Annotated in this window: 41 protein-coding genes and 2 pseudogenes; 27 read left to right on the top strand and 16 right to left on the bottom strand. The window is 43.8% G+C overall.

Annotated elements, in window-relative coordinates:
* Positions 1-274 precede the first annotated feature (274 nt).
* A pseudogene (locus MHN32_RS17490) lies at positions 275-682 on the top strand (DDE-type integrase/transposase/recombinase); the annotation flags it as partial.
* Positions 683-802: 120 nt separating this feature from the next.
* Here the strand turns inward: MHN32_RS17490 and MHN32_RS17485 are convergent.
* The 4 genes from MHN32_RS17485 to MHN32_RS17470 all read right to left on the bottom strand — a co-directional run bounded on the left by MHN32_RS17485 (position 803) and on the right by MHN32_RS17470 (position 4,365).
* Positions 803-1,738: a fibrinogen-like YCDxxxxGGGW domain-containing protein gene (locus tag MHN32_RS17485; protein WP_211865033.1), complete on the bottom strand. Its 936-nt coding sequence runs from the start codon at positions 1,736-1,738 to the stop codon at positions 803-805.
* A gap of 303 nt (positions 1,739-2,041) precedes the next feature.
* Positions 2,042-2,506: a GNAT family N-acetyltransferase gene (locus tag MHN32_RS17480; protein ID WP_239422406.1), complete on the bottom strand. Its 465-nt coding sequence runs from the start codon at positions 2,504-2,506 to the stop codon at positions 2,042-2,044.
* Between the two features lie 74 nt (positions 2,507-2,580).
* Positions 2,581-3,117: a GNAT family protein gene (locus MHN32_RS17475; RefSeq protein WP_239422405.1), complete on the bottom strand. Its 537-nt coding sequence runs from the start codon at positions 3,115-3,117 to the stop codon at positions 2,581-2,583.
* An 81-nt stretch (positions 3,118-3,198) separates the two neighbouring features.
* A complete protein-coding gene (locus MHN32_RS17470) occupies positions 3,199-4,365 on the bottom strand; it encodes an MFS transporter (protein WP_029215701.1) in 1,167 nt (388 codons plus the stop codon).
* A 101-nt stretch (positions 4,366-4,466) separates the two neighbouring features.
* Between MHN32_RS17470 and MHN32_RS17465 the strand changes: the two genes are divergently transcribed.
* The 3 genes from MHN32_RS17465 (at position 4,467) to MHN32_RS17455 (ending at position 8,768) form a co-directional block, all read left to right on the top strand.
* Positions 4,467-5,354, top strand: coding sequence for a LysR family transcriptional regulator (locus tag MHN32_RS17465; RefSeq protein WP_010603632.1), 888 nt, complete (start codon positions 4,467-4,469; stop codon positions 5,352-5,354).
* A 168-nt stretch (positions 5,355-5,522) separates the two neighbouring features.
* A complete protein-coding gene (locus tag MHN32_RS17460) occupies positions 5,523-7,808 on the top strand; it encodes an InlB B-repeat-containing protein (protein WP_239422404.1) in 2,286 nt (761 codons plus the stop codon).
* A gap of 285 nt (positions 7,809-8,093) precedes the next feature.
* Positions 8,094-8,768 (top strand): DUF4386 family protein, encoded by a 675-nt coding sequence (locus MHN32_RS17455; protein WP_010603634.1) that lies wholly within the window; start codon positions 8,094-8,096, stop codon positions 8,766-8,768.
* Positions 8,769-8,834: 66 nt separating this feature from the next.
* Here the strand turns inward: MHN32_RS17455 and MHN32_RS17450 are convergent, their stop codons facing one another.
* From MHN32_RS17450 to MHN32_RS17440, 3 genes are read right to left on the bottom strand one after another with little or no spacing between them, the layout of a single operon-like run.
* The gene (locus MHN32_RS17450; protein ID WP_010603635.1) at positions 8,835-9,239 is read right to left on the bottom strand and encodes a lysozyme inhibitor LprI family protein; all 405 of its coding nucleotides are present in this window, start codon (positions 9,237-9,239) and stop codon (positions 8,835-8,837) included.
* Between the two features lie 17 nt (positions 9,240-9,256).
* Positions 9,257-9,574 carry a hypothetical protein gene (locus MHN32_RS17445; protein ID WP_010603636.1) on the bottom strand — a complete coding sequence of 106 codons (318 nt, stop codon included), beginning with the start codon at positions 9,572-9,574 and terminating at the stop codon, positions 9,257-9,259.
* Complete coding sequence (locus tag MHN32_RS17440; protein ID WP_239422403.1) at positions 9,567-11,024, bottom strand: PLP-dependent aminotransferase family protein; 1,458 nt, start codon at positions 11,022-11,024, stop codon at positions 9,567-9,569. The genes MHN32_RS17445 and MHN32_RS17440 overlap by 8 nt, the downstream gene beginning before the upstream one ends.
* Before the next feature lie 96 nt (positions 11,025-11,120).
* Here MHN32_RS17440 and MHN32_RS17435 point away from each other — a divergent pair, with 96 nt between their 5' ends.
* The 5 genes from MHN32_RS17435 to MHN32_RS17415 all read left to right on the top strand — a co-directional run bounded on the left by MHN32_RS17435 (position 11,121) and on the right by MHN32_RS17415 (position 14,513).
* Positions 11,121-11,696 (top strand): GNAT family protein, encoded by a 576-nt coding sequence (locus MHN32_RS17435; protein WP_010603638.1) that lies wholly within the window; start codon positions 11,121-11,123, stop codon positions 11,694-11,696.
* The gene (locus MHN32_RS17430) at positions 11,693-12,274 is read left to right on the top strand and encodes an FMN-binding negative transcriptional regulator (protein ID WP_235368182.1); all 582 of its coding nucleotides are present in this window, start codon (positions 11,693-11,695) and stop codon (positions 12,272-12,274) included. The genes MHN32_RS17435 and MHN32_RS17430 overlap by 4 nt, the downstream gene beginning before the upstream one ends.
* Positions 12,275-12,345: 71 nt before the next feature.
* Positions 12,346-13,359, top strand: a complete 1,014-nt coding sequence (locus tag MHN32_RS17425; RefSeq protein ID WP_010603640.1) for a DUF5924 family protein — start codon at positions 12,346-12,348, stop codon at positions 13,357-13,359.
* Positions 13,360-13,458: 99 nt separating this feature from the next.
* Positions 13,459-13,902, top strand: a complete 444-nt coding sequence (locus tag MHN32_RS17420) for a DUF2000 domain-containing protein (protein ID WP_237117355.1) — start codon at positions 13,459-13,461, stop codon at positions 13,900-13,902.
* A gap of 53 nt (positions 13,903-13,955) precedes the next feature.
* A complete protein-coding gene (locus tag MHN32_RS17415; RefSeq protein ID WP_010603642.1) occupies positions 13,956-14,513 on the top strand; it encodes a hypothetical protein in 558 nt (185 codons plus the stop codon).
* Between the two features lie 426 nt (positions 14,514-14,939).
* On the opposite strand, the gene MHN32_RS17410 is transcribed toward MHN32_RS17415, so the two are convergent.
* From MHN32_RS17410 to MHN32_RS17390, 5 genes are all read right to left on the bottom strand, one after another.
* A complete protein-coding gene (locus tag MHN32_RS17410) occupies positions 14,940-16,715 on the bottom strand; it encodes an FAD-dependent oxidoreductase (protein ID WP_239422402.1) in 1,776 nt (591 codons plus the stop codon).
* Positions 16,708-18,471: a thiamine pyrophosphate-binding protein gene (locus MHN32_RS17405; RefSeq protein WP_239422401.1), complete on the bottom strand. Its 1,764-nt coding sequence runs from the start codon at positions 18,469-18,471 to the stop codon at positions 16,708-16,710. The genes MHN32_RS17410 and MHN32_RS17405 overlap by 8 nt, the downstream gene beginning before the upstream one ends.
* Positions 18,458-20,332, bottom strand: a complete 1,875-nt coding sequence (locus MHN32_RS17400) for an FAD-dependent oxidoreductase (protein WP_239422400.1) — start codon at positions 20,330-20,332, stop codon at positions 18,458-18,460. Before MHN32_RS17400 ends, MHN32_RS17405 begins: the two co-directional genes overlap by 14 nt.
* A 168-nt stretch (positions 20,333-20,500) precedes the next feature.
* Positions 20,501-20,911: a Cu(I)-responsive transcriptional regulator gene (cueR, locus tag MHN32_RS17395; RefSeq protein ID WP_174169465.1), complete on the bottom strand. Its 411-nt coding sequence runs from the start codon at positions 20,909-20,911 to the stop codon at positions 20,501-20,503.
* A gap of 5 nt (positions 20,912-20,916) precedes the next feature.
* A complete protein-coding gene (locus MHN32_RS17390) occupies positions 20,917-23,295 on the bottom strand; it encodes a heavy metal translocating P-type ATPase (RefSeq protein ID WP_239422399.1) in 2,379 nt (792 codons plus the stop codon).
* A gap of 517 nt (positions 23,296-23,812) precedes the next feature.
* On the opposite strand from MHN32_RS17390, the gene MHN32_RS17385 reads away from it, so the two are divergent.
* Genes MHN32_RS17385 through MHN32_RS17370 form a run of 4 tightly spaced genes read left to right on the top strand, consistent with a single transcriptional unit; the run spans position 23,813 to position 30,334 of the window.
* On the top strand, positions 23,813-24,838 hold the full coding sequence (locus MHN32_RS17385; RefSeq protein ID WP_239422398.1) for a DUF4150 domain-containing protein: 1,026 nt from the start codon (positions 23,813-23,815) through the stop codon (positions 24,836-24,838).
* A complete protein-coding gene (locus tag MHN32_RS17380; protein ID WP_239422397.1) occupies positions 24,835-28,743 on the top strand; it encodes a hypothetical protein in 3,909 nt (1,302 codons plus the stop codon). The genes MHN32_RS17385 and MHN32_RS17380 overlap by 4 nt, the downstream gene beginning before the upstream one ends.
* 13 nt (positions 28,744-28,756) lie before the next feature.
* A complete protein-coding gene (locus tag MHN32_RS17375; protein WP_239422396.1) occupies positions 28,757-29,698 on the top strand; it encodes a hypothetical protein in 942 nt (313 codons plus the stop codon).
* Positions 29,699-29,731: 33 nt separating this feature from the next.
* Positions 29,732-30,334 (top strand): hypothetical protein, encoded by a 603-nt coding sequence (locus tag MHN32_RS17370; protein ID WP_239422395.1) that lies wholly within the window; start codon positions 29,732-29,734, stop codon positions 30,332-30,334.
* Between the two features lie 76 nt (positions 30,335-30,410).
* Here the strand turns inward: MHN32_RS17370 and MHN32_RS17365 are convergent, their stop codons facing one another.
* The 3 genes from MHN32_RS17365 to MHN32_RS17355 all read right to left on the bottom strand — a co-directional run bounded on the left by MHN32_RS17365 (position 30,411) and on the right by MHN32_RS17355 (position 36,185).
* The gene (locus MHN32_RS17365) at positions 30,411-31,823 is read right to left on the bottom strand and encodes a hypothetical protein (protein WP_174169472.1); all 1,413 of its coding nucleotides are present in this window, start codon (positions 31,821-31,823) and stop codon (positions 30,411-30,413) included.
* Positions 31,824-31,962: 139 nt separating this feature from the next.
* The gene (locus MHN32_RS17360) at positions 31,963-33,222 is read right to left on the bottom strand and encodes a metallophosphoesterase (RefSeq protein ID WP_174169473.1); all 1,260 of its coding nucleotides are present in this window, start codon (positions 33,220-33,222) and stop codon (positions 31,963-31,965) included.
* Positions 33,223-33,395: 173 nt separating this feature from the next.
* Positions 33,396-36,185, bottom strand: a complete 2,790-nt coding sequence (locus MHN32_RS17355; protein WP_239422394.1) for a TonB-dependent receptor — start codon at positions 36,183-36,185, stop codon at positions 33,396-33,398.
* A gap of 350 nt (positions 36,186-36,535) precedes the next feature.
* Here MHN32_RS17355 and MHN32_RS17350 point away from each other — a divergent pair, with 350 nt between their 5' ends.
* Positions 36,536-37,444 (top strand): diguanylate cyclase, encoded by a 909-nt coding sequence (locus MHN32_RS17350; protein WP_174169475.1) that lies wholly within the window; start codon positions 36,536-36,538, stop codon positions 37,442-37,444.
* The gene (locus MHN32_RS17345) at positions 37,444-38,436 is read left to right on the top strand and encodes a helix-turn-helix domain-containing protein (RefSeq protein ID WP_174169476.1); all 993 of its coding nucleotides are present in this window, start codon (positions 37,444-37,446) and stop codon (positions 38,434-38,436) included. Before MHN32_RS17350 ends, MHN32_RS17345 begins: the two co-directional genes overlap by 1 nt.
* Positions 38,437-38,457: 21 nt before the next feature.
* Here the strand turns inward: MHN32_RS17345 and MHN32_RS17340 are convergent.
* Positions 38,458-38,673, bottom strand: a pseudogene (locus tag MHN32_RS17340) (hypothetical protein).
* Between the two features lie 159 nt (positions 38,674-38,832).
* Between MHN32_RS17340 and MHN32_RS17335 the strand changes: the two are divergent.
* From MHN32_RS17335 to MHN32_RS17280, 12 genes are all read left to right on the top strand, one after another.
* Positions 38,833-39,282, top strand: coding sequence for a hypothetical protein (locus tag MHN32_RS17335; RefSeq protein WP_174169477.1), 450 nt, complete (start codon positions 38,833-38,835; stop codon positions 39,280-39,282).
* Positions 39,283-39,367: 85 nt separating this feature from the next.
* Positions 39,368-40,198: a DUF692 domain-containing protein gene (locus MHN32_RS17330; RefSeq protein ID WP_174169478.1), complete on the top strand. Its 831-nt coding sequence runs from the start codon at positions 39,368-39,370 to the stop codon at positions 40,196-40,198.
* On the top strand, positions 40,191-40,976 hold the full coding sequence (locus MHN32_RS17325) for a DNA-binding domain-containing protein (RefSeq protein ID WP_174169479.1): 786 nt from the start codon (positions 40,191-40,193) through the stop codon (positions 40,974-40,976). Before MHN32_RS17330 ends, MHN32_RS17325 begins: the two co-directional genes overlap by 8 nt.
* Before the next feature lie 569 nt (positions 40,977-41,545).
* Positions 41,546-43,411 (top strand): S8 family serine peptidase, encoded by a 1,866-nt coding sequence (locus tag MHN32_RS17320; protein ID WP_010603659.1) that lies wholly within the window; start codon positions 41,546-41,548, stop codon positions 43,409-43,411.
* Positions 43,412-43,504: 93 nt separating this feature from the next.
* Positions 43,505-44,347, top strand: coding sequence for a response regulator transcription factor (locus tag MHN32_RS17315; RefSeq protein ID WP_174169480.1), 843 nt, complete (start codon positions 43,505-43,507; stop codon positions 44,345-44,347).
* 64 nt (positions 44,348-44,411) lie between these two features.
* Positions 44,412-46,517: a TonB-dependent siderophore receptor gene (locus MHN32_RS17310; protein WP_174169481.1), complete on the top strand. Its 2,106-nt coding sequence runs from the start codon at positions 44,412-44,414 to the stop codon at positions 46,515-46,517.
* A gap of 161 nt (positions 46,518-46,678) precedes the next feature.
* Complete coding sequence (locus tag MHN32_RS17305; RefSeq protein WP_174169482.1) at positions 46,679-47,812, top strand: PepSY-associated TM helix domain-containing protein; 1,134 nt, start codon at positions 46,679-46,681, stop codon at positions 47,810-47,812.
* A 63-nt stretch (positions 47,813-47,875) separates the two neighbouring features.
* Positions 47,876-48,592, top strand: coding sequence for an aspartate/glutamate racemase family protein (locus MHN32_RS17300; protein ID WP_239422393.1), 717 nt, complete (start codon positions 47,876-47,878; stop codon positions 48,590-48,592).
* A gap of 109 nt (positions 48,593-48,701) precedes the next feature.
* On the top strand, positions 48,702-48,926 hold the full coding sequence (locus MHN32_RS17295) for a DUF4177 domain-containing protein (RefSeq protein ID WP_010603664.1): 225 nt from the start codon (positions 48,702-48,704) through the stop codon (positions 48,924-48,926).
* On the top strand, positions 48,919-49,143 hold the full coding sequence (gene yidD, locus MHN32_RS17290; RefSeq protein WP_095727766.1) for a membrane protein insertion efficiency factor YidD: 225 nt from the start codon (positions 48,919-48,921) through the stop codon (positions 49,141-49,143). The genes MHN32_RS17295 and yidD overlap by 8 nt, the downstream gene beginning before the upstream one ends.
* An 18-nt stretch (positions 49,144-49,161) precedes the next feature.
* Complete coding sequence (locus MHN32_RS17285; protein WP_010603666.1) at positions 49,162-49,548, top strand: membrane protein; 387 nt, start codon at positions 49,162-49,164, stop codon at positions 49,546-49,548.
* Positions 49,511-50,284, top strand: coding sequence for a M48 family metallopeptidase (locus tag MHN32_RS17280; RefSeq protein ID WP_010603667.1), 774 nt, complete (start codon positions 49,511-49,513; stop codon positions 50,282-50,284). Before MHN32_RS17285 ends, MHN32_RS17280 begins: the two co-directional genes overlap by 38 nt.
* Positions 50,285-50,475: the final 191 nt, after the last annotated feature.

The raw sequence follows: 50,475 nt of genomic DNA, 5'->3' as shown, positions 1-50,475 counted from the left end.
GAAAAAATCCGTTTGGTGCCAAATTCAATTGGGTGATCTGATCAGGTGAGATGCCGTGAGGGTAATTCTATCTTATTGTTAATACTATGATTTTAGGTTTTTTATACATTTAACATTCGGCTCTGGTCTAAGAACTGGGAATAAAGGCTGAAATTAGCTGGGCCAACAATCTTGACTGTTACTTCCATCAACTGCAAATCGCTGACACCCACCACTAATTTGCCTATTCCTCAGCTTTGACGTTAATAGTGATGGATGTCACTTATTTTTTATTTTAGTCGGTTGGGCGATGTCAGAAAAGCCAAATACTGCATTAACTATCAAAGCATTAGATAGAGCATATGAACAAAGAGGCAAGCCTAGGGGAGTTATGTTCCATTCAGACCAAGGCAGTCAGTACAGCTCAATCAAATTTAGGCAAAGACTATGGCGATATCAAATAACACAAAGTATGAGCCGCAGAGGAAATTGTTGGGACAATGCCCCGATGGAGCGTTTATTTAGAAGTCTCAAAACGGAATGGCTTCCAAGTACAGGCTACAGTTCATTTAAAGAAGCTGAACAAGACGTTAGCTTTTACTTGATGAACTATTACAACTGGAGAAGGCCTCATAGTCATAACGATATGCAAGCTCCAGCAGTAGCAGAAGAAAAACTTAATTCACTGTCCGGAACTAGTTGACCACTACACAGAGCGTCCATACATGTCACTTATTTTTTGGGAACGGCTTAAACATATGCTAATATCTGAAGGTGAAAGTGTGGGCAGTCTTCACTGCCCACACTTAAAACTGGGAATAGCTTATCTTACGTAAATTTGAATATTTTCCGGTGAATAGAACATGTTACCGCTCGTTGCCGTACCATATTTACCACTGCGTTCTGTAGGTTTAAAATCGAGATTGTAAATAGTAACGGTTGTGAAATAAGTTCCGTTATTTGGATTGCTTAGGTAGGTATAGTCAGAACCTGTATAAGTGCAACCTGGTTCCGAGTGAAAAACAGGCGTGTTTGCCAGATCGTCTACCAGCACCTGGCAATTTGCAGTATCCAACTGGGCAAAATCAAACATTACATAATTGTCGTTGTTTCCATCCGTAATCATGATCTGCGTGGCATTCGATTTTAGTGCTTGCCACACAGCCACATCAATATAGTGGTTTTTTTGAGTTATCGGATCTGTCAGTTCCTGGGTGCGAGTGTGTGATGCTCCACCATTCTTCTCACGGGTGTTAACCAGAGTCCATCCACCTTGAGCAACTTCCATATTGCAATAAACGGCTACAGAAGTTGGGATACCATTTTGAGTAAGCTCAACAGTGTAAATCCCTGATTGCGCCGCTGGATCTTTTATTTTTACTTCGTCACAAGACTGATCAGCAACGCCAGTTGTCGATTGCAACATTAGCTGGAAGTCGCCAGATTCAAGGTTATTGTTATACCAGGTCCCCTGATATAACCCATTAGACATGAACCTGCCAAGATAGTGCTTCTTGATATTACCGTCTGTTGTGGTGAACTCGATCATATTGTCATTGTGAAGATAATGACCCTTTGTCACACTGTTATCAGATTTGAGCACAAAGTCATCTTGTACTCTCAGTAGTTCAGAGCTAGACATTGTATATCCGGCGTCAAGCTGTCCATCGAGAAATGTATCTTCCTTTAGGTCGATATATTGAGGTGTGGCGTAGCTGTATGAGCTGATCAAGGAAAGAAGTAGCAGGTGTTTTTTCATAATAATTCCTTATTTTATTTCTGTTATGTCGCAAAAAGAACTGGCTAACACAGACACCCACCATAAATTTGCATCTATGTTCTGGTGGGTGTCTGCTATCTGTACACCATCTTTATCACTAAAACCAACGTTTAGTAAAAATGCTACGTATGCGAATCACTACTAAATTGAATCGCCCCGAGTTCATCGGAGACTAGTTTGTTTAAGTCAGGCTACTTTATCTGACTCTCTTAAATTATCATAGAAATCTGTACGGCTAACACCGACACCCACCATAATTTGCATCTATGCTACAGTATAAAGCTAAAGCAAAGCTTTGCTCATCACCACGACATCAACGCCTCGGTAATTGACGTTTTCGAGCGGTTGCCAGCCGAGTTTTCGATAGAGTCCACCTTCTGGATGCTCTGTTTGTAAATATAACGTGGTAACACCAAATATTGAGGCTAATCGCTCTGCTTCTTTGACTAAGCGTGACGCTAGTTTATTTCCACGATAGGGCTTATCCACATAAACGCCACCAATCCAGTGCTCTTTATCTGTGTAGATACTCATTTCATGAAATTTAAGCTGCACGACTCCTGCGATTGTGTCGCCATCCAACGCGACGATTACACAAGGAATACTAGAGTCGTTAAGGTAGTCTAAAAGCTTTTGCTCAAAACGCTCTACAGAGGCCTCCTCAACAATGCTTCCCCACTCATCAAAATACCACTTGGCAATGGTTGGGATGAATGCTTTGTGATGCGCTAAAAGTTTAAATTCCATCTTAATTCCTCAAATAAACATAATACGGACAAAGGATTATCAACCACTTTTACAGTAACTGTATTTTGTTCCCTTTACAATTCCAGATAACAGGCCTTAGTTAATTGATAAATATAGATATCGTGCTTTTCATCGCCTATATCCAAAAAGGCTTTTAAACGACATTTGCGTTTCATCCCTAACTTCAGCATCAACCGCTGCGACTGTTGATTGCCAACAGCGCACATTGCCTGAATGGTATCGACAGAACACTGTTGAAAAGCCGCCTTTATCAGCGCCGCAGCAGCCTCATAGCCGTAGCCACAACCAATTTCATCCTCCGCTAATCGAAATCCAATTTCACCAACCTTTTTCTCTTCGTCGACATATTTAAAAACTAGCTCGCCAATCAGTTTTCCTTTTTGTTTGCTCACTATAGCCAAGATCAAGCGCTCGTCTTGTTCTCCCTTCCAAGGCTGGCATGCTTGAACTAGCCGCTCTTTTGCCGACTCGAACGTGGCAGGCGCACCAATATATTTTGACGTATTTGGATTTTTCCGATGGCTATAAACTGCATCAAGGTCGTCCATTGTCATACGTCTCATGGACAAACGTTCGGTTTCAAACTGCATTGGTATTTTTCCTCACTCGCAGACCACACATAATCATCAGTCTCAAAAATAAACGCCCCCTAGTAGCAGCCCTGCATTTTATTACTCTTTACAAACCGGCATAAAAACAGTGCATAAATGCCGCCAGGTTAAAAACAGTAACAATGCACAGCCAAAAACGAGTACCGCAAGAGACTCTACACCACTCAGTAACCACTTATTGACTACCCATGCCACGCAAGAAAAAAATAGCAGCTCAACCGCCCCTACCAGCGCATTCGCTGTTCCTGCCTTTTCTGGATGTAAAACCCCAATGAGATGCATGTAACTTGGAAAATACGCGCCAAATACAAACATAATCGCAGCATAAGCGAGCAGAACAGCAAGCGCACTACCACTTGCAAATAGCAGCAATAACACGCTGACAACTAATGCAGGCCAAGTCCAAATTACAATATCTAAATAGGAGCGCTTACGTTGCAATACCTTAGTTAATATTGACCCTATGAGTAAGCCAAACATGGGGATCATCATCGCCTGACCTATTGCTTTGGATTCCAAGCCAAACTGCCTTGCCAGTAAAAACGGCAGATACAACTGAATGGTAAGATACAAAAAAGTAGGTAACCATTTGAGCGACGCGAGGGAAATAAATGATCGGTTTAGCAATAGACTTTGATATTCATAAAAGAGCGCGTTTGGCCGTAACGACAAAGTAGTTTTACTGCTCTGCTGCATAATTCTATAGCCATACACCAAAATCAAAACATAGTATGCGAATGCAAACCATGACATCCCCTGCCACCCTACCCAGCCAGATAACACCCCAGCCAAGAATGGACTACAAATAGCAGTCACACTCACCGACATTGCCAGTGTCGCCATCGCGCTTTTAAGTTCTGCACCTGATAATCTTGCAGCAAGAAGCGTTCTGCCAATTAACACCGGCGATGCAGCACCAATGCCTTGCAACACTCGACCGATAAAAAATACCTCGGCGCTAGATGCTATTGAGCAAAAAACCGTACCTAACAGTAAAATACCCAGCCCACTAAAAAATAAAGGCCTATCGCCAAACTTATCTCGTAGCGGCCCAACCAGCAGTTGCGCAGCTCCTAGTGTAGTGAAATAGCTAATTACTGCTGCTTGTCCTTGACTAGGCGTAAGCTGTAAGGAATCCGTGATAGTAGGTAAAACAGGGATGTAGATTTGGCTTGCGATCTGAGAGCAAGACATCAGCAAAACAGCTAAAAACACCACTTGAAACACGTCAGCTCCTCTTAACTTAATAGAGGGTAATTTTACCGAGCTTTTAATATCCAAAAAACAAGGTAATAATAAAAACACTTATTCCCATCAGGAAACAATTAATGGATTGGTTAACCGGAGTACGGAGCTTTAGCAAAGTTGTAGAGTTTGGCAGTTTTACCCGGGCCGCAGATGAAGAAGGTGTTTCAGCGTCTGCAGTGAGCAAACGAATTGACTGGCTAGAACAACAACTAGGCTTAACGCTATTTATTCGCACTACTCGCCAAGTTAATCTCACTGAGGCTGGGGAGCACTTTTTGCCGAAAGCTTCAATATGGCTTGCGCAGTTTGAATGTTTAACTGATCACGGACAAACGCTGAATCAAACGCCATCAGGTAGCTTGAAAATCGCATCAACTCTCGCGGTAGGCAGCACCATCTTGATGCCAAATATCGCCTCATTTTTAGCTAAATATCCCAAGCTAAAAATTCATCTTAATGTCATCGCCCCTGGCGCACACCCAGATCTTAATCACGATTTAGTGATCACACGCTACTATGAAGCGTTTGACTCAGCCTCTCACAAAGGCAGCCGGCTCATTGACTACCAAATGCAAATCTTTGGTGCTCCTCACTATCTCAAACAGCATAACCCTATCGAATCTCTGGATGATCTCCGCCAACATAAAATGTTGTTAAGCAGTTACTACCATAAGCTAGGTGGGATTATTCTTGAAAATGGAGACACCTTCCAATTTGACAATTACAACTTCGTCTCTGATCAGTTAGACGCAATGCTGACTGCGGCCGTGCAAGGTTTGGGGCTGGTGTTTATTTCTCCTAGCTATGTGAAAAGAGAGCTTGACCAAGGTTTGCTCACACCAGTTTTACCTGAAGTGAAATCAGAAACAAAACAATTGTGGGCGTATTATCCGAAGGCAAACTACACCCCCTATAAAACTCAACTTTTTATTGATCACCTTAAAAAGCACCTTAAAGCAACAGAGTAGAGAAGAATGACTTTCACATTTGTTCACAATTCAAGTACAAAAAATTCTCTAAAGATTTAGAGCCACATGCTAATTTAGGATATTTACTCAACTTTGTAGTACTAAACCGTGCTAACAGAGTATTTCGCTAAAAATAGAGCCACATACTATAACTTTAAAGGACTAACAATGAGTTTTAATCTCTTCACGAAAACCACACTGGCAACACTAATCTCTGGGCTAGCTGCAATGAATGCACAAGCAAGCCAACCGCTCAGTTTAGATACCATCACCGATCCACAAATAGGTTGTGATACAAAAATTGAATTACTGATGGCAAATGCTGCCAGTGGCGTAAGTGACAATTTATTGCCCGCTGAGACTATGTTAGAAGTGCTCAATACCCATTGCCAGCAACACCAACAAACTACAAATGAAACTGAACGAACCCCACCTGAGCTAAGAGCAATCCACTTGACCTCAAATTCAGTTAATGTCAACGACGGTGACAAAACCGTAGATATTACCTTGAGATTTTACGATGAAAGCGGTGTAAAATCCGCACGTGTTTATTTATCACCACCAACAGGCTTTAGTTGGGGTGGCAACAAATCAGCAGTAGCTTCTAATTGGCAGAAAACCGATGAGACTGGTGTGTATGAAAGTAAAGTCAGTTTTACTTTTACTGATGCCGACATCAATGGTAAATGGTTTTTAACCTTAGGCCACGTAACTGACGTAAATAACGCGGTTCGTTTTTGGCTTCGCGAGAGTGAAATTGAAGCCGCCGGCTTTAACCCATACATCGTCGTCTCAAATGATAAGGTCTCTGAAGGAGTTAATCCTGAGATCAAATCTATTGTGATTTCAGGCACTGAAGTTGATGTAAATACAGGTGATAAGACGGTTAACGTAACCGTAGAAGCTTACGACCAGTCGACTATGTCTAAAGGCGTAATTAGGGTTTCACCACCTAGCCAGTATAAATCACTTGCTATAAAACAGGCTGAGTCATCTGATTGGCAAGAAACAGATGTCGAAGGAATTTATCGTTCGAATTATTCTTTCACCTTTACTGATAAAGACCTACCTGGTGAGTGGTTTGTTGCCACAGCTATGCTCACTGACAGCAACGGAAATATGGGAGTTTACAACCGAGGACACTTTAATACACTAGGCTTACCTTCTGTCATCACTGTAAAAAATGAAACAGAACTAGATCTAGTACCACCCAGAATCGACCATATCGCTTTTTCATCTAATCAACTGGCATCAGCGAATGGTGAGCAAAACATAACGCTAACAGTCACAGCGTCAGATCTATCGGGGATGGCCAAAGGTTATTATGCTCTCAGAGCACCAGAAGGTTCTGACGCGGAAGATAAGCTTTTCACTATAGAGCAATGGCAACAAGGCAATAGTCAAAATGAGTTTGTTGGTACTAAAGGTTTGAGTTTCAGCAACGATGACTTGCAACAAGGTCAAGGTGTTTGGCAATTAGACGCTAGTACTCAAATAGACTCTGCGGGAATATATAGCCAAGGTGCTAAAGCGCGAGAGTTAACAACGTTAGGCGCTACGCCTTATATCTTTGTTGATGAAGAACAGATCAATAAAATTTCTGTTAGGGATATAACGGGAGCCAAGCAGGTAAAAATGGGGTCTAGCATCCCAGTTACGTTAGAAATAGCTGAAAACACACTACCCAGTTTACCTAGTCAATTTCATCTTTACCTAGATTCTGAAGCCGCATTAAAGCTTGATTTCGAGTCAGTAGATAACGAATATACTACTAGCTGTGAAGCGTTAAGTAACCGTCACATATGTAGTTTTAGCAATGGCGCTGACATTAAATCAGTTCAAGTCTCGTTTAATGTAACGCCCAGCGAAGTAGGCGTATTTACGCCAACCGTCCGCTTCTCGTCAGAATTCCCTGAATTAGACTACACAGACAACAAAACCGCGTTTCAAGTAACAAGCTACGAACCAAAACTGTTTAATGTCGTGTTTAAGAATTGGGACGGTGGCGTGCTTGCTACTCAAACTATTGAAGAAAGTACTTCCGCGAATGCTCCTCAAGTTCCGCCCAGAGAAGGTTTCACATTCTCTGGATGGAATGGAGATTTTAGCAAAGTGGAGCAAGACCTTATCATTACTGCACAATTTGAAATTAATATGTATCAAGTTAAGTTCGTAGATTGGAATGGTACAGTCATCAAGGCCGTGGAAATTTCTCATGGGCAAGCAGCAACACCGCCTCTAGAGCCAAAACGAAATGGCTACGCATTTACTGGGTGGGATACTACTTTTGACAACGTCACCAGTGAACTAGTTGTTAAAGCGCAGTATAAAGCGAGTTCTAATCCAACGACTACCGATAAGGAAGATAAAGGTAGTTCCGGTGGTGCGTTCGGCTTTTTACTAGCGATGCTAAGCACGCTGTTGGCTTTTGTTAGACGCAGAACACCTGCATAACCTGCAAACCTCATTTCAACAGCATAGCGACGCTTCGCTATGCTGTTTACCTTCACCAGATTGCATGAGAACCCATGTCTGGCATCTCAATGGCTCCACCTGCAGCCTGTGCTGTGATTATGATGCGAAATGGTAATGCGGATAGCATTGTTCATATTCAATATTGTTCCTAAAACACCCACATCGATAAACTATTGTTACAAATAATCCCCCCTGTTTTGGCGCTGACTCTCCATATGTTGCTAAACTGAGCACAACAATAATAATCAAGTTTTTGGAGTAGCCATGTCATTACAAAAATGGGGAGGAGTCGCTGCACTCACAGAAGCGGCAACTTATTTGTTTGGCTTTGTATTATTTTTTGGAGTATTGGACTCCAGTGGACATAATACCCCAGCGCTTTACCTAGATTTTTTCATCCAAAATCGCGACACCTTTTTCCTCGGCTATATTGTCATTGGGATTATTTTCAGCTTCACGCTTATCGTGTTGGTACAAGCCATGCAGCAGCGCTTGAGTAAAGCCTCTCCTGAGCTGATGAAATTTGCTAGCATAGTGGGTTATATATGGGCCGCAATTGTACTTGCAAGTACCATGGTTTTTTTAACCAGCATTGCAGCAATTGCAAAATTTTATGAGATCGATCCAGCGCTTGCCCTAACGGTTAATCGCACCATCTCGATAGTGGTAGATGCGCTTGGCGGTGGTATCGAGTTGGTCGGTGCAATATGGGTACTAGTGGTTAGCTATGTTGGCATTAAACATAACGTTTTTAGTCCACTGTTGCATTATTGGGGGTTGTTGGTCAGTATTGCAGGAATCCTTACATTGTTTTCTGGTCTTTCTTCTTTCTCAGCAAACCCATTTTTTGACGTGACCACTGCTATCTTCGGGTTGGGGCAAATCCTATGGTTTATCGTATTAGGTGTGATGTTATTGAGAGATGAAACACCAGCATAGGCGCATAACCACAGCTGGATAATATCTCCAAGGGGCAATTGCAAAATTATTGCCAGAATCACGCGTTTACTCTGGTTCTGGTAATACTGGTGGAGTGCTATCCATATAAGTTAAAAAGTTAGCCCAAAGTGTATGAGTTCTGGTTTTTACTAATTCCTTACGACATTCGAGTGCCATCACGCCACGAATAGTGCCTTCTCGCCATTGGGTATATACCGCGCCGCAGTGGGCATCGAGATAGCTTTGCCACGCCAACTGCGAGGCTTTAATCGCTTCTACCAGTTGCTCATCAAAGGCATTATGCTCAAGGCTTTTTTGGTAGTAACGTTCAAGTATTTCAGTTCTCGCGTTAAGCTCGCTCATTGCACACTCGTTGATGTCTAACGTTGAGATAGGATTTTCACACACATCTCCTCCCGCCAACGTGATTTGGCAATGTAATAAAAACAATGCAGCCGCTATCAATCTCATGATATTTCCTTTTGTATTTAACCTTTAATGAGTTTCAACATGTTACCGATGGAATCGAGGTTAATTCCACCCATCAGCTCTGGATTATTCAACGCATAGAGGTAATCTTCTATCAAGGTGCAATCAATCTCGTCACGCAGTTCAACAAACCCAGCCCAATTTTCGAGGTCATCTTCGTCAATTTCACCGCTGAGATATTTTGCTAATACCACGCTTAACATCGCCTTGCTGATAGCGAGCGATACTGCACTGTTATCGCTCAATAATATATTTAACGCCTGTTCTTTGTGTGGGCCGAATGTAACATACTCGGCCAGTGCTTGTTGCTTATTCATGATTTTTCTCCAGCTCTGCGACCAAAGCAAATAACTCACTCAGCCCAGCTTGCTGTTGCTCGACTTCTTGCGCCGCAAAGCCTAAGCGAATATGACTTAAACTACTAGCCTTATCGAGAGTAAATTCAGGCTCACATTGTACGTAAATCCCTTTTTCAAGTGCTTTTTCAGATAATCTCGAGACGTCGCGTTTGCTGTTTACCCAATACGCCATTCCGCCTTGTGGCACTTCAAAGTCAATATCTAACTTGGCTTTAAGCTCGCTTAGGTGCTGCCCCATCACGTGATGGCGTCCTTGATAGGCTTTGGTCATGCGGCGTAAATGGCGCTCAAACCCGCCCTCTTCCATCCAGTAAGCCACAGCCAACTGGGTAAGGGCATCATTTTTGTGATTAAGTAGCTGCTTACGTGCCACCAATTGCGCGAGCACATCGGCCCGCGCACTCATATAACCCACACGAGCACCGGCAAACATGATTTTTGAGAAGGTAGAAATATAAATCACAATACCACTTGGATCGCTTGCCGCCATTGGCTGTAACGGCGGGCAGAGATAATGAAACTCATGGTCGTAATCGTCTTCAATAATAAACACGCCATACTGCTGGCACAGCTGATAAATCGCCATGCGCCTCGGTACAGATAAAGTCACTGTCGTGGGGTATTGATGTAGAGGAGTTAAATACAACAGCTTCACCTTGTTTTGTTCAAGGCAGCGCGCCAAAGCCTCCACTTTAATGCCTTCTGCATCTTGTGCTAATGCAAAAACTTCAGCGCCTGCATTGGTAAAGGCGTGTCGCGCAGGTGGATAACCAAGCATTTCGATGGCAACACCATCACCTGGATTAATAAATGCATTTGCCACCAATGAGAGCGCTTCTTGGGAGCCATTACAAATCAGTAAATCATCACATACCAGTCCCCTCGCTCTGCGCAAATACCCCTGAATTTGGGATTTCAGTAACTCGCACCCCGCAATGTCTGAATAGTGAAAATGACTGACATTGGTTTTGCGGCACGCCTTTACCAAAAACCGCTTAAACTCATCATAGGGAAAAGCATGAAGATCCGGTAAGCCCCCTGCAAAACTATAGCGGTAGGCTGTACGCTTAGTGCTGCTTACTGGGGTCAGTATTTTAGCAAATTGCGGTACGATTTGTGGTGTAGCAGGCACTTTTGTGTCTATCTGTTGGCTACTGAAAATAGGTAGTTCAGTATTGACTCGATAGCCGCTGCGCTCTTTAACCACCAGCCAGCCTTCAGCTACCAAGTTTTGTAGCGCATTCATCACCGTGTGCCGATTCATACCATGTAACTCAGCCAGCTTTCGGGCAGAAGGAAGTTTGTCACCGGGTGTGAGCTTACCTTCAGTAATGGCACTGCGTAAAACATCTGCTAAGCGTTTATGTTTAGCATCTTGAGACTGTGTTTTTGGGCTAATAGAAATCAAGTCTGGTCTAATTAAATTATTAAATCTGGTTGTTTTATATCAACCAAAATCAGCGCAATATGCAAGCATTAAAAACACAGAATGAATGGAAAATTGATGCTTTCAAAACAAACGCTAGAATCCAATCGCGTTAAGCTCACTCCGCTTGAAGCCGCGCATTTACCTGAGTTATTGGCTCGAGGCAAAAAAACCGAGATCTGGAAATGGGTATTTAATAATTATTGTCGCGATCAAAAAACCATAGAGCAATGGTTTTACGGCTCTGCGCAGTTTGACGAAAGCGAACAACTTGTTGTTGCAATCATAGATAAAGACTCAGGTAAACTGGCTGGTAATAGCCGCTTGTTTAGACTTGATAAACTCAACCTAAGTGCCGAAATCGGCCATACTTTTATTGGTACTGAATTTCAACGCACGCATGTTAATACCCACGCCAAATACCTGTTGCTCAAATATGCCTTTGAAGCGATTGGACTGGTGCGTGTGCAATTTCAAACGCATGAATGTAATCATAAGTCTCGTAATGCCATCGCTCGACTCGGTGCCCATTTTGAAGGCTTGTCGTTAAAAGATAGACGCCTGCCCGACGGAAGTTACCGTAATACAGCACGATTTGCCATCACTGACGAGATGTGGCCTGAAGTGAAAGCGAGGTTGGAGGAAAAGTTATGAGCTACCCAAGAAACTACTACATTGAAAGCAACCCAAACATACTCAGCTCTGTGATCACAAAACACCCGCTGGCCACGCTGACGGTGATCCAGGAAGGCAAGATAAAGACGGTTTTTGTACCGCTAACATTAAGTGATGACCATGCTTATTTGCTCGGACACGCTACAAAAGACAACCCGATTTTTCACACAGGTGGTGTTATTCAAGCAGTTTTCCACTGTGAAGATCATTACCTCTCACCCACGGTTATCCCTGCCATTAAGCTCCCCACGTGGTTGTACGCAAATGTGATCGTTGAAGGTGAGCTCGCACTTATTGCTACTGACGATGAAAAATACGCGTCAATGCAAGCGCAAATAACGCATTTTGAGCAGTTTTCAAATAGTGATTGGCAGCTTGATAGCGTGCCTGCTAATCAACGCCAATCGCTGTTTAACGCCATTAACTTTTTCAAGATTAAAATCAATACGATGCATGGCGCTTTTAAGTTAAGCCAAAACCAGTCGAGTGACATTCGCGAAAAAATCAGAACACATTTAACGTCATCCAAAACAATGTTAGCAAGTTATGTGTGTTAATTACTAAACTCATACTACATTCATGGTTGAAGTGCTTGAATCTTACAGACCAGAAAGCAATTTCTATTTCAATGCGTTATTTCAAAAACCTAATAACAAAATTTATTTTGATGATGCAGAAGTGGCCCGGCCTAATGGCGCTGTTGGCTTTTTGCAGTGGTATAGCGAGCTTTATTTTAGTTGAACGTAAAGAGTCGTTTTCACAGATCATCGCTCTGCTTTTACTCACCAGTTGGCTGTGGCTTATTATTGATAACTGGCTTCGCGACCAAGTGGAGCAACGTTTTGGTATTGTGTTGTCACCCAACTTTATGCGCTTTGCCCTACAAATGGTGCAACAGGAAAGTCTATTCTTCGCACTGCCTTTTTTCTTGGCTGCCACAACATGGAATCATCCACAGGCCGCGTTTACCTGCTTAATTGCACTCTGCGCGTTTATCTCCGTTGTGGACCCGATATATTACAAAAAGCTAGCCCGGCACAATGTGCTGTTTATGGTATTCCACAATTTTGCTTTGTTTGTTGTGATTTCAGTTACGCTACCTATTTTGCTTCACCTGACAACCGACCAAAGTATACAAATAGCGCTAGTCACCGCCATTATTCTTACCCTACCGAGTCTTGGTAATGTCATGCCACATGCAAGATGGTGGCGTTTTCCCTTATTGGCTCTGCTGCTAAGTGCACTTAGCGCTGGTTTGTGGCAGTTACGTAGCTGGGTTCCCCCGGCGGCCTTACGACTCACCGACATTACGCTGGCTTATGAAGTTGATAGGCAGCAACGAAAGCCAATGAACAGTATCCAACACCTCGATACCCATTCGCTTCACGAACAAGGCTTGTATAGTTGGAGCGCGGTAAAAGCACCACGGGGACTAAACGAAAAGATCTTTCACGTGTGGGTACACAACAAGCAAGTGGTTGACCGAATCCCCTTAAATATTAGCGGTGGACGCGAGGAAGGCTATCGAGCTTGGAGCCATAAGAGCAACTTTCCCGCCGACTCAACAGGTAAGTGGGAGGTGCACGTTGTCACCAGTTCAGGACAACTGATTGGCCTAACAAAATTTACTGTATCTCCTTAGGAAATTTTTAAGGAATTACAATCAATTATCGAAATCTAGGCGCGGTGATAGTGTTATTATGATATGGTTAAGCGTCTCTTTTCTTATTCAAGGAAGTCTATGACTGATTTTTCCGTTTTACCGGACGAAAACTCGAAGCGATTTGTTGCTGTGCTCAATAAAAAAGTTGAACTTGGTCGACTTTTTAATGCGCTTGGCCATATGACCGCTGGGCTCATTGACCAAATTGGTAATACTGATGAGCTCTGCTTTTTACCGTATCAAGACAAAGATGGCGGCATTCACCCTTCGATTTCGCACTACCCTTTTATTGTGCTTAAAGCAGATAACAGTAATAAAATCAGAAAAGTGCGAGCAGAGCTTGTGGCTCGTAACATCCCCTTTACCGACTTTACAAATACCATGATTGTTGGCACATCCGAACAGCAAGTAAGCGCCACCGCTGAAACACCAGAGCAAGAATTAGAGTACTTTGGCATTTGCATGTTTGGCGATAGCGCGGAGCTTAAAGAATTTACAGGGAAATTCAGCTTGTTTAAATAACCAGAGGTTTATTTTTGGTATCACTTACTTTGGTTGTAGTTTAGGTTTAATTTATGAAACGATTTTCAAGTATTGCGTTGGTCATTGTTGTATTACTGGTCATCCTTAATATGAGTAATTTGCCTTGGGAGTTAAGATTTGCAGCTCCTCAGCATAATTACCTTTTCGTTATGATACTGGCCATCATCTTGCCCGCTTCAGTGTTGCTGTGGTCGTTATGTCGACGCACCAAGTTACTCAAAGTGTCTGGCTTCTTAGTCGCTTTGGCAGCAGCAGTGCCGAGTTTCATCGTATTCATCTTTGCCGCTGGTGATTATTCCGAGATCAAACAAAGCGGCGTTGACAACTCCTTTGCCGAACTTAATCGACTGAATGTCAATGACGATAACTATGTGCTTTACCGAACCGACCGCGGAGCCACCACCTCATATGGTTTAGTTTTACGCTTAGAGCGAGAAATCGGATTTGGTATTCATGCAGTAAAGGTCGTTCACAGCAAATACAAAGCCGCAGAAGGTCAGCTGGAGTTGCTTTCTGAGAGCCAAATAAAAATGCAGATCCAGCCTTATGATACGCAAGACCAAATGGAAGTGGTGGTGTTAGATATTTAACATGCTTTCAAGGCCGCAGCGTAAAGCACATGATAAAAGCGACAAAATCGCTGTGTAAAACAGCTCCTACTACGTAGCGTAAATACGCTTGTAGGAGGCGATTCACTCGCCGAGCAGTTTATGTTTTCTAACGAATTTTGGATGAAAAATCCCCCTCATCTCACCACCCAAAAATTCAATATAAAAACAACAAGATCGCTGTGTAAAACAGCTCCTACTACGTAGCGTAAATAGGCGTGTAGGAGGTGGTTTACCCACCGAGGGTTTATGTGCTTCGACAAATACTCGGTGAAGAATTTATCCCTCTAACCTAAGCCCAAAGCCCGACATAAAAACAACAAGATCGCTGTGTAAAACATCTCCTACCTCAAGGTGAAACCAAGCAAAAAGCCGATACTGGCTTTTTGCTCTTCACATTTAACACTGTTAAATAATTGTCTTACGGGTTCTTAGGCGATTAAAGTTGACGTAAACCTCTTTACCACAGTCTAATTTAACTGTGAAACCCGAATACTCCTCTTTGATTTCAATGAGTTTTTCGTAATTCTCTTGGAAGTAGGTTTGCGTCGGGATGGATGCGTCTTTAAAGCTGATAAACGCGCCGTATGCCCCTTCTATGGTGGTGTCGCGGCTCACTTCAATCCAATCAAGTGCACGGTTTACATAACGGTATACTGGATTTGCTTGACCAAGGCGTTTGCTGTCATAACTGCCGTCATATTTTAACTCGGTATTCCACCAAGTTTGGTATTGAATGGTATACTGCGCAGTAGTATAAGGAAAGGCAACACGTTCCTTAGCATCATCACAAGTATCATTAGCATAAAACTTACCTGCAATGGCACCTAGAGTGACATAACTAAATAGTCCAAGTGGGGCATTTTGTGCAAACAATAAAGGCGATGTGAGTGAACGCAATAGCGCCAACTTGCCTTGTTCGGTAAGACCTGACTCACGCACTAGCTTCGAGGTGATCTTGTGTGGCGCTGGGGCGTCGAAGTCTGGTGTAAATGGTTCGCCATCAAGGCTTGCGGCAAGCGTCCCTTTTAACCCCAGTTTTTTGAGATTAGCCAAAGAGTTTCGCGACCAGTCAGACATCAATGCTTCGCTATAATTCTGCTTGGTGTCCGTGCCCGTCACCTGCACTTTAGCAGTGGGAAAATACTGCTTAGCAAACTGAAGTAGCGCCTTTTCGGAGCCTTGCCAATAACCGTACATAGTGCTTGGGTGCGCCAACGCTTTTTCGTAACCAGATGATTTTTCACACTCGCTAACATCTGGGATCGCGTTGATTTTTAGGTTAGTACCAACTAAGTTCTCGGTACCCTTTCCCGTATCGTTAATCGCATCTTCCCACTGGCTGAGCAGCTGCCAAGTTGCTAAGTCTGTAGAGCCAACCGCCTCATTATTCCAGTTAATTTCAAAGCGGTGGATTTCGTCAGGTAGCTCAAAAGCTTTGACTCTAAACTCCGTCACTATTCCATAACTTAACGCCCCGCCTCCGCGTAGTGCCCATAAGAGATCTTCATTTTCAGTCTCAGATACCTCAACTCTCGAACCATCTTGCAAAATAACAGTCGCACCAACGAGTGACTCACAGCACATCCCTTTTGCTCGCGTCCACGGGCCCCAACCACCGCCTTGAATATACCCAGCTAACCCAACCGTGGCACAGGTGCCGTGCGGAATGGTTAACGGCGGAATATCCTTGTAACCAGATTCCGCAAGCTTTGGAACTAATTGATAAAAGCGATATCCAGAGCCAATATGAGCAATATAGTCATCGCCTTCTTTCTCAATGGAGAAGTCTTTTAAACCGCTTAAATCCAGTAGCACCACATCTGTGCCACTACACTCCCCTTCGTGATCATGGCCACCAGAGCGCACGCGAATGGGTAAGTTAAACGCTATCGCCTCTTGATAGGCGCGCATTACATCATCGGTGTTATTACACATCACAATCACCGAGGGCGAAAACTGAAATCGTGTGTTAAAGATAAGTGCTTTAGCTTGATATTCTCTAAAGCGCTCCATCGAAGTATCCCCCGTTGGCAATAAAGTAAGCAACTGCTTTGCAGAAAAGCCATGCTTGCTTTCTAACGCGAGTATAAATCCTTGTGTCGCGCGCCAATAGCGGTCGATACGCTTTTGTGCTTCTTCTAACTGATATTCAGGGATTGGTTTATTGGATTGTTTAGGCATTGTTGTTTCCTTGCGCTGTGCTATTTCCACATGGACAGTCGTCCACTTTGTTACCCGTAATGGCTTCGGCGAGATCTTGTATCGCCGGTGCGAGATCTTTTTTATCAATATTGACTTTAATGAGGTACGGCTTACATGGGTTTTCATGAAGCGCAGCAAAAACCCCATTTAGATCCGCGACGGTCTCTACATGCAAATATTCAACAGAATACGCATTCGCTAATGATTTATAGTCCCAATGATGCAAATCATCAAATGGTGCAAACGCGCCCGCAGGAGTAAACGCACAAATATCAACAAACGACTGCTCAATTGCATACACTTGGTTACTCATTACAAACACCGCAGTATTGAGTTTATTATGGCTAATGGTAGACAGTGTTTGGCACATCATCATAAACCCACCGTCGCCTGCAACTACAACACTACGTCGATTGTCAGCCAAAGCTGTGCCGAGTGAACAACCGGTTTCATGACCTAACGACCCCCAAGCCGCGTCACTAATAAAGCGACTTTCTTCAATACCAGTTAAACGAGCCGCCATATAAAGCGAAGAGCTTTCACCTAAAATAAGGTTGAAGTCACGCACCTTTTGGCATTGGGCTAACTGCTTTTGGTATGTGCAAAAGAAGTTTTCGTAGCTGATGGTATCGCAATCTCGTACGGGACTTTTCAAGTAGGGGTTTTCCGGCAACGAGCAAAGCGCATGATGCTGCATCGGGTAATGCTCAACATACACCGTTAAATCATCAATAAACTGTGCTAAATCGATACCACCAAAACGCTCGCAGTTACCAATTCTTGCTTCGCCCATATTCACGCGGATCAATTCGTTGTCTTGCGTTTTTAACATGGTCAGGTAGTCATCAGTGAATATTGCCCCCAACGCTAAAATGCAATCTCGTTTGCTAACAAAGTCAAACGTTTCAGGCCATGACGCTTCACCCGCATAGGTGCCAACAAACAGCTTCTTCCCAAGCCCTTGCGCCTCACTTAATACTGATTTGGCTAGCGTGGTCGTGGTATACGGAATATTGAGATTACAGAGCAAGTTTTCGACTTCCCTTTGTATGCCAAGTCGCGTGATCTCTATGCCTAATAATACCAACGGCTTCTCAGCTTCTTTGAGTCGGTTGATTACTTTATCGAGTAAATTTGCCATCATCGTAGGATTAGATGCAGGTCTTGGGATCACTAAATGGCCATCTGGTTTATCACAAGCTGCGCCCCACACGTTTTGCCATGCTTCTAGATAAATAGGCCGCTTTTCACTCATGGCAAGGCGTAACGCATTGTCAATAATGTCAGGAGCAGAAGCGGGATCCGAAAGAATTTCACTGGCGACAGTGACATTTTCAAACACCTTTTTATCTGCGCTATAGTCGCCGGTAGAGTGATGAAATAACACGCCTGTTTCTTCAATATCTACACGGTTTTCAGCCGATGGGCTTGCCGATATAACGACAACAGGATTACGCTCGACATAAGCGCCGGCGATGGCGTTTAATACACTGAACGTGCCAACGCCGTATTGCACCGACACCGCGCCAATTCCACGGTATCTTGCATATCCATCCGCCGCGTAGCCTGCCCCTAGCTCGGTTACATCGCCTACAGCGTCAATACCAGGAAAGTTGTCCAGTGCGGTCATAAATTCTTGCACATAGTCACCAGGCACTTGAAACACCTTATCAAGGCCCAACTGCTTTAACCGCCACAGTAAATGGTCAGCAACCGTAAAATTAGCGGTACTCATGATTAATACCTCGATAAGCGAATTCAGTGACTTCGTCCAGCGTGTCCGAACTGGCATTTGGCTGCTGCGCTGAATGCTGACACGAGCAGCCACCTTTACGGCAATCTACTGGTAAGTAGTTGTGGTGTGACTCAAGCCACTGTTCATACTGGGCTTTGTCTTTGGATAACCAATTAGGCGTTGGTAAAGCAAAGAACTCAGCCAATGTTGATTCAGCCGTATTTAACGCCCCTTCAACCCAACCTTGTTCATAGGAGTACGCTTCGCCAACAATATAGATTTCTTCACTTGCAACAGGGTGGCGCATTCTGCACATGATCTCATCGAGACGATAATTGGCTTTCCACTCATGCCAGCCACCGCCATAAGGGTCATCCCCCCACTCTTGGTAGATAGCAGAATATGGCATTGGGAGCGCTTTTTGATTATGTAACGCTTGAATTTGGCGATGTGCCGCTTCAACCATCCCAGTGGTAATTTGATACTGGTTTTTAGGTACTATCTCATTTTCGGCATAGCCTTGTGCACCATAGGCTGGCATATAGCCTTGGTAATGCTCGCCTTTTTCTAAACCTTTCCAGTAAGGGATAGTGCCAATATCATTGTAAGAAGCCATTAGCAGCGAGTTGGTATTAGGCTCACCATAGGTATGCTCTACTTTACATACCCGTTCGCCTTTTTCGTTGGTCTCGTATTCAAGGCATTCTTTTTGATCGCATTCCGTGCCCATGTAATAAGTTTGACGGATTGGTAAGTCAGTGACAGAGCGACCAGCAACAAGGCCCAAACTGCGCCACCAAGGTTGCTCGTAAGCCATAAACATCTTAATCGCTTTTTGGATAAGCACAGACGGAATGTTTTCTTTTAACCAAGGGTCGTCAAAGAACGGCGATTCAATCAGCTCAAGCGAGCGCCTTGGCATAGCCAAAATAAGCCGCTTCACTTTAACGCTGTACGCTGGAGCATCTTTATCAACCACTTTCCCACTGCTGTTCACTTGTGTTGGTTGAAAGGTGAGTTCATAACGATACTCGCCACAATGATGCAGCTCAATTTTTGCAAGTCGATGCAACATATTAACGCGCTTACAGCGGTCAAGGCAGCCCGGTGCCGCTGCAAACTCTTCACATAACTTCAGCGGTAACGCCTGAAAACCATCTTTGAGGGTCTTAAATACTGTATCATCGCTATATTCAGTGGCAGGCAACTGAGTAACCGCACTGGCATTCGCCACATTAGCATCGTAGCCCCCCGCTTCTTTCATAAAAAGGTATGCTTCGTTACTCAACACATGCTCAAGCAAGTTCCAAAAGCCAAAGCGCCAGATTTCCTTGCCAAACACTTTGACTTTCATCTGCTCTGCGAGAGACATATCGGCAAATCCCGGGCAGATGAGGTTCATGACTTTAACTTGAAGATCTTCCGGTCCATAGCCTCGCTCTGTTTCTTCAAGCTTGTATGGGATTTTATCTGGACACTCGGCGAAATCACGATATCTAAAATATTGCCCTCGCAGGTAAAAGAGGTTGTTTTCACTACCTGCTTCAGGGGAGCTTTCTGCATTTGAAGGGTATAACGGCAGCTTTGAGCCCATTGGGAAGTCTTTGGTTTGGAGCTTTAGCTCATCCACCAGCGTACTCACCATCACATGATCATCAGGAATAAAGCGCATGCCACCAAGCTCAGCCACGACGTTGGGTAACCCCGGAAGCGTGCGACTGTACAAACGACCACCGATACGATCGCTATACTCAAATAAGCCTATGCGATGTGTATCACCAAGCTCTTGTTGCAGACGCCATGCACTATAGACACCTGATACACCGCCACCCACAATGGCAATATCTAGTTCTTTATTCATTTTAATATGCTCCTTTAAGCTATTACTTTAAAAGCATATTTAAGGGTGGTGATTTTATCTATTACACCGAGTTACAACAGATTACAGAGACATTACAGCAACTACAAAAATAGCCAGTCTTCAATGATGAAGACTGGCTATTTAACGTTTGCTTATTCTAACCTTCGGCTACTTTAGGCTATTTTGGCAAAGCCCATCTAAAATTGGACAGTTTGCATTTTCGTCACCATTACAGTTGTCCGACAGTTGTTTCAAAGTCTCACGCATTTGCTGAAGTTCATTGATTTTATGCTCAATCTCATTCAAATGATGCTGCGCTATCGATTTGACTTCACGGCTAGTACGATCTGGGTTTTGTAACAAATCGAGTAAAGATTGGATCTGCGCAATAGGAAACCCCAGTTTTCGTGCTTGCTTTATCACACCTAGCAATTGTAATTGTTGTGAATCGTACAGCCGGTAGCCTGCTTCACTTCTTTTGCTGCACTTTAGTAGCCCGCTCGCTTCATAATGGCGGATCATTTTTGCCGAGAGTCCTGTACGCTGCGCGGCTTCGCCGATTGTGATCAGTTTTTCCATGACGTTTACTCCTTTGGTTGCCAACGTTGCAATAACAACGCATTGCTAATGACTAGTAAACTACTGGTCGCCATCGCCGCACCTGCAAAAATAGGGTTAAGGTAACCCAGTGCTGCCAATGGAATGCCAATGACATTAAAGATAAATGCCCAAAATAGATTTTGCTTGATTTTGCGATAGGTTAATTTTGCCATCGCTAAAGCAGATGCCACTAAGCTTGGTTCGCCCCGCATCAGCGTCATGGCCGACGCGCTTACCGCCACTTCCGTACCGGTTGCCATTGCGATACCCAGATCAGCCTGTGCCAGTGCTGGGGCGTCATTGATCCCGTCGCCGACCATTGCCACACAGTAACCTTGCTGTTGGGCATTAGCAATATACTCAGCTTTGTGCTCTGGCAGTACTTGCGCTTTGTAATCGTCCAGTTCTAGCAATTTAGCGTTGTACTGTGCACTACTTTGGCTGTCTCCAGTCAACATTGCAACTTTAATCCCTTGCTGCTTAAGCTGTTTGACCGCGGTATAGGCATGAGCTTTAAGCTCGTCAGTAAAGTAGAATAGCGCCAAAAACTCGCAGCTCAGTTCACTATTTTGGCTCACTAACCAAGATAAAGAAGCGCCGGGTATTTCTTCTGGTAGCGCAGGCAAAGTTAAGCCTAACTCTTGCATCCAAAAGCCGCTCCCCAAATAGACTGTCTTATCTTGGTATTGTGCTTTAACGCCTCTACCCGCTACCACTTTAAAGTCGCTTACAGGAAGTAATGACAATTGCTTTTCCAGTGCCTTATTGACCACAGCCTTGGCAAGCGGGTGTTCGCTGTATTGCTGTAACGATGCCGCCAGCTGTAACACCTCGTCTTGATGATACGTAAAAGTGTGCATATTGCTAAGTTCAGGTTTGCCCATCGTAAGCGTGCCCGTTTTATCAAAAATTACCATATCGATGGCAGTTGCTTGCTCCAGTGCACCAGCATCTTTTACTAAGATCCCATAGCGCGCCGCAGTGCCTGTACCTGCCATAATCGCGGCAGGTGTTGCTAAACCAAGCGCACACGGGCAAGCAATAACAAGAACCGCCACCGCATTCAGAATACCTGTTGGCCAATCTCCAGTACTGAGCCCCCATGCAAAAAATGTAATGATTGCAATCACCAATACCGCTGGTACAAATATCGCACTCACTTTATCCACCAACGCTTGCACTGGTGCTTTCGCGCCTTGTGCTTGTTCTACCAAACGAATAATTTTTGCCAACGTTGATTCCGCGCCAACACTGGTTGCATCCACTTCAAGCACGCCATCAAGATTCACCGAACCACCAGTAACTTTATCTGTTTGTGCTTTATAAACAGGCACGCTTTCACCGCTGATAAGCGCTTCATCTACCTGTGAGTGACCTTCAACTACAACGCCGTCAACCGGTATACGCTCACCAGGTTTGATCAATAGTCGTTCGCCACTTTTTACTGCCCCAGCAGGGACTTCTTGCCAACTGTTATCACGCCAGACCATAGCCGATGTTGGCCTTAAGCTTTCAAGCGCTTTAAGGGCGCTGGTTGTACGTCGCTTGGCTCGGTGTTCAAGATACTTGCCCAACAGCACCAAACTCAACACGGCACTGCTGCTTTCGAAGTATAAATGTGGAGCGCCATGCTCACCGCTGAATGTCCACCACAAATACAGCGACAGGCCATACGCCGCACTGGTGCCGATGGCCACCAGCAAATCCATATTCCCCGTTCCCGCTTTTATTGCTCCCCACCCGGCACGATAAAAACGCGCACCAAAATAAAACTGAACAGGCGTGGCCAATGCCCATTGCATCCAAGCCGGGAGCATCCAGTTTTGGTTAAACAACATGGCAAACATGGGTAACACCATAGGTAAGGTGAGCGTCAGTGACGCCACTGCCGGGAACCAATCAGCGCGATAAAAGGGAATTGCTGCCACTTGTTCGCTTGACTCATCAGGGTCTGCTTGTGACTGTACCACAGTGTAACCGGCGTCGTTAAGCTTGGCTTCGATTTCAGCGAACGGTAACTCTGCCACTAAAGTTAAGGTTAGCTTTTCAGTCGCTAAATTGACCTCGGCTTTAATTACCTGCGGTAATGTTTGCGCAGCCTTTTCCACTCGGCTTACACAAGACGCGCAAGTCATGCCTTTAACTTGATATTGCACTTCACTGGTATCGACCTTGTAGCCGGCATCTTTTACCGCACTGACCAACGCCGACACCTCTGCACTCCCCTCTACCGAAACCGCTTCCAAGGCTAAGTTAACACTGGCACTGACAACGCCAGACACTTTCTCTAAGGCTTTCTCAACTCGGCCAACGCACGAGGCGCATGTCATGCCTGATACATTAAATTTTATTACCTTGTCCATTTCTATCTCCGCAAACGCGTTCATTCTCATTGTTGGACACTAACCCTTACCCTTATGGTAAGGTCAAACAAAATTGTTCATTTATCTAACAGAAGAAAAAAGAGTTTTCATAGATAAATAACCTGAGGTTTAGATAAGAAATAGATGAACTCATTGCCTTTAAGAGAAATAATGACTTCTTTCTCACCTAGCCAGTAAGTTTTAGGGATAACACGGCGAATTTACACACCAAAGGAGAAGACGACGTTATCGCTATTATTGGCGACGCAGGCTATATCAACGAAAGCTGTGCCTAACTCCCAGAAGCTATCAATCCAAGTCGACCCAAACCACTTTACATTTGTGAGCTCACATCCTCCTTTATCGCCACTCACACTTGTTTTATACAGCTCACGTTAATAAACGCTCACAATAATTCACACTTTGACAAAGCGCAGACAATGCGGAACAATTACGCCGTTTGTATTAGATAAACCCAATACAACTGCGACTAAAGGAATAATTTAAGGACAACACAATGAGCTTTATCGGCGCCGGTGCAGGCAACGAAGCCCAGAGCGTGCAATACAATGTCGACGCGCAAACTGCCAAATTACGAACCTCAGGTTCTGCTTCTTGGCGACACAACAATCCAGCCCTACTGCCATTAAATATTAGTGCAAAGCGAAATCAAGCGCTGGGACAGGCCTATCGTATTGCAATATTCCCCGACCGTGCTGCGGGAGAGCAAGCCTTTTTAGAAGAAATCGAAAGAGCCAAATACGGCGATTTTACCTTAGGCCAAATGGTCAATGCGTTTATTCCTGACTACATCATCGACCCGCCACAATGGGATGAACAAAACCAAACGGCTGTTCTACCGCATATTGAGCCAATAACGGGAATGGATGTTAATCTGCCAATTAGCGACCCACAAGCATTCTTAGACTTGGTAACCCTTAAACTGGGTTGGCAAGTAGGAACTGAGAGTGATGTTGCCAGAGACTTTGAAGCCGAAGCCAGACAAGCAGCTATCGTGTCAAATACCAATGTTCTCATTAACGGCAGAACCGCCGTACATAGTGGCAGCGGCGGTGTGTTAAGCACAGTAGACGTTTGTTTGACTAAGATAGGCAAAGTGGTTGTGCCTATTCCTTATGGCAACATCGCCCGCTCATCAGACGCCGCAAGCGTTGCCAGCTCAGTAAAAATTCAAGGTAACGGTGCGGCCAATATCAAGTCTAACTTTTCAAAAAGTACGGGAGACCAACCCGGTAATAAAAAAGGTATCGCTAGTCGAACATTGGGTAAAAAAGCGGAGTTTCTGCAAGGCAGCTTTGATGTTTACATCGAGGGAAAACCAGCGGTTCGGCAGGGAGATTTAATGGTATCTAATAATAAAAATACGCCCCCCGCACCTTTGAACCAGCCCGGTGGTGCGACTCCTGCAGGCCTTGATGTTGTGCTTGGCGCAGAGCCACTAAGCCAAGCCGGTACGAATAAGATCAATATAAAAGTGTCGGGTAGTAGCAAACCTAGCGATGAAGAGGTGAAGATAGGATGAGCCACACTTTACCAACCAAAACCAATGCTAACGGTAATTTTAGAGAACTTGTTTTTGAGGGCTATGCAAGCGACAAAGAAGTGGTTTCTTTGATGCTCAAAGACACCTCGGTTGACGGCACGAAAGAAGGCTATTATAAGGTCCCCCTTTACACTTCAAACACGGTAGACCAACAAAGCAGCGATGCTGACATTGAGCTGGTGCACATTTATCCATTTTTATACGACACGCCAGAGCAGCAACTACAATCAGCTTCTCCAGTAACCAGCGGATTTATCTATATTTATGTCGATGGCTATTTATGGCGTGAACTACAAGTTATCGAACCCGAAGACTTTGATGCCCCGGCGCTATTCTCAGATGTGAATTTGTATTGGCAAAAAGGTTTTTTAAGTTGGAAAAAGTCGGCCAATAAACCTAACTCACGACCGCAAGGCACACGTGCAGCAACCTGTAAGCCAACCAGCAGCATTCTCGTCCCGCATAAATTAAATGGCAACGAAGTAAGCGTAGAAATCGCATGGTCTGAAGTACAGTGGTCGTGGGAACAGATCTTGTTGTTTGGCGGTTTTAATGAACAGGATCCGCGCTTAAATACCGGCACACCACTCGCTGACGAAGAAAGACATAGCCCTGCCCCAGGAGATGCAGCAGCGCTCAGAGCACAGCGCATGACGAAGCTGGATAACTTAGGGCAATTTGCCACAGGCTATAACGACCAAGGCAAAGTAGTTAACACCCCGACACTTCATCAAAAGCTGCACCTTCCAGAGCGCGATAAAATCGCCCAAGTGCCGATTTTTGACGGGGTCCATGTGGCTCGATATTTCATTTCACAAATTCAAGATCTCACCACGGATATTCAGCACTTACTCAACAAATTATCAGGGTTAGATAGTGCAACCGGTAAAATTGATCTGCAACAACAAGCTAAATATGAACTCGCCAGCTTTATGGTGCAGGTTTTTTACCATCAAGCCGATTCGATTTTAGATAAAGACATTGAAATTCAAGGCAGTGGAGAGACTCTTGTAGAATCTGATGAAGACGCCGTCGATTTTGCCAATAAACTAAAAAACTGGCGCACTTCTCATTTAGAGGAAGATAAGTTCTTTAAGTTTTTGGAAGAAAAGGCCTTCCAAAAACTTGCTCGTCGCATTGCAGAAATCTCTGACGAGCTAGTCGAGTTCTTAAATCAAGAATCTCTTAGTGCAGGTTTTACTGAGTGCTTTAAAGACTATGCCTACCAATCAGATCTGAGGTTCTTTGAAGCATACGACTTAGTCACCGATGTATTTCTCGCGTTAAAGCCTCACCCAGCCGCACCGCTTGCACACCTTAATACAGACAAAGAGTTTTGGCATGAGTTAAGTTCAGGCTATCAGGGGCAAGATTTTATCCTGCAATGTCTGGGTCAACACCCGACAAAACCAGCTAAGCAAATCACCCAATTTTTGTTTCCAAAGCCCACAGGCGACAAACTACACGACTACGAAAAGGCGGAATATGATCGCTTTGCATTGCCTTTAACTAGCGCCAAAATACAAAAGATCCATGCTCAAGAAGCCATTTTGCCACAAGAAGAGAGTGAGCAAATGGGGCGCCGCCTCTCCCAAGTGATTATGGGTTTAGCAGGCAGTTTATTCGAAATTCCAGAGGCCGCTTATAACCTCTCTACACATCCGGGTACGCTTGGGGAACAAAAGGCCCAAACTCGAGAGGCAATGGATGCAACACAACATGAGATAGCGCAGTCAGAACAAGCCCTTATCAACGCTGAAAGAGAAAAAGCAAAAGCATTTAAAGAGTTACAAGAAAAGCGTGCTGAATATGAGTATAAGAAGAGTGTGCTTGAAAACTTAACAGAGCAAGAACATAGAATGAGCAGAGCGCAGCTTGATCAACAATTAGAACTGGAACGTGCGCGTCTACGAGAGTTAGAGGCTAAATTTGCTAAAGCAAAAGTTGCCGTCAGTCGTTCTAGAAAACAGGTCAACTCTTTTGTGAAGGTAAACAATGCTTGGAAGAAATATCCGTTTGCAAAACTCATTGATGCAAAAGCAGATGTGCTGCAACCTTTGATGCGCTTGGTCGATATCTCAGCACCTGGGTATTTAGTTGAAGTGGAAATGAGAGTGCAAGATTACCTCAACGGGGACTTTCCTGAAGGGTATATGCCACTTGATCCTCAGTCTCGAAAATTGGCTGCAGAAAAGCAAATTAAAGAACTCAACCAAATTATTCGCGGCAGTAATAAACGCAAAATAGACGTTGGATATAGAGGCTCTAAGCTCAAACTATCGTTAGAAGACGTACTTAATTTAAACAAACGACTTGAATTTCTAACCCAGTCTCTCAATCAAGCGGAAACCATCACAACGATTGAAAGCAAAAACAAATCCATTGCATACTTGATAAAAATTACTGGTGCTGATGTCTCAGCCAAGTCAGCAGAATCAACAGCCCAAGCAATATATGATACGGCTGTAGAAGAGGCAAAACAGTATGCAACAGAGCTAGATAATCAACATGCAACACTTAGAAAGTTATCTGATAGGCTCGCAAACTTACAAAAATGGCAAAATGCGGCTGTTACGGAGTCTGTATCTGGGCAGTCATTAAAGGGAGGAATGGCGGGTATACTCGGTATTGTATATATCTTTGAAGTCGCTAACTTTCGACAAGCCTTTTTGAATTGGGATATGAGTGGAGATAGAAAACTCGTTGACTTCATGGGTAGTATTGCTGATCTAGCAGCGATTCATTTCTCTACTCTCTCAATGGTCACAGAGATGAAAGTTGGGTTACCTAGCCTGCGCCAATATCAAGAATTTCAACAGTACAAAATGGCTAAAGGAAATCTCAGCGCCGTTCGTAAGTTTGGTCCTGAGTTTGCAAAAAAAGCAAACATCATTACATGGACAGCTAGATTAAACCTCTTAGCATCTGCATATAGTGCCGGATTGTCAGGCTTTGATGCCTATTACGCGTTTAAACGCGGTGACTCTGGTGGCGCTGCAGGCCTCAGTATTGCAACAGCAGGCTTTGTCGCGCTAGCAGTTGAAACCGCGCCAACCATACTTGCCACGATCACCAGAGGCGTTATTTTAAACCCCATGAGTAAACTGGGCTATGTAGGACTCATTCTGGTATTACTTGGATATGGTATTTATTATCTATTACGCGATGAACCGCTGGAAGCTTGGATTAAAGCGTGCCCTTGGGGCAGTGACGCATATGGGGGTGGCGAGCGTGATTGGTTTGGTGATAACCCCTATTACTGCTGGAAGACAAACCCTGAATATGCACTTCATAGTCTCTATGATCAGTTATTTTCTCCAAAAATAGTTAGCGACGTATCTGTTGTACAATTACACACACCTTCTCGGATATATGACAAGGTAACCTCCAAAGGCAAGTTCCAAGTTGCAAAGTTTAATGTGCAAATACCAGGTCATATTCCAGAATCAGAGCTTGGTTACTTAGACATTCAGCTGGACATTCGCCCACTATTAGCTGGAAAACCTTGGAGCTCATTAATTGCTGTTGCACCCACAGGACAAGCTCAAACGGCGTTGGATTACTTTTGGCAAAATACCAATATCTTCGTTAATTCTAGTTTAACTGGTTTAATTATTGAATTTGAAGAAAGTGCTCTTTATCCCTATTTTGATAAATTCAATCATTCTAAAATTCAAATTAGAATGCGGTGTCGAAAATATCCTAGAGGTAAAGGAGCAACAATATACTCAGGTTCATCTCAAGAGTTAAAGTTACCTGCGTCAGAAAGAGACGAAGAAGGAAAGATAGATAAGCCAGATCTTTGGGCTGAGCAAGTCATTAACGTCGAAATCGAAGATTATGGCATGAGCCCTGCTGGTGTGTTGCAGCGACTCCTAAATTAACTAAAGGCTACCCATGAGAGACAAGTTAAAATCCAATCAATCAGTTCTCGCTTTTATAGCTATTTTGGTAAAAACAATTGTTGAAAAGGTGATGGAAACTGAGGGTAAAAAGGAGACGCAAACGTTAACTCCCTCGGCACCTGTAGATAAGGTAGTGCATGATCGGCCAATAGAAGAAACACCGCTACTAAAAATAGAGGACTCGATACCACGAGACTTTAACATTAGTAAAGGCATGCAAAAAGTGGCTGTAAATAGTAAAGCAGACTTTGTCTTGCAAGATAATAACGTGCTCTCATCGAACCTACGTATCGCATTAGGCGGAGCTGACTTTGCGCGAGCAGGGAAACTTGCGAATATCGTTTTTGCTTATATGGCCTCAATATTTGCGCTTGTTTGTCTCCCCGTATATCTGAAAGAGTCTGAGCCTCATATCCTTTACCTTATGATTGGGTTAGTGGCGTTTGCAAGCTTCGTTTTTTATCGAGTTCACAGAATTAAACACCATACATCTGAGATACTACGGGTAGACTTCTTCCGAAATACTGGCCTTGTCACTTTTCCCATTGGCAATAACGAAGGGAGCTTCTCGTTAACACTTGATGAAGTTGAACTGTATATTGTAAAGGTCTCCTCGGGTAAAGGTGTGAGGCATAATCTCGCGTTTTTAGCCCCACAGCGATACCCAAAAACACTTAAGCGCCAGACACTTTATTCAACCGATTGGGAGCCAAAGGATATGGACAGCAGCGTGCAGTTGTGGAGTGAAATCCACCGTTTTATGGATACCACTCAGCCCATACCAAGTTCGTTTTATAAAGGTTGGCAAGAAACGATAGAAAGCCCCTATCTTGACCACCAAGACCATATTCAAATATTAGGTGAAGATTTAGTAAATCAAGCCCCCTTTTATGACCTAAAAAATAACCGCCAACTAGATAAAGAGTTTTGGTAATACTCGAATTAATCTCTATGACAAGGAGTTTTTGTGACAATAAAAAAGTTAATTAAGAAATGCGTTGAGCATATTCTAGATGAAGGAACGCCCACTCGTGCAATCAGTGATGTGAGTGTGCAAAATCAACAACCCAAATATGGTCAAGCTTATCAACAACAGTCGCAACAAGTAATACGGAATGGTCAGCAAGTCACGATGACAAGATCTCAAGTTTCAACAAAGCGAGAGCCCAACCCAGTCGCTGAATTTTTGATTAAAGCCATTGTTATTTTGATAGGCATCTTTGCAGTTGGTGCTTTATGTTTCGATGCATATTATTTAAATAAACGAGGCGACAATGCAGCAGTCGGCTTAATGATGGCAGCCGTTGGTGTGATGTATGGGTATCACTTTATTATGGCAAAGCTTAGCGATTACACTCAGCTTGTAAAGACATCCCGTTTTGTAGGATGGGGCTTAAATGTAGCAGGTACGTTTTATAGCCTGTTTATCTTTGCTGATTTGCTGTCTGACTTTCGCGGGCACTCAGAGGATCAAGTAGCCCTTATCATGGCGTTCATCAATATCGTTTTTATAGGACTTTTGTTCTTTCTAATGCATAAGATAACGCAACCCATAAAGCAAATTGATTAAACTCCTTGAAATAGTAAGCCACCGCAAAAATCGGTGGCTTACTATTATGAGCCTGAGCGCATTCAGGAAACCTGATTTACTGACTCTTTTGCATTAACTTTAAATAGTTGTTGTAAATATGGCTTACTTGCATCGTTGATTTACCTGCACTTATACCATGGCAACTAAAGCAGTTAGACGACTTAATTTGTGGCTCACTGCCTGTTACATCACTATCGATGGAAGTTTGGGTATAAGTTTCCATAGTAATATTGGCAACCGCCAATGAGCCGCGTAACGCCTCGTTGGCTCCCTTACCCACAATATCGCCACTAATGCCATTTGCAAAATCGTAATCTTGCGTGCTCAGCCAGATTGATCCGGCGTAAAAGTAGTTACTCCAAACGGGATTCTTTTGTTCCAGTTTTACATTCACTAAGCTATTTAGTTCAGTAATATTATTGAAGTTAGTTTCATCTTGAGCTTGTTGTGTCTGACTCCCCACCAGCTCAGGGTTATTACCAGCTATATATGGATTGCCGTTTGGCACGCCGTATTGATATAACCGAAACGTGTTGGTCGTAGTTTCAGAAGCTGGATACGTTAAATGTGCATTTTGCACTTCTGTTCCGCCCCGATAAAATAGCAGATCATGACTGTTACTCACTACTTTATCTTGCTGTAAGTAAGCCGTGCTTTTCTTAAACTTTCCCTCAGAGCTATAGTAATCTGGTGCACTCAATTTATGCTCGAACGTCGCCCAAATAAACTCTGGGTGATTTTCAACCACACCGACAACATGCATGCCAACGAGCGCCACTTCTCCCGTACCGCTATATTTATTGTCTTTTTGGTAAACCGCTTTACGAATATAAAAATGCTCAGCTAAATCAAGCTTTGGATAGACTTGCTGCAGCGCTTTGACATCCATCCAAGCAACCTTTAACTCAACCGACCCCACAGCAAATTCAGCTTTGCTATCTGCTTTAGGGTGGGAGGTTGCTGACTTCATATAAGTATCGTTAACGTGGATCGAATAATGTACGGGCGTCCCACCAAACTTGCTGTAAATAACGCCATCTGATCCAGCTTGATTTATATCTTCAAGGATCAACACATTTGCGGGGCGAAGTCCAGTTGGATTTAATAAATCATTCCAAGGGGCAAAATAAGGTTTTAGCGCATTATCAACCTGCCAAAACCCAGAACCAAACATCAACAAGCCACCAGGAGCACGCTTGTCAGGCTGCGTTAAATAGAGAAACTTATTCCACGACCACTGATGAAAATCGCAGTTTGTCGAAAGATCTTTACCATCTTTAAATGCAAACGGACTATTTGCACCTTCAGGAGGATTTGGCACAGGGCTGCCAAACCAATCGTTATTCGGTTTACAAGAAGTATCATTCGAGTAAGCAAGCGCACTTGGCGCAGCCAATGTACTTGTAGCAAGCAATAATGATATTCCAAGTAGTTGAAGTTTAGTGCGTGTAATTGATGACGGTAGCATGATGCTTTCCTTAAGATGTAAAACTCCTGTTAAATCTAGTTCATCAAAACGGAAGTTATCAATTACACAGCATTACATTTAATCTGTATTTCACCCTTTTTTAATGCTTAAAACCGCATGTTTATCGCCTGCTGATCCGTTACTTACTGCGGTGAGCGAAGCTAAAGCTTTGCTCTGGCACCAGCTGACCGCTTAAATCGTTTGGCGTTGAGTAAAACGACACATTTAACATGTCTTTTTGGTTGTCTAATTCGATATGCGCAAAGCCCCAAGTAAAAGCTTTATTCCAGACTAGCTCGTACTCTGGGTAACGCTTTTCTTGATAGTTAGCAAGCGGTGTATGCGTGCCACGCATTTTTGATGCGGCGCCGCTGATAATAAGTGGTAACTTAGGCTTTGTGTTTCCGGGAAGTACACGCGAGCAGTCGTCCGTTAACAGCTCCAAATCATGCTCATGGCCTGCAATATATGCATCTGCGTACTCACATAGTTCGGGTAAGATTAAGCGGCGTAATACATGAGCTTCGTCATATTTGGTGCCACCAATAGACCAAAGTACATGGTGTCCATATACAATTTTCCATTTTGCGGTTGAGTTTTTAAGCCCATTTGCAAGCCAGGCCAATTGCCTGTGATCTTCCCCATTTACAGGTTGCTCGTGCTTCTCAATGTCTTCTACTTCAGCTTGTCCGCTTGCCAGTGCACTCGCCAGTCCCTGTTCACTACCGTCCGGTTTTAGTGGAATTTCGTAATAATGCTGGCCAGAGAGCAACATATTGGTATCAAGTACAAAAAACTCGACATTATTGCCTGTCTCACCAAAGGTGTAGCTGTAATAACCTTTGCCATCCATGTGAAAATTAGCTTGCTTAGCCATCCACTCGGTCTGTAATTTCACGCCGCGACGAGACGTCTTCCAATCGTGGTTGCCTAATGCTGAGTACACGACCAACTCTGGGTTTTGAATAAGGAGCGGCTTTAGCGGCCCTAAAATCAAGTCATCCATACGCTTTTGGTCGTCCTTGCCATCGTTAGCCGCCGCTCCATCAGGATAGATATTATCACCAAGCTGAATAGCAAAGTCGCATGGCTTTTTCTCACACAAAGAGGCCATTGCCTGTCCAACCACCAACGCACCGGTTTCCTCCGTTGCGGTTTCGGTTCCCGGATAAACATAGATAGGCGCATGATTAAACTCTTCGAGCGGGCGATGCTCTTCTAACCAATCCGCCTTTTCAGCAGCAATAAACTCGGCCTTATTTTTAGGCGATTTAATGTGCTTCGTTTTTGGATAATCTGGGTGATAGCCGCCATCACCAAAGGCCAGAAAGTTAATATTTTCTGCGGCTTGCGCTGTGCTACTAAGCGCGAATAGTAATGCTATTGATGTTATTTTCATTGTTACCGACACAGTGTTACCACTGCATCCTCCTGCATATAAATAAGGTGGATGTCCTTTTAATACATCCTATACCTAAGACCCTAGCTCGATACGGTGGGTGTCCTTTTAATACATCCTTCCTTTCAATACATCTTTTTGCTTTTACAAGGACACCCACCTCTACTTCTCTCTTAGAAAGACGTTACCGTTACTCCAAGCTCAAATGAACGCCCATAGGTTTCGTATTGGTAGTTGTAACGAGTGTCGCCTTGATAAATACTCATCGGCTCGTCGGTTAAATTGATCGCGTTGAAATACAGCTGAGTTTGCTCGGTATAAAAGTACTTCATGCTTAAATCGAGTTGCAGATGGTCGTCTTGGAAAACGCGCTGCTTGTTCTCTTCAAACAAAAAGCTTTTGCTCTTGTACGACGCACTCAACCTTGCGCTTATTTGGCTATTTTCATAACCAAACATTAGGTTGCCCACGGTGTCGGATTGGTTTGGTAGATTGTCATCAGCATCAATAAATGTACCATTAGCTGAGAGCATCAAACCATTTTTAAAGTTCTTCGTGTACGCAAGTTCTACCCCTGTTAGTTCAGCGGCGCCGCCATTAACACTTTGAATAACTTCTTTATAGCCTTGCCACTGACCGTTATCTTGCACCTCGGCTTTGGCAATAAAATTATCGATGTTTTTGTGAAAAACGCCCGCAGATAACACGCCAATCGCACCGGGGTAATATTCTACCGAGAAGTCATAGTTTGTTGACTTGTATGGGTCTAAGTCTGGGTTTCCGACTTCGGCTTTACGCTCAATTTCAATTTCGCCATCATCTTCTGTGGTCTCTGTTTCTATGATTTGAAATGCTGCTGCATCTTCAAAGCTTGGACGCGCAAGAGTTTGTGTATAGGCAAAACGGGTGATCAGCTTATCGCTGATTTCATAGCGTAATGTTAAATTTGGTAATAAATGGTCGTAGCTATCTTCAACTTGCCATTGGTTGATCTCGACGCGCTCAACGTCATTCACTTCATCATTAATGAGTTCAACACGATTACCACTCGTTGCATAATCTGTGTCTTCGTATCTAAAGCCTGCAATAACATTGAGTTTATCAATGTCGACCGTCAGCATGGCGTAGAGCGCGGTGACGGTTTCTTCACTGGTGTATGAGCGACCTTGTGTTTCAATGTCAGTTTCAAGCTGGTTTAGCTCAAGGGCACTGCGATTACTGTAGAAGTAGTCGCGGATCTGGCCGCGACTTAAACCCGGACCAAAGGCCCCAAGCTCATACTCAGGCTCATTGGCGGCAAAGTCTTTCGCCGTTAGATCATCAAAGCCGCCGTCATATAGCTTGGCGTCAACGCGGTTAAACTTTTCACGGTCGGCATATTTACCACCAAATTTAATTTGCGCATTGTGACCAAGTAAAGTGAAGTCTTTAGTTAAGTCCAGTCTAAAGCTAGTATTTTCATCTTCACTTAGGTTGTTCTCCCAGACAATTTCATCGATTTCAAAATTGCTAAGCTGCTGAGAAGCTTCATCCGCTGCAAGCGTGGGTGTCTTACCATCCAGTACATACCCTAGCGCAAAGTCTTCTCCAGCAAATGAGGTATCCAAGCGATTTGGCTCGCTTTCATCTGATTTCGAGTAGCCAATGCTGTATTCAATAAACCAATCCTGCACTAAGTTTTCGCCGCCCAAAACCACAGATAAAATGCTTTGCTCTTCATATCTGTCTTTGGTATCTCTATCCATTTCTGCACCTGAGAAATAGGCCGCATTTTGACTTAGCTCATCGGCAAATACATCGCCTTTGTCAAACTTGTACTCATTGCGTTGACGAAATTCATCGTCAGAAAACTTGCTGTAGAGCGTGCGTAAGTAGTATTTGTTAAACCCTTTGTGATGCACATCAAGATTCAGTGCCGCCCCTAAACGCTCTCTCGTAATACGATAGTGGCGCTGCTCCATTTCCTCAGCACCAAAAAAGCTCACTTCTTCTTCTGAGTTCACATCGTCCATTTCTAGTTCCATCCAGCCGCCATCGGTTTCCATATTATGAGAACCAAACTCACGCTCAAACCAAGATACCGCCGTTGCAACCCCAACTTCCAACTCTTTGCCTGCGGCATAAATATCGGTGAAGCTAAACGACGCCTTTGGACTGGTCTCGCTCACCTGTTCATTGTGTGACGCTTGTAATGTCACGCTGTAGCTCTGCCCTTCTCGGTCAAAAGCACTGAGGCTTTTTACTTCGATGCTACCGCCTACAGCCGATGCGTCCATATCCGGTGTAACCGTTTTGCTCACCTCTAGGCTTTGCACTAACTCACTTGGGATGACATCCATCGCCACCGAGCGCACGCCGGCTTCAGGAGAAGGTACATTTGCACCATTGATGGTGACGTTGTTTAGATTTGGGTCGATCCCACGAATTGCCACAAAACGGCCTTCACCTTGATCTCGTTGAATAGAAAGTCCAGGCAGACGTTGCAGTGCTTCTGCTGCGTTTTGATCCGGCAACTGACCGATGGAATCCGCGCTGACGATCGACTTAAGTGACAGAGCATTTTTTTGTCGGTTTAATGCACCTGCTTGTCCAGCTCTTTGCCCTACAACAATAATATCGTCCATTTGGCCCGTTTGAGAACCAAGCTGTACTTGAACATCGGTGACTTGGTTATCAGTAATTGTGATGCTTTTAGTCACGGTTTCAGCGCCAAGATAACTTATCTCAAGCGTATAATTACCCGCTGGGACATTCGTTGCGGTAAAGCGACCATCTCGCTCAGAGATAAGGGTTCTGTCTAATTCTTTGATCACCACTTTAGCCCCTTGAAAGTGGCTCTTTTTCGATACGGAACTGACTTGCCCTGTTAGGGTGTTAGCATTTGCAGCTGAGCTTAACGTCAGTCCAGCGCAGATCATCGCAACGGCAGAAAGTGTAAAGCTAGTCGGTAGATTTTTTTTCATTATTTGCTCGCACAGGTTGAGTAGAATTTTAGCGCCCCGCTAAAACGTCGCGGCTACCCTAATGCGAAAACGTGACGCTTTTATTTCACTTGAGTGCGCTGCAGCCTATAACAGGGCGTTTATGCCAGCCGAACGCGTAAATTTGAGCCGATATGACCCCCCAACCCTTAGAATTTTGGCAACGATATTTAACCTGAACTCTGAATAACAATCGGTTTGCTAGCTGTTGTAATGCAAAAGTATTGCGGTTTTTGTCATAAAAACATCGCCTTTATTGAGCTAAATTGACCCTATCAGCACCAAGCGCAAGTTTTTACTATATCGCTCTACATTTTGACTAGACGACAAACATGAAACTTCAGCCTTTTTTACTGCATCAATCGCGGTGGTTGCTACTGGTGGTACTTACACTGGTTGCCATTACCATCACGGCCTATACCTCTGTATTGCGACCACTGTCGGACGTCAATTGGCTCGATAGCGTTGGTGAAGGTGGCCTCACGCTGATGACACTGATTTGGATAGCGGTGACCTTGCTCACTCGACCAAAAGGACTCGTCACTAACCTACTGTTTGCAGGGTTGAGTGCCATGTATGTTTCTATGCTGTGGGATTTTTTAGATGAGATGGTGGTGTTCACGCCCCATTATTTAACCAGTTTTGAAGCGATCCCTGCTTGCTTTGGCATGGTGCTGATGAGTATTTCAGCCTATTACTGGTATAAAGAACAAAGCATATTCAATCAAACCTTAATGAAAAAAGAGCGCTTTTATCGTGACCACAGCATGACCGACTTTGTCACCGGCCTCTACAGCGTAGAGTATATGCAAAATCAAGTTCGCCACGAACAATCTCGCCTTGCCAATGGCAATAGCCCATTTTGCTTAACGCTATTCGATATATGTGATTTTGCCGCTTACGCTCGCCAGCATGGTATGCAAAAAAGTAATCAGTTACTACGCGATATTGCCGATATGCTCTCTTTAAGCATGCGAGAGAGTGATCTGCTATGTCGTTTTGCGGCAGATAAATTTGTGGTCGTTCACCCACAAACCAACCATGTTCAAGCCCAAGCTTTTGCCAATCGTGCGGCCGAATTTATCGCTCGCCATGCCAACTATGATGATGGTGAAAACCAGCCGCAATATAGTGCAGTGAGATGGAGCTGTATCGAAGTTAATGACAAACACTGTGAATTTGAATCTCTGATAGCAGCGCTTGTGAACGAGCTGAATCAGGCCAAGGTAGCTGCGGCTTAATGTCCTACTTTGAGTGTCAAACAAAACAGCTTGCGAGTCGCTATTTTGCACTCCCTTTAGTGGAGTTGGCTTCCCAGCGCGGTGTACATGCAGACGTCATTTTGAAAGGCAGTAAGTTGTTTTATACCGATCTGCACGCTAACCCAACCTTCATTAGTTATGAGCAGTTTGAAACAATAGTAAGCAACCTTGTCAGTCAGGCGAGCTGTCAGGAAGTCAGTTTTATTTACGGCCAATACCTACTTAATACGCTAATCAGTCACCATGCCGAGCTGTTATTTAATTGCCACAACATACAACAATTGCTCAAAGTTCTACTGCTTAAAGGTTTGGATATACTGCCTTTTTACCACATTAGAAAACTCCAGACAGAAACAAGCTGCCATTTACTGTTTTCACCCGCCATTGCAGAAGGTAAGCCTGCGGTCACGCGATTTTTATGCGAAGCAATGGCAAGCCTTTGTTGTGGCTACCTTAAGTGGCGCAGCCCAGAAACCACATTAACATTGCAGTTTCCGTATACAAAGCCAAAACAAGTCGCGCAATACCTGAGCCATATACACCTAGCTTACAGCTTTGATCACAGTGATTTTGCCGTTGTAATGAGTAACCAAGCTTTAGCTCAGCAACAAATTGGCACTTTTCCTTATTTAGTGGCTCGGCAGTTAAAAGCCTTGCCCTCACCACAGCGTGGATTTCTCGCCCAGCTGCACCGCTTACAGTTAAAATATCCTAAATATCATAGTGAGCAAATCGCCGAAATGATGGGCATGAGCGCTGCAACTTTTAAACGCAAACTCAAGCTGCATCAGACTACTTTTATTAACGAAAAAGACAGACTGCATCGTCAACAAGCCATGTTTTATGTGACTGAGCAAGGCTATTCCAATGAACAAATTGCAACCGCTTTACAGTTTAGCGACATCACTAATTTTCGCCGTGCATTTAAGCGATGGACGGGATTAACGCCTTCCTATTTTCGTAAGATTTAACTTTATCCCTCATTTTTTCTTCTACACTGAAATGGATCTTGCGGTTACTAGGTCTTTTATAACGTGACTGCGTTTCGATAATCCCAGGGGCTGCTTACCTTTGCTGTTTGATTTTTGTTCTCCTGAGTGAGTTTTGATCGCGGCGCTCGACTTGCCGCATAGTGGGCTAAGCTAAAGTTGAGCAACAAAGAACGAAGCACACTCAGGTGAACCCGAAGGGCAGCGCTTGATTGGCATTTCTACTGTGTTATCGCCAGACTTACATAGAACAACTATGCTACGCTGGCTCTGCCTTGTATAAATGGCAATCAAACTGCTGCAAAAACAAACTTGAAAGATAAGCAGCCCCTTGGCCGAAGCTAAGCACGTTAATAGATAACGAAGAGGATTAAAAACATGAAAGCATTAACGGGCGCTGCAATGGCGATGATGGTAGCGGGTTTGGTCGGTTGTAATAGCACAGAGAACAATTCTACAAGCGCACAAGCTGCGACAGCTGAAACAGATTTAGTGCATTGTTATGATGTCAATGTTTGTGGTGGACATAACGATTGTAAAACAGCGAGTAATGCCTGCTCAGGACAAGCTTCTTGCAAAGGCACTGGCTTTGTTGCCATGCCGAGCAAAGCGTGTAGTGATGTCGGTGGCAATCAAAAAGACACTTGGGTTGGCAGTGTCGCAAAGGCCGACCTTGTGCACTGCCACGATGTCAACGTTTGCGGAGGCCATAACGATTGTAAAACCGCAAGTAATGCTTGTGCGGGACACGCTTCTTGCAAAGGGACTGGATTTGTCAGCATGCCAGCAAAGGCCTGTGCTGACATTGGTGGCAAAGTGAAAAGCTAATAAGCTTTAACCTCGGCGCGTGTTTATCTATCAAGATTATTATTGCAATAGATAAACACGCACAATGCATTAAAAGAGCGCAATTATGTCAGTACCCTTTCTGGGCTTTGGTCTTGGCCTACGCACGTGTTATTTTGACGCTATTATCGACACTCAGCCACATGTAGATTGGTTTGAGATTATCTCTGAGAATTACTTTGTCGACGGCGGCAAGCCTTGGTATTACCTCTCGCAGATTAAAGAGCACTACCCCATTGTGATGCACGGAGTATCGATGTCGATAGGCAGTACTTCGCCCCTAGATATGAATTACCTTGCGCAACTTAAACGCACCATCGCACGGGTTGAACCCGAATGGGTGTCAGATCACCTCTGCTTTAGCAGCTTAGGCGAATTTAATAGCCATGATTTATTGCCACTTCCCTACACTGAAGAAGCGCTGATACATCTCACCGCAAGAATCAATCAAGTACAAGATTACCTTGAGCGTCCAATGATCTTTGAAAATGTCTCAAGTTATTTAAACTACAAACAATCTGAGCTGACAGAGTGGGCGTTTTTGAGCGAATTACACCAGCGTACCGGATGCCAGTTATTACTCGACATCAATAATGTATATGTAAGCTCGCGCAATCACCAATTCGATCCAATAACTTACCTAAACGCCATACCAACACAAGCAGTCGCGCAAATCCACCTGGCCGGCCATAGCGATTTTGGGACCCATATTGTTGATACGCACGACCAACCAATTTGCGAAGAGGTATGGAGTTTATATCGACAATATACTCAAAACAGATCTCCCATTAACACCATGATTGAGCGTGATGATAACTTTCCTGAGCTCGCGGGATTGTTACAAGAGCTGAACTTGGCCAAAGGAATAGCCCCTAGCAGTTGGAGAACATATGGCTGATCTCGCCGCGCTGCAACACGCCTTTATTACAATGCTAAAAGGCGATGACAACCAATTAATGGCTGAAATTGAATATCAAAGTGGCCTGAATGTTGCGCAACGTGCGCAAATATACACTAACGCTTACCACATCAGATTAAAAAAAGTGTTAGAACAAGATCACGAAATGCTTGGCTTTTATTTGGGTGATGCCCTGTTTGATGAGATGTTCTCGGGCTATCTACAGCACTTTCCTTCACGTTCGACCTCATTGCGCCAGTTTGGCGATTCGCTTCCTGAATATTTAAGTCAATTTGAGCCATTTAAGCTCTACCCTATTCTCACTGAAATCGCACAATTTGAACGTACATTACTCAGTGCATTTGACGCAGAAGATGCGCCTCAATTGGGACTTGTGCACCTACAAAAAATTGCAGCAGCACAATTTCCAAACTTGCAGTTTACTTTTCACCCTAGCGTTCATTTATTAGGATTTACACATAATGCGGTTGACTGCTGGCAAGCGCTAAAGAACAGTACACCGGTCCCTGAAGTGTCGACAAAACCAAACTACTGGATACTCGCCAGAGAGCGCGATATGCGCACAGGGTATCACTCGTTAACGGAAGCAGAATTTGCTTGTCTACAAAGCATGAAGAATGCACTGCCGTTTAGTTTTGTTTGTGAATACGCGGCCGAGCAAAGTGATGATTTAGCACAAGGCACAGCAATGGTGATGCAGTTACTGCAAAAAGGGCTTAACTTGGGATGGTTTAGTGGCTTTAAAGTTGCTATATAACCGCGATATTCAACAAATCGGCATAGAAAATGAGGATCAAAGAGAAGCTAAAGCTGTATCAACCAGGTTTAATAATAAGCATGGTTTTCACCTTGGTTGGTTTTGTCCTTGTTAACAATTCAAAAGTCAAAAACCGAACCTAAATGTAAAGATAAATTAACAAAAATCACATACCCTATACTCATTTGGAATTTTTACAGCCTATTTATTCCCCTTTCCTTGTAGTGTTACCTCTCCCTAAAATAAAAATTAACCACATGTATTTATTGGTAAAATATAAAAAGCAGGAGCAAACCTCTCGCTTATCTGGTCAGCTAATCTATGCATTAAAATACGCATTGTAAATTTTTTTTGTATTTTTTGTTTATTTTTTAAGCTTTACTTCTATCCTAGTGTAACCAGTCGAAATTATGTGCAATTTTAATTTAGTTGGCGTTGTTCACTATCACAAAACAAACGCAACCAAGCGTTGAAATTTAGTGAATAACGCGTCTACAGCAGCTAGATAAGTTCATAACCTTGAGATTGGTAAACACAATTAAACAAAACAACATGCAAGGAACAACAAAATGCGTAAATTAAGTGCTATTAGTTTTGCAGTATTAGCGGGTTTGACTTCAGTCAACGCACAAGCCGCTAAAATACTTAGCGTAGAATCAAACAAAGCAATTAAAGATCAATACATCGTTGTATTTAGCACCCCTTCAGTCCTTAACGTTCAAAACAGCAAAGCAATTGCGGCCTTCGCTAATAAGCAGGCAAAAGCGTTAGAAAACAAACATAACGTAAGCATTACAAAAGAATTTGGTGGTGTACTAAATGGTGTGGTCATTAATGCATCTGCAAAACAACTAAAAGGGCTTCTTAATAACCCTAATATTGACTATATCGAACAAGACCAAATGGTTACAGTGACCCCCGCTATCACAGCAAGCGGCGACCAAGCTAACCCTACTTGGGGTCTAGATCGTGTCGATCAACGTAATCTACCGCTAAACTCAAACTACCATTATGATTTTGATGGTACTGGCGTAACGGCCTATGTTATCGATACCGGTGTTCGCATTAGTCACAATGAATTTGGTAACCGTGCATCACATGGTTATGACTTTGTTGATAATGACAATGATGCAACAGACTGTAATGGCCATGGTACCCATGTTGCGGGCACAATTGGTGGCGGTGAATATGGGGTAGCAAAAAACGTCAACATTGTTGGGGTAAGAGTATTGGGTTGTAACGGCTCGGGTTCATATTCAGGCGTTATCTCTGGTATCGATTGGGTTAAAAACAATGCATCAGGCCCATCCGTTGCTAACATGAGTTTGGGTGGTGGCGTTTCTCAAGCGGTTGATGACGCAGTAAATAACGCAGTTGCCTCAGGCGTTAGCTTTGTTGTTGCGGCAGGTAATGACAATAGCAATGCCTGTAATTACTCACCTGCACGTGCAGCCGATGCAATCACTGTGGGTTCAACCACAAGCAGCGATGCCCGCTCTAGCTTCTCAAACTATGGGAACTGTCTAGATATTTATGCACCGGGTTCAAGCATCACCTCAGCTTGGTATAACTCAGATACATCAACCAACACCATCAGTGGTACTTCGATGGCCGCGCCACACGTTGCGGGTGCTGTTGCGCTATATTTGGATGAAAACCCAAGTCTAAGCCCATCACAAATTGATAGCTTGCTGAGCCAACGCTCATCAAAAGGTAAAGTCTCTAACCCACAAAGCGGTTCACCTAACGAGCTACTTTATACGCTAGCTGATGGCACTGATCCGGATCCGGACCCAGATCCAATCACAGAGCTAGTTAACGGCCAAGGCGTCAGTGCATCTGGTGCATCTGGTCAGCAAACTTTCTATAAGTTGGTTGTTCCAGCAGGCGCTAGCGCGCTGAACTTCTCACTTGCTGGTGGTACTGGTGATGCCGACCTGTATGTACAGCAAGGCACACAGCCAACGCTGAATAGTTACGCTTGTCGCCCTTATAAAAACGGTAACAATGAATCATGCGATTTCACTAATCCGACTGCTGGTGATTGGTATGTGATGCTAAATGGGTACTCTGCGTATGCAAATGCAACGCTCACTGGCACTTACTCATCAGATCCTGGTGGCTGTGGTAGCAACTGCTTAGAAAATGGCATTCCAGTAAGTGGTCTTGCCGGTTCATCTGGCCAAGAGTTACTATACACCATTGATGTTCCAGCAAATGTAACCTTGACAGTTGCGAGCTCTGGCGGCTCTGGCGATGCAGACTTGTATGTTCGTAAAGGTGCAGCACCTACGACATCAACCTATGACTGTCGTCCGTTCTTAAATGGTAATAACGAGTCTTGTAGTTTAAGTTCAGGTCAAGGTGCAACCTATTACATCAAATTGCGTGGCTACTCTAGCTTCTCTGGCGTAACGCTTGTTGCAAGCTACTAATTGGCTTTATTACAAATAAATCTCATTTCGTTTGGGGTTTATTGAAAAAACAAGTACAGTGGTGGTTCGTTTGAGCCGCCACTTTTGTTTTTAATGAGTATTGTACTAGACCTCTACAGCCAATTATTACATCAAGGATTTTATGACCATGTATCTGACGGTGAATTACACAACGAAGTACCACTCATCTCCAGTAGCATCTCGCAAGTAAAGCTCGATGGCATTATTTACCATCGCACTGCGCAAACTGCGGCGATGATGCCTGAAAACTATGGTAGTTTAATCCTTATCACTGAAGGAAGTGGTTGGTGGTTGACTGAACAGTCTTTACAGCGTGCTGATCTAACGCAGCTAATCTATCTTGAAGCAAATCAAAAACATGTGTTTCACCTTCCGACACAATACCTCGCTGTTAGCTTCAACTTTCCAATCAATTGGCTCGTATCTCGAACGGGCAAGCGGCTTTTGCATGGACAAGCACTGACAATTCCCTCTGGTCTAACAACATTACTCAAAAGCGCCTTAACCGCCACAACGCTAAATTTAACAGCGGCAAAATGGCTTGAAGATGAAATTGTACTGCATCTAAGTGTTTGCCAGCCGACTCAATTACCAACGTCGCCGCTAGCGGAGTTAAAACAGCTCATCTCTACACATGCAAATGATGAAGCATTTTGTATCGACATGCTATGTGACCATTCAGGCTGGTCAAAACGTTATATTCACAAACTATTTGCCGCATCTGATCTGAGTGCCAGTGAATATCTTATCCGCACTAGGCTCACTCATGCTTATTTTGAGTTACTTAATAGCTCTGCATCCTTAAATCAAATTGCTATTGATAGCGGATTTAAAAATCAGGCGCACTTCAGCCGTCGTTTTAAGCAATTATTTTCTCTTTCTCCCAAACAAATTTCACAACGAGTGCACTCTTAGACAAAACTGAACCGTGCAAATATATATAATAAGAATCACTCTCATTATCCATAGTAGTAGAACAATGAAAATTAACACGCTCTATGCTGCAGTGTGCCTCTCACTGCTTTCTCAAACCACAAGTGCCAATGAAAACCAAAAAGATGAGTTAGAAAGAATAGAAGTTCAGGGCAGCCAATATAAAAGTACCGGAACAAAGTCGTCTTTAGCACCAATCAACGCGCCCTTTTCTATTTCTCATATAGATCAAGATACCCTGCAACTACGCCAAGCTGACTCGGTCAATGCTGCGTTACGCTATGTTTCTGGTATCACACCAGAAAGCCGCAGCACGGTCACCATTTTTGACCAATACACTATTCGCGGTTTTGAATCTTATCGAAACTATTACGATGGCCTAGAACTGCAATCCAATAACCTTTGGAATTTATATCCTCAAGTTGATGCCTTTGCCACCGACACCATTGAGGTGCTAAAAGGCCCAGCGTCAGTACTTTACGGCTCAGCCCCGCCAGGTGGCATGGTGAATCAAATCGCAAAGCTTGCCAATGGCACTGAGCAAACACAGGTCCGCCTGAGAGTCGGTAGCAGAGCGCTCAAAGAAATCGGCGTTGATCATGGAGGTGTGATCACCGATGAGCTGAGCTATCGTGCCATTGCGCTATCAAGAACAAGTGATGGCCAGCAAAAAACAACTGAAGAAGAACGCACTGTATTTGCACCATCACTGCGCTGGCAACCGAGCCATGATACGGCTTTAACTACACAGCTTTATTACCAAGACGATCCCAAAGCTATACCGTCCACTCCCTTACATAGCGTTGGTACGCTCACGCGTGCAAGTTACGGTTATCTAGATGCCGATGCATTTGCAGGCGATATCAATTGGTCTAATTTTGATAGAACAACGCTAATGGCAGGGCTAAAGTTGGAACACAATTTGTCCGACAATTGGGCTTTATTTGCCAACTGGCGTTACACCGATGCAGAAGGCCTACAGCAAAATACCTACAACCAAAACTTAATTGCAGATAGCGATACCATACTTGCCCGTGCAGCATATAAAACCGATGAAACGCAACATGGCTATGTTTTAGACAACCAATTGTCTACTCACTTTACGGTTGGCAACTCATCACATCACTTACTCTTGGGTTTTGAATACAAAACCTTAAGCTCAACCGTAGGGTATTGGGATACACTCGGGACAGGCACACCAAACATTAATCTAGCAGCGCCCAATTATGCAGCCTTTGATGTAGGCGCTTTGCCACTTAACTTCTATACCGAAGCGCACGATATTGAACAGAGTAACCGTGCGTTTTACGTCCAAGACGAAGTGACAATATCAGCGCTAACCCTCTTGGCAGGTCTTAGATACGACAGTTTCACCAGTGATGTTACTGCTGATAAAAACTACGCTGGCACCGAGTGGCAAACGGAATCAACTATTGATGACACCCAACTCACCGGGAGGATTGCCGCACTTTATCAGCTGGACTCTGGTTGGCGACCTTACGTAAGCTATAGTCAGTCATTTGAGCCCGTTGCAGGAGAAGATAGCGTAACTCAACAAGCCTTCAAACCAACTGAAGCAGAACAATGGGAACTTGGCGTTAAATATCAATCTCGCGATACACAGCTAACATTTGCGCTATTCGATCTCACCAAGCAGAACGAAATCATTAACAGCAAAGACTTTGTCACGAAAACTCAAGCCGGTGAAATCCAATCCAAAGGTATTGAGCTTGAGGCTTCTCACACCTTTAACGAACAAGTTGATGTGCAGTTCAATGCCACGCATCTAGACCAGAAAGTCACTAAAAATGAATTAGACCAAGATTTGGTGGGGAAACGCTTAGTGTGGGTTGCAGATAACACCGCATCGCTTTGGTTGAACTATTATCCAAGCCTGCTAGACGCACTTAAAGTAAGTGTTGGTGCTCGGTATGTTGGCGAGAGTTATGTTGGCAAATACAACTCTGATACTGTGCCATCCTATACCTTATTTGACATCGCCTTTGATTATGAACTCAGCGAGCAAGCCAGGCTCACCTTTAGCATTAGTAACCTCAGTGACAAGCGTTACGTTGGCGCATGCTATGACGAAAGTAACTGCTGGATGGGGGCAGAGCGCAAAGCCGATGTTGGTCTTCACTACCGCTTTTAGTCACTCATCTAGGAGAATTTACGGAAGGACATAGACAGAAAGATTTAAACGGACACCCACCTTAACGCGCCTGCAAGCATTAAGGTGGGTGTCCTTGTTAATTCAGCCTGTTTATTCATCCCTTTATTCATTCTCATTTAGCTTTAACTCAAAGGAAAACAATGCGTAAAACACTATTTAAATGGCACAGTGCAATGGCATTAATCGCGATACTGCCGCTCGCCGTTATGTCAATCACGGGTAGCATGTTGGTGTTTAAATTCGAGATAGACAGCCTATTACTTCCAAAGCAAGCAACATTGACTTATCAGGACCAAGGCGTCCAACGTCAGCCCATGAAGGTGCTCGTTAATTATGTCGCAGACACCCATCCAAATTATGAAATTGGTAGCTGGGAAATATTCGATGATGGCTACGAAGCTGATAGAGTCTATTTATTAAAGCATGGCACAGACACATGGTTTAAAACGTATCTAGATCCTTACGCGGGAAAAATGCTAAGCGAGCCTGTGGGTATTCACAGCGACTTTACCGATTTTATTCTTCACCTACATTACACCTTACTACTCGATGATGTGAGTAAAACCTTTCCACACATGGGTGTCGTTATCGGTTTAGCTGTGGCTATACTTTTTACCCTGCTCGGTGTTTCCGGTTTAGTGATATATCGGCGCTTTTGGCGGCGATTCTTTAGCTTTAGGCGACAAGCTCCTCAGCTCGTCATGATGAGCGACTTGCATAAGGTAATTGGCATTTGGAGTGCGCCAGTATTGCTCGCGCTCGGTATTACTGGCGTTTACTTTAATGCAGTGGAGTATTACCACGAGGCTTTTGAACACCAAGAAGATGAGCACCATATTGTCAGCCACGCAATGTTTAATCACTCATTAGATTTTGATGCCATGATGACCCAAAGCCATCGTGCGGTTAACGGACTTAAACCAACCTACTGGCTATTTCCATTTGAGCCAGAGCAAACCAACATTACCATTTTTGGTAGCGTCGCCGATGCCAACCCGTTCATTAGTAACTATGCAGCAACGGTTAGTTTTGACGCGCAGTCTGGTATACAAACCTTTGCCTACGATATTCGAACGGCCTCTACTGTAGACAGGGTAATCGACAGTTTTAGAAAACTTCACTTTGGCCACTTTGCAGGGCTTACCAGTAAAATAATTTGGTGCATTATGGGACTCGCCCCCGTATTGCTTGGCTTTACTGGGTTATATTTATGGTGGCAAAGAAAGCGTAAGAAACTCAAGAGTAAGAAAAACCGGCAACTCGCCCTAAGCTGACGGTTCAAGTTTCAATCCAGATCCGTTATTGTCGTTATTATCAGCAAATAACGAGCAATCACTATGAAACAACTTGGGCTAATTGGTGGTATGAGTTGGGAGTCAACACAAAGCTACTACCAGCTTATCAATCAAACCGTTAAAGCAAAGCTTGGCGGACTACACAGTGCTAAGCTTTGCTTGTATAGCGTCGACTTTGCCGAAATTGCAGAGCTTCAAGCAGCTGGTGATTGGCAGAAAATGACGACCATTTTGGCAGGTGCTGCTACTTCATTGAAGCTTGCCGGCTCAGATGCCATTGTGATCTGTACCAACACCATGCATAAAATTTCAGATGAAATTAGCGCAGCGTCAGGATTGCCTGTACTGCATATTGCCGACGCAACCGCGAAGCGACTTAAAAATGACGGCATAAAACGCATTGCGCTGTTAGGTACGAGATTTACGATGCAGCAAGACTTTTATAAAGCACGATTACAAGATCTTCACGGCATTGAGGTCATAACACCTGATGGGGACCAACAAGCTTTAGTTCACCACATAATTTATGACGAATTATGTCGCGGTGAAGTCAACGCGAGCTCAAGGCAAACTTATCTAGACATCATCGATGCACTCTATCAACAAGGGGCTGAAGGGATTATTTTAGGTTGCACAGAAATCGGTTTGCTCGTTCAACAAGTGCATACTCAAGTCCCTCTTTATGACACGACCAAACTTCATGCCGAAGCCGTTGTAGAGTGGTCACTCGGGGCTACATCTTGCTTTATTCATGAGTAATATCAAATTTTGTTGTAATTAAAAAATAACAACGAAATCGCTATTGTCGCGATTACTTGGCTACTATAGAATTAAATCTCACTTATTCTAATTAAATCAGGGATGTATTATGACCCAATACGACGAATATAAAGTTATCCATGTAGTTGAAGGTGGCTGCGGCACACTGTTACTTGGCTCAAGTGGATTACCGTTAAAAAAACTTGAAGCAACTTTAAACATGGAAGCGCAAGATGGCTGGCAGCTTGTTTTCCAAGTTATCGAAAACAAACGTTTTCTGCTATTTTGGAGCCGTGAAGCCGTGATCTTAACACTTGGTCGTAAACGTGCTTAAACGCTTTGCTCTGTCTGCCATTCGCCGCTATCAAGCGAATGGTGGAGCAAAAACCCACTTCAATATAAGTTGTAACTTTACGCCGTCATGCTCTGAATATACCTATCAAGCAATCGAAAAATACGGCTTCTTTAAAGGCGTGCGTATCGGCTTTTGTCGTATCAAGCGCTGTAATGACCCAGATTGTATTGAAGTAAAGTCAGACCCCCTACCGTGACCAATCCTAGGAGTTTGCATGGACGAAATAGCATTAAGAGAACAAGAAGAATCGTTAAGAAACCAAGTTGCTCAGCTAAGTCCTGAAGCGCGCAAGCAGTACTACCAACTTGAAGAACAGCTAGTAAAAGATCCTGATACTTACGCCGTACTCAATTACTTTTTTGCCGCAGGTTTACATCACTTTTATCTGGGTAAAACAGCACGAGGTGTAATTAACCTCACCTTAATGCTATTGGGGCTTGTATTTATTCTCTTTTATGGCTGGGTTCTGCTAATTTTAGTGTGTTTAATTGAGCTACCTCAGTTATTTAACAGCCAAAAAATAGTGAGAAAATACAACATCGATGTAATGCGAGAAGTACTAGATGAGCTCAAAGATACACAACAGAGTCAAACAGTCTAAAGAAACGCAGTGGCTTTGGATTATAGCGGCCACAGTAGTGGTCGTTTTATTTAGTGGTTATCAGTTTTATACCAAAGGCGTGCCGTACTTCGCTGAAGAGATCTCGGCCTCATTGCCCAAACAAATCTACCAAATCATCGACGAAGGAAGCCTAAACGAGCTAGATAACTCGGAATTCTCGGAGTCAAAGCTAAGTGAAATCAAACAGCAAGAGACTCGCGCTTTATTTGTCTCACTGCTTGGCACCAATGCATCGAGTGAACGTGAATTTAAACTTGAATTTAGGCAGTGGAAAGATAAAGCCAACGCCATGGCATTGGCCGATGGTAGCATTGTGATCACCGATAACATGGTCGAACTGGCATCTACTCAGCAAGAGCTTAGCGCAGTGTTACTCCACGAGATTGGTCATGTCGAGCATAATCACGTCATGGAATCTCTTGTGAGCTCGTCCATCGTATTTGTCAGTTTGAGTGTCGTATTGGGTGACATCTCTGCGCTCTCAGATCTTATGATGCAGGGCGCAATGTTAGGTATCAACCAAAACTACTCTCAGCAAGCTGAACTCGAGGCTGATTTGTACGCGCATAACAAGCTAATGGCGCTGTATGGTAATAGTGACGCAATGATCTCTATATTCGAAAAACTCGCCAAGGAAAGCGATGAACAGCATAGTTGGTTAAGCACACACCCAAGTTTTGAGCAACGCATCGAGCAGCTCAAACAAAACCCGTGATCCTTAAAGGTTAAAATGGGTGTCTTATTAAATTCTGCTCAGTAGAAACTTTAAAAACAGCTTTTAAAAGAAGCTTTTAAAAAGACACCCACCTATTTAACCTGAGGTTTGGATAAGGAATGTTCCAACTCATTGTTGCTAAAGCACAACTTAGTTTTTTCCTTGTCTAGCCAGAGAGTTTTAGGGAAAAC

It is taken from the genome of Pseudoalteromonas sp. Of11M-6 (assembly GCF_022347905.1).
Lineage (GTDB): Bacteria > Pseudomonadota > Gammaproteobacteria > Enterobacterales > Alteromonadaceae > Pseudoalteromonas.
Note: the sequence above shows the minus strand (reverse complement) of the source record. Positions and strands in the feature narration are given on the sequence as shown.

What these genes read in the sequence shown, in the direction of transcription:
- MHN32_RS17485 (WP_211865033.1), bottom strand. Translation starts at nt 1,738, where the DNA reads ATGAAAAAACACCTGCTACTTCTTTCCTTGATCAGCTCATACAGCTAC.
- MHN32_RS17480 (WP_239422406.1), bottom strand. Translation starts at nt 2,506, where the DNA reads ATGGAATTTAAACTTTTAGCGCATCACAAAGCATTCATCCCAACCATT.
- MHN32_RS17475 (WP_239422405.1), bottom strand. Translation starts at nt 3,117, where the DNA reads ATGCAGTTTGAAACCGAACGTTTGTCCATGAGACGTATGACAATGGAC.
- MHN32_RS17465 (WP_010603632.1), top strand. Translation starts at nt 4,467, where the DNA reads ATGGATTGGTTAACCGGAGTACGGAGCTTTAGCAAAGTTGTAGAGTTT.
- MHN32_RS17460 (WP_239422404.1), top strand. Translation starts at nt 5,523, where the DNA reads ATGAGTTTTAATCTCTTCACGAAAACCACACTGGCAACACTAATCTCT.
- MHN32_RS17455 (WP_010603634.1), top strand. Translation starts at nt 8,094, where the DNA reads ATGTCATTACAAAAATGGGGAGGAGTCGCTGCACTCACAGAAGCGGCA.
- MHN32_RS17450 (WP_010603635.1), bottom strand. Translation starts at nt 9,239, where the DNA reads ATGAGATTGATAGCGGCTGCATTGTTTTTATTACATTGCCAAATCACG.
- MHN32_RS17445 (WP_010603636.1), bottom strand. Translation starts at nt 9,574, where the DNA reads ATGAATAAGCAACAAGCACTGGCCGAGTATGTTACATTCGGCCCACAC.
- MHN32_RS17435 (WP_010603638.1), top strand. Translation starts at nt 11,121, where the DNA reads ATGCTTTCAAAACAAACGCTAGAATCCAATCGCGTTAAGCTCACTCCG.
- MHN32_RS17430 (WP_235368182.1), top strand. Translation starts at nt 11,693, where the DNA reads ATGAGCTACCCAAGAAACTACTACATTGAAAGCAACCCAAACATACTC.
- MHN32_RS17425 (WP_010603640.1), top strand. Translation starts at nt 12,346, where the DNA reads ATGCGTTATTTCAAAAACCTAATAACAAAATTTATTTTGATGATGCAG.
- MHN32_RS17420 (WP_237117355.1), top strand. Translation starts at nt 13,459, where the DNA reads ATGACTGATTTTTCCGTTTTACCGGACGAAAACTCGAAGCGATTTGTT.
- MHN32_RS17415 (WP_010603642.1), top strand. Translation starts at nt 13,956, where the DNA reads ATGAAACGATTTTCAAGTATTGCGTTGGTCATTGTTGTATTACTGGTC.
- MHN32_RS17410 (WP_239422402.1), bottom strand. Translation starts at nt 16,715, where the DNA reads ATGCCTAAACAATCCAATAAACCAATCCCTGAATATCAGTTAGAAGAA.
- MHN32_RS17405 (WP_239422401.1), bottom strand. Translation starts at nt 18,471, where the DNA reads ATGAGTACCGCTAATTTTACGGTTGCTGACCATTTACTGTGGCGGTTA.
- MHN32_RS17400 (WP_239422400.1), bottom strand. Translation starts at nt 20,332, where the DNA reads ATGAATAAAGAACTAGATATTGCCATTGTGGGTGGCGGTGTATCAGGT.
- cueR (WP_174169465.1), bottom strand. Translation starts at nt 20,911, where the DNA reads ATGGAAAAACTGATCACAATCGGCGAAGCCGCGCAGCGTACAGGACTC.
- MHN32_RS17390 (WP_239422399.1), bottom strand. Translation starts at nt 23,295, where the DNA reads ATGGACAAGGTAATAAAATTTAATGTATCAGGCATGACATGCGCCTCG.
- MHN32_RS17385 (WP_239422398.1), top strand. Translation starts at nt 23,813, where the DNA reads ATGAGCTTTATCGGCGCCGGTGCAGGCAACGAAGCCCAGAGCGTGCAA.
- MHN32_RS17380 (WP_239422397.1), top strand. Translation starts at nt 24,835, where the DNA reads ATGAGCCACACTTTACCAACCAAAACCAATGCTAACGGTAATTTTAGA.
- MHN32_RS17375 (WP_239422396.1), top strand. Translation starts at nt 28,757, where the DNA reads ATGAGAGACAAGTTAAAATCCAATCAATCAGTTCTCGCTTTTATAGCT.
- MHN32_RS17365 (WP_174169472.1), bottom strand. Translation starts at nt 31,823, where the DNA reads ATGCTACCGTCATCAATTACACGCACTAAACTTCAACTACTTGGAATA.
- MHN32_RS17360 (WP_174169473.1), bottom strand. Translation starts at nt 33,222, where the DNA reads ATGAAAATAACATCAATAGCATTACTATTCGCGCTTAGTAGCACAGCG.
- MHN32_RS17355 (WP_239422394.1), bottom strand. Translation starts at nt 36,185, where the DNA reads ATGAAAAAAAATCTACCGACTAGCTTTACACTTTCTGCCGTTGCGATG.
- MHN32_RS17350 (WP_174169475.1), top strand. Translation starts at nt 36,536, where the DNA reads ATGAAACTTCAGCCTTTTTTACTGCATCAATCGCGGTGGTTGCTACTG.
- MHN32_RS17345 (WP_174169476.1), top strand. Translation starts at nt 37,444, where the DNA reads ATGTCCTACTTTGAGTGTCAAACAAAACAGCTTGCGAGTCGCTATTTT.
- MHN32_RS17335 (WP_174169477.1), top strand. Translation starts at nt 38,833, where the DNA reads ATGAAAGCATTAACGGGCGCTGCAATGGCGATGATGGTAGCGGGTTTG.
- MHN32_RS17330 (WP_174169478.1), top strand. Translation starts at nt 39,368, where the DNA reads ATGTCAGTACCCTTTCTGGGCTTTGGTCTTGGCCTACGCACGTGTTAT.
- MHN32_RS17325 (WP_174169479.1), top strand. Translation starts at nt 40,191, where the DNA reads ATGGCTGATCTCGCCGCGCTGCAACACGCCTTTATTACAATGCTAAAA.
- MHN32_RS17320 (WP_010603659.1), top strand. Translation starts at nt 41,546, where the DNA reads ATGCGTAAATTAAGTGCTATTAGTTTTGCAGTATTAGCGGGTTTGACT.
- MHN32_RS17315 (WP_174169480.1), top strand. Translation starts at nt 43,505, where the DNA reads ATGAGTATTGTACTAGACCTCTACAGCCAATTATTACATCAAGGATTT.
- MHN32_RS17310 (WP_174169481.1), top strand. Translation starts at nt 44,412, where the DNA reads ATGAAAATTAACACGCTCTATGCTGCAGTGTGCCTCTCACTGCTTTCT.
- MHN32_RS17305 (WP_174169482.1), top strand. Translation starts at nt 46,679, where the DNA reads ATGCGTAAAACACTATTTAAATGGCACAGTGCAATGGCATTAATCGCG.
- MHN32_RS17300 (WP_239422393.1), top strand. Translation starts at nt 47,876, where the DNA reads ATGAAACAACTTGGGCTAATTGGTGGTATGAGTTGGGAGTCAACACAA.
- MHN32_RS17295 (WP_010603664.1), top strand. Translation starts at nt 48,702, where the DNA reads ATGACCCAATACGACGAATATAAAGTTATCCATGTAGTTGAAGGTGGC.
- MHN32_RS17285 (WP_010603666.1), top strand. Translation starts at nt 49,162, where the DNA reads ATGGACGAAATAGCATTAAGAGAACAAGAAGAATCGTTAAGAAACCAA.
- MHN32_RS17280 (WP_010603667.1), top strand. Translation starts at nt 49,511, where the DNA reads ATGAGCTCAAAGATACACAACAGAGTCAAACAGTCTAAAGAAACGCAG.